Annotated in this window: 63 protein-coding genes and 1 tRNA gene (2 of these 64 only partly in view); 39 read left to right on the top strand and 25 right to left on the bottom strand. The window is 70.1% G+C overall.

Annotated features, from left to right (window positions below):
- The 6 genes from IRY44_RS22025 to IRY44_RS22000 form a co-directional block, all read right to left on the bottom strand.
- Positions 1–336, bottom strand: partial view of a CHAT domain-containing protein gene (locus IRY44_RS22025; protein WP_194802139.1) — the beginning only. It extends 2067 nt beyond the left edge of the window; only the first 336 of its 2403 coding nucleotides appear in the window; it begins with the start codon at positions 334–336; its stop codon lies off the left edge, out of view.
- A 23-nt stretch (positions 337–359) separates the two neighbouring features.
- Positions 360–1391 carry a hypothetical protein gene (locus tag IRY44_RS22020; RefSeq protein WP_194802138.1) on the bottom strand — a complete coding sequence of 344 codons (1032 nt, stop codon included), beginning with the start codon at positions 1389–1391 and terminating at the stop codon, positions 360–362.
- 139 nt (positions 1392–1530) lie between these two features.
- Positions 1531–1758, bottom strand: coding sequence for a hypothetical protein (locus IRY44_RS22015; RefSeq protein ID WP_194802137.1), 228 nt, complete (start codon positions 1756–1758; stop codon positions 1531–1533).
- 36 nt (positions 1759–1794) lie between these two features.
- Positions 1795–4323 carry a caspase family protein gene (locus tag IRY44_RS22010; RefSeq protein ID WP_194802136.1) on the bottom strand — a complete coding sequence of 843 codons (2529 nt, stop codon included), beginning with the start codon at positions 4321–4323 and terminating at the stop codon, positions 1795–1797.
- 31 nt (positions 4324–4354) lie between these two features.
- On the bottom strand, positions 4355–7249 hold the full coding sequence (locus IRY44_RS31340) for an AAA family ATPase (RefSeq protein ID WP_194802135.1): 2895 nt from the start codon (positions 7247–7249) through the stop codon (positions 4355–4357).
- Positions 7250–7270: 21 nt separating this feature from the next.
- Positions 7271–8257 carry a hypothetical protein gene (locus tag IRY44_RS22000; RefSeq protein WP_194802134.1) on the bottom strand — a complete coding sequence of 329 codons (987 nt, stop codon included), beginning with the start codon at positions 8255–8257 and terminating at the stop codon, positions 7271–7273.
- A 293-nt stretch (positions 8258–8550) separates the two neighbouring features.
- Here IRY44_RS22000 and IRY44_RS21995 point away from each other — a divergent pair, with 293 nt between their 5' ends.
- Positions 8551–8742: a hypothetical protein gene (locus IRY44_RS21995; protein ID WP_194802133.1), complete on the top strand. Its 192-nt coding sequence runs from the start codon at positions 8551–8553 to the stop codon at positions 8740–8742.
- A gap of 350 nt (positions 8743–9092) precedes the next feature.
- Here IRY44_RS21995 and IRY44_RS21990 read toward each other — a convergent pair whose 3' ends face one another.
- Complete coding sequence (locus tag IRY44_RS21990) at positions 9093–9479, bottom strand: hypothetical protein (RefSeq protein WP_194802132.1); 387 nt, start codon at positions 9477–9479, stop codon at positions 9093–9095.
- Positions 9480–9617: 138 nt separating this feature from the next.
- Here IRY44_RS21990 and IRY44_RS21985 point away from each other — a divergent pair, with 138 nt between their 5' ends.
- The 7 genes from IRY44_RS21985 (at position 9618) to IRY44_RS21955 (ending at position 17678) form a co-directional block, all read left to right on the top strand.
- Positions 9618–11261 carry a hypothetical protein gene (locus tag IRY44_RS21985; RefSeq protein WP_194802131.1) on the top strand — a complete coding sequence of 548 codons (1644 nt, stop codon included), beginning with the start codon at positions 9618–9620 and terminating at the stop codon, positions 11259–11261.
- A 1558-nt stretch (positions 11262–12819) separates the two neighbouring features.
- Positions 12820–13179: a hypothetical protein gene (locus IRY44_RS21980; protein WP_194802130.1), complete on the top strand. Its 360-nt coding sequence runs from the start codon at positions 12820–12822 to the stop codon at positions 13177–13179.
- A gap of 10 nt (positions 13180–13189) precedes the next feature.
- On the top strand, positions 13190–14284 hold the full coding sequence (locus tag IRY44_RS21975) for a hypothetical protein (protein ID WP_194802129.1): 1095 nt from the start codon (positions 13190–13192) through the stop codon (positions 14282–14284).
- The gene (locus tag IRY44_RS21970) at positions 14281–14550 is read left to right on the top strand and encodes a hypothetical protein (protein ID WP_194802128.1); all 270 of its coding nucleotides are present in this window, start codon (positions 14281–14283) and stop codon (positions 14548–14550) included. The genes IRY44_RS21975 and IRY44_RS21970 overlap by 4 nt, the downstream gene beginning before the upstream one ends.
- 562 nt (positions 14551–15112) lie before the next feature.
- The gene (locus tag IRY44_RS21965; RefSeq protein WP_194802127.1) at positions 15113–15649 is read left to right on the top strand and encodes a hypothetical protein; all 537 of its coding nucleotides are present in this window, start codon (positions 15113–15115) and stop codon (positions 15647–15649) included.
- A gap of 28 nt (positions 15650–15677) precedes the next feature.
- Entirely contained in the window at positions 15678–16586 is a 909-nt protein-coding gene (locus tag IRY44_RS21960; RefSeq protein ID WP_194802126.1) for a hypothetical protein, read from the top strand.
- Between the two features lie 93 nt (positions 16587–16679).
- Positions 16680–17678, top strand: coding sequence for a hypothetical protein (locus IRY44_RS21955; RefSeq protein WP_194802125.1), 999 nt, complete (start codon positions 16680–16682; stop codon positions 17676–17678).
- 171 nt (positions 17679–17849) lie between these two features.
- Here the strand turns inward: IRY44_RS21955 and IRY44_RS21950 are convergent, their stop codons facing one another.
- Both IRY44_RS21950 and IRY44_RS21945 read right to left on the bottom strand, forming a co-directional pair.
- Complete coding sequence (locus tag IRY44_RS21950) at positions 17850–18359, bottom strand: hypothetical protein (RefSeq protein WP_194802124.1); 510 nt, start codon at positions 18357–18359, stop codon at positions 17850–17852.
- A gap of 601 nt (positions 18360–18960) precedes the next feature.
- Positions 18961–19212 (bottom strand): hypothetical protein, encoded by a 252-nt coding sequence (locus IRY44_RS21945; RefSeq protein WP_269695939.1) that lies wholly within the window; start codon positions 19210–19212, stop codon positions 18961–18963.
- Between the two features lie 100 nt (positions 19213–19312).
- Between IRY44_RS21945 and IRY44_RS31335 the strand changes: the two genes are divergently transcribed.
- Entirely contained in the window at positions 19313–19564 is a 252-nt protein-coding gene (locus tag IRY44_RS31335; protein ID WP_194802123.1) for a helix-turn-helix domain-containing protein, read from the top strand.
- Here IRY44_RS31335 and IRY44_RS21935 read toward each other — a convergent pair.
- Positions 19551–20795 (bottom strand): XRE family transcriptional regulator, encoded by a 1245-nt coding sequence (locus IRY44_RS21935; protein WP_228532556.1) that lies wholly within the window; start codon positions 20793–20795, stop codon positions 19551–19553. The two genes, IRY44_RS31335 and IRY44_RS21935, sit on opposite strands and share 14 nt — an antisense overlap.
- 220 nt (positions 20796–21015) lie before the next feature.
- On the opposite strand from IRY44_RS21935, the gene IRY44_RS21930 reads away from it, so the two are divergent.
- From IRY44_RS21930 to IRY44_RS21865, 14 genes are all read left to right on the top strand, one after another.
- On the top strand, positions 21016–21336 hold the full coding sequence (locus IRY44_RS21930) for a hypothetical protein (protein WP_030500671.1): 321 nt from the start codon (positions 21016–21018) through the stop codon (positions 21334–21336).
- A gap of 245 nt (positions 21337–21581) precedes the next feature.
- Complete coding sequence (locus tag IRY44_RS21925) at positions 21582–22010, top strand: DUF3307 domain-containing protein (protein ID WP_194802122.1); 429 nt, start codon at positions 21582–21584, stop codon at positions 22008–22010.
- A gap of 34 nt (positions 22011–22044) precedes the next feature.
- The gene (locus IRY44_RS21920) at positions 22045–22230 is read left to right on the top strand and encodes a hypothetical protein (protein ID WP_194802121.1); all 186 of its coding nucleotides are present in this window, start codon (positions 22045–22047) and stop codon (positions 22228–22230) included.
- A gap of 106 nt (positions 22231–22336) precedes the next feature.
- Positions 22337–23278 (top strand): hypothetical protein, encoded by a 942-nt coding sequence (locus tag IRY44_RS21915; protein WP_370584986.1) that lies wholly within the window; start codon positions 22337–22339, stop codon positions 23276–23278.
- Positions 23279–23364: 86 nt separating this feature from the next.
- The gene (locus tag IRY44_RS21910) at positions 23365–24237 is read left to right on the top strand and encodes an FtsK/SpoIIIE domain-containing protein (protein WP_194802120.1); all 873 of its coding nucleotides are present in this window, start codon (positions 23365–23367) and stop codon (positions 24235–24237) included.
- Positions 24234–24443, top strand: coding sequence for a hypothetical protein (locus tag IRY44_RS21905; RefSeq protein WP_194802119.1), 210 nt, complete (start codon positions 24234–24236; stop codon positions 24441–24443). Before IRY44_RS21910 ends, IRY44_RS21905 begins: the two co-directional genes overlap by 4 nt.
- 87 nt (positions 24444–24530) lie before the next feature.
- Positions 24531–24983 (top strand): hypothetical protein, encoded by a 453-nt coding sequence (locus tag IRY44_RS21900; RefSeq protein WP_194802118.1) that lies wholly within the window; start codon positions 24531–24533, stop codon positions 24981–24983.
- The gene (locus IRY44_RS21895; RefSeq protein ID WP_194802117.1) at positions 24980–25279 is read left to right on the top strand and encodes a hypothetical protein; all 300 of its coding nucleotides are present in this window, start codon (positions 24980–24982) and stop codon (positions 25277–25279) included. The genes IRY44_RS21900 and IRY44_RS21895 overlap by 4 nt, the downstream gene beginning before the upstream one ends.
- On the top strand, positions 25276–25623 hold the full coding sequence (locus IRY44_RS21890; RefSeq protein WP_194802116.1) for an RRQRL motif-containing zinc-binding protein: 348 nt from the start codon (positions 25276–25278) through the stop codon (positions 25621–25623). The genes IRY44_RS21895 and IRY44_RS21890 overlap by 4 nt, the downstream gene beginning before the upstream one ends.
- Positions 25623–26330 (top strand): hypothetical protein, encoded by a 708-nt coding sequence (locus IRY44_RS21885; protein WP_194802115.1) that lies wholly within the window; start codon positions 25623–25625, stop codon positions 26328–26330. The genes IRY44_RS21890 and IRY44_RS21885 overlap by 1 nt, the downstream gene beginning before the upstream one ends.
- On the top strand, positions 26327–26593 hold the full coding sequence (locus tag IRY44_RS21880; RefSeq protein ID WP_194802114.1) for a hypothetical protein: 267 nt from the start codon (positions 26327–26329) through the stop codon (positions 26591–26593). Before IRY44_RS21885 ends, IRY44_RS21880 begins: the two co-directional genes overlap by 4 nt.
- Positions 26593–28374 (top strand): replication initiator, encoded by a 1782-nt coding sequence (locus IRY44_RS21875; RefSeq protein WP_194802113.1) that lies wholly within the window; start codon positions 26593–26595, stop codon positions 28372–28374. Before IRY44_RS21880 ends, IRY44_RS21875 begins: the two co-directional genes overlap by 1 nt.
- 40 nt (positions 28375–28414) lie before the next feature.
- On the top strand, positions 28415–28588 hold the full coding sequence (locus tag IRY44_RS21870; RefSeq protein ID WP_370584985.1) for a helix-turn-helix domain-containing protein: 174 nt from the start codon (positions 28415–28417) through the stop codon (positions 28586–28588).
- A 1-nt stretch (position 28589) separates the two neighbouring features.
- Positions 28590–29831, top strand: coding sequence for a site-specific integrase (locus tag IRY44_RS21865; protein WP_194802111.1), 1242 nt, complete (start codon positions 28590–28592; stop codon positions 29829–29831).
- Between the two features lie 65 nt (positions 29832–29896).
- On the opposite strand, the gene IRY44_RS21860 is transcribed toward IRY44_RS21865, so the two are convergent.
- Positions 29897–29968, bottom strand: a tRNA-Lys gene (locus IRY44_RS21860).
- A 131-nt stretch (positions 29969–30099) separates the two neighbouring features.
- Between IRY44_RS21860 and IRY44_RS21855 the strand changes: the two genes are divergently transcribed.
- Positions 30100–31266, top strand: coding sequence for a sensor histidine kinase (locus tag IRY44_RS21855; RefSeq protein ID WP_194802110.1), 1167 nt, complete (start codon positions 30100–30102; stop codon positions 31264–31266).
- Entirely contained in the window at positions 31263–31925 is a 663-nt protein-coding gene (locus IRY44_RS21850) for a response regulator transcription factor (RefSeq protein WP_194802109.1), read from the top strand. The genes IRY44_RS21855 and IRY44_RS21850 overlap by 4 nt, the downstream gene beginning before the upstream one ends.
- A 31-nt stretch (positions 31926–31956) precedes the next feature.
- On the opposite strand, the gene IRY44_RS21845 is transcribed toward IRY44_RS21850, so the two are convergent.
- Complete coding sequence (locus IRY44_RS21845) at positions 31957–32325, bottom strand: DUF6223 family protein (RefSeq protein ID WP_194802108.1); 369 nt, start codon at positions 32323–32325, stop codon at positions 31957–31959.
- A 183-nt stretch (positions 32326–32508) separates the two neighbouring features.
- Here IRY44_RS21845 and IRY44_RS21840 point away from each other — a divergent pair, with 183 nt between their 5' ends.
- Both IRY44_RS21840 and IRY44_RS21835 read left to right on the top strand, forming a co-directional pair.
- Entirely contained in the window at positions 32509–32661 is a 153-nt protein-coding gene (locus tag IRY44_RS21840; RefSeq protein WP_194802215.1) for a hypothetical protein, read from the top strand.
- A 37-nt stretch (positions 32662–32698) separates the two neighbouring features.
- Positions 32699–33781: an NAD-dependent epimerase/dehydratase family protein gene (locus tag IRY44_RS21835; RefSeq protein ID WP_194802107.1), complete on the top strand. Its 1083-nt coding sequence runs from the start codon at positions 32699–32701 to the stop codon at positions 33779–33781.
- A gap of 446 nt (positions 33782–34227) precedes the next feature.
- Here the strand turns inward: IRY44_RS21835 and IRY44_RS21830 are convergent, their stop codons facing one another.
- The 5 genes from IRY44_RS21830 to IRY44_RS21810 all read right to left on the bottom strand — a co-directional run bounded on the left by IRY44_RS21830 (position 34228) and on the right by IRY44_RS21810 (position 38990).
- Positions 34228–35379, bottom strand: a complete 1152-nt coding sequence (locus IRY44_RS21830; RefSeq protein ID WP_194802207.1) for a hypothetical protein — start codon at positions 35377–35379, stop codon at positions 34228–34230.
- Between the two features lie 193 nt (positions 35380–35572).
- Entirely contained in the window at positions 35573–36322 is a 750-nt protein-coding gene (locus IRY44_RS21825) for a ZIP family metal transporter (RefSeq protein ID WP_194802106.1), read from the bottom strand.
- Between the two features lie 39 nt (positions 36323–36361).
- The gene (gene eis / locus IRY44_RS21820; protein WP_194802105.1) at positions 36362–37561 is read right to left on the bottom strand and encodes an enhanced intracellular survival protein Eis; all 1200 of its coding nucleotides are present in this window, start codon (positions 37559–37561) and stop codon (positions 36362–36364) included.
- A 52-nt stretch (positions 37562–37613) separates the two neighbouring features.
- Entirely contained in the window at positions 37614–38333 is a 720-nt protein-coding gene (locus tag IRY44_RS21815) for a PP2C family serine/threonine-protein phosphatase (protein WP_194802104.1), read from the bottom strand.
- A 93-nt stretch (positions 38334–38426) separates the two neighbouring features.
- Complete coding sequence (locus IRY44_RS21810; protein ID WP_194802103.1) at positions 38427–38990, bottom strand: helix-turn-helix domain-containing protein; 564 nt, start codon at positions 38988–38990, stop codon at positions 38427–38429.
- 58 nt (positions 38991–39048) lie between these two features.
- Here IRY44_RS21810 and IRY44_RS21805 point away from each other — a divergent pair, with 58 nt between their 5' ends.
- Complete coding sequence (locus tag IRY44_RS21805; protein ID WP_194802102.1) at positions 39049–40284, top strand: benzoate/H(+) symporter BenE family transporter; 1236 nt, start codon at positions 39049–39051, stop codon at positions 40282–40284.
- Here the strand turns inward: IRY44_RS21805 and IRY44_RS21800 are convergent.
- From IRY44_RS21800 to IRY44_RS21785, 4 genes are all read right to left on the bottom strand, one after another.
- Positions 40247–40612, bottom strand: a complete 366-nt coding sequence (locus tag IRY44_RS21800; protein ID WP_194802101.1) for a hypothetical protein — start codon at positions 40610–40612, stop codon at positions 40247–40249. The genes IRY44_RS21805 and IRY44_RS21800 overlap by 38 nt on opposite strands.
- A 29-nt stretch (positions 40613–40641) precedes the next feature.
- Positions 40642–40890 (bottom strand): hypothetical protein, encoded by a 249-nt coding sequence (locus tag IRY44_RS21795; RefSeq protein ID WP_026268772.1) that lies wholly within the window; start codon positions 40888–40890, stop codon positions 40642–40644.
- Positions 40891–40967: 77 nt separating this feature from the next.
- Entirely contained in the window at positions 40968–41438 is a 471-nt protein-coding gene (mscL, locus tag IRY44_RS21790) for a large conductance mechanosensitive channel protein MscL (protein ID WP_120572143.1), read from the bottom strand.
- A gap of 40 nt (positions 41439–41478) precedes the next feature.
- The gene (locus IRY44_RS21785; RefSeq protein WP_194802100.1) at positions 41479–42162 is read right to left on the bottom strand and encodes a FadR/GntR family transcriptional regulator; all 684 of its coding nucleotides are present in this window, start codon (positions 42160–42162) and stop codon (positions 41479–41481) included.
- A 49-nt stretch (positions 42163–42211) separates the two neighbouring features.
- On the opposite strand from IRY44_RS21785, the gene IRY44_RS21780 reads away from it, so the two are divergent.
- The gene (locus IRY44_RS21780; protein WP_228532555.1) at positions 42212–43480 is read left to right on the top strand and encodes an MFS transporter; all 1269 of its coding nucleotides are present in this window, start codon (positions 42212–42214) and stop codon (positions 43478–43480) included.
- Positions 43481–43490: 10 nt separating this feature from the next.
- On the opposite strand, the gene IRY44_RS21775 is transcribed toward IRY44_RS21780, so the two are convergent.
- Entirely contained in the window at positions 43491–43847 is a 357-nt protein-coding gene (locus IRY44_RS21775) for an STAS domain-containing protein (RefSeq protein ID WP_194802099.1), read from the bottom strand.
- A gap of 158 nt (positions 43848–44005) precedes the next feature.
- On the opposite strand from IRY44_RS21775, the gene IRY44_RS21770 reads away from it, so the two are divergent.
- From IRY44_RS21770 to IRY44_RS21745, 6 genes are read left to right on the top strand one after another with little or no spacing between them, the layout of a single operon-like run.
- Complete coding sequence (locus IRY44_RS21770) at positions 44006–44866, top strand: STAS domain-containing protein (RefSeq protein ID WP_194802098.1); 861 nt, start codon at positions 44006–44008, stop codon at positions 44864–44866.
- Positions 44866–45276 (top strand): STAS domain-containing protein, encoded by a 411-nt coding sequence (locus IRY44_RS21765; protein ID WP_194802097.1) that lies wholly within the window; start codon positions 44866–44868, stop codon positions 45274–45276. The genes IRY44_RS21770 and IRY44_RS21765 overlap by 1 nt, the downstream gene beginning before the upstream one ends.
- Positions 45273–45692: an ATP-binding protein gene (locus IRY44_RS21760; protein WP_120572138.1), complete on the top strand. Its 420-nt coding sequence runs from the start codon at positions 45273–45275 to the stop codon at positions 45690–45692. The genes IRY44_RS21765 and IRY44_RS21760 overlap by 4 nt, the downstream gene beginning before the upstream one ends.
- Positions 45689–46702, top strand: a complete 1014-nt coding sequence (locus IRY44_RS21755; RefSeq protein ID WP_194802205.1) for a SpoIIE family protein phosphatase — start codon at positions 45689–45691, stop codon at positions 46700–46702. Before IRY44_RS21760 ends, IRY44_RS21755 begins: the two co-directional genes overlap by 4 nt.
- Positions 46699–48045 carry a sensor histidine kinase gene (locus tag IRY44_RS21750; protein WP_194802096.1) on the top strand — a complete coding sequence of 449 codons (1347 nt, stop codon included), beginning with the start codon at positions 46699–46701 and terminating at the stop codon, positions 48043–48045. Before IRY44_RS21755 ends, IRY44_RS21750 begins: the two co-directional genes overlap by 4 nt.
- Before the next feature lie 2 nt (positions 48046–48047).
- On the top strand, positions 48048–49586 hold the full coding sequence (locus tag IRY44_RS21745) for a SpoIIE family protein phosphatase (protein WP_194802095.1): 1539 nt from the start codon (positions 48048–48050) through the stop codon (positions 49584–49586).
- Positions 49587–49612: 26 nt separating this feature from the next.
- Here IRY44_RS21745 and IRY44_RS21740 read toward each other — a convergent pair whose 3' ends face one another.
- A complete protein-coding gene (locus IRY44_RS21740) occupies positions 49613–50401 on the bottom strand; it encodes an AraC family transcriptional regulator (protein ID WP_194802094.1) in 789 nt (262 codons plus the stop codon).
- 31 nt (positions 50402–50432) lie between these two features.
- Here IRY44_RS21740 and IRY44_RS21735 point away from each other — a divergent pair, with 31 nt between their 5' ends.
- The 4 genes from IRY44_RS21735 to IRY44_RS21720 all read left to right on the top strand — a co-directional run bounded on the left by IRY44_RS21735 (position 50433) and on the right by IRY44_RS21720 (position 53813).
- On the top strand, positions 50433–50999 hold the full coding sequence (locus IRY44_RS21735) for a TIGR03086 family metal-binding protein (protein WP_194802093.1): 567 nt from the start codon (positions 50433–50435) through the stop codon (positions 50997–50999).
- Between the two features lie 71 nt (positions 51000–51070).
- Entirely contained in the window at positions 51071–51607 is a 537-nt protein-coding gene (locus tag IRY44_RS21730; RefSeq protein WP_194802092.1) for a PadR family transcriptional regulator, read from the top strand.
- Positions 51604–52305 carry an ABC transporter ATP-binding protein gene (locus IRY44_RS21725; RefSeq protein WP_194802091.1) on the top strand — a complete coding sequence of 234 codons (702 nt, stop codon included), beginning with the start codon at positions 51604–51606 and terminating at the stop codon, positions 52303–52305. The genes IRY44_RS21730 and IRY44_RS21725 overlap by 4 nt, the downstream gene beginning before the upstream one ends.
- Positions 52302–53813: an FtsX-like permease family protein gene (locus IRY44_RS21720; protein WP_194802090.1), complete on the top strand. Its 1512-nt coding sequence runs from the start codon at positions 52302–52304 to the stop codon at positions 53811–53813. The genes IRY44_RS21725 and IRY44_RS21720 overlap by 4 nt, the downstream gene beginning before the upstream one ends.
- Positions 53814–53818: 5 nt before the next feature.
- On the opposite strand, the gene IRY44_RS21715 is transcribed toward IRY44_RS21720, so the two are convergent.
- Together IRY44_RS21715 and IRY44_RS21710 are read right to left on the bottom strand one after the other, a co-directional pair.
- On the bottom strand, positions 53819–53959 hold the full coding sequence (locus IRY44_RS21715) for a hypothetical protein (RefSeq protein ID WP_194802089.1): 141 nt from the start codon (positions 53957–53959) through the stop codon (positions 53819–53821).
- A gap of 15 nt (positions 53960–53974) precedes the next feature.
- Positions 53975–55056, bottom strand: partial view of a S9 family peptidase gene (locus IRY44_RS21710; protein WP_194802088.1) — the 3' portion only. Its footprint extends 1012 nt past the window's final position; only the last 1082 of its 2094 coding nucleotides appear in the window; its start codon lies beyond the right edge, outside the window; its stop codon occupies positions 53975–53977.

Genomic DNA, 55056 nt, shown 5'->3' with positions numbered 1-55056 from the left:
CTGGTAGGCGGCGACGAGGTCCGGCAGGATCGCCCGCATCGCGTCGAGCTCCGGGTTGCCCGCGACCAGCTCGCTGAGGTTCGACAGTGCCGTCTCGATCCTGCCTCCGCCGCCCTGGGGGTAGCCGGCGACCATCTCGAGCGTGGCCCCCGCGAGCTCGGCCAGTCGCCGGACCAGCGGATCGTCGGCGAACTCCGCAGCGAGGCGGTCCATCTCGGCGATCTTCGTGCGAACGTCGACGAGGCTTCCGTCATGGGCCGCGCTGAGCACCTCCTGGATCCGGGCGGCGGTCTGTGCTCGCCTGAGGTGCTCGGGCTCTCCCGCACGGCTGGTCATCGCTGCTCCTTCCGGCCTGCCTTCTAGAGATCTGACGGACGATCCGGGCGGTCGAACAGCTCGAGCAGCGTCTCGATGACGTGATCGAGACGATCCGGATCGCCGATCAGGGCGCCGACCTGCTCCGCACCCATCGGGTCGTCGCCGGGAGCCCGGTCCAGACCGTGGGCCGCCGGCAGCGCGCCGAACACCGTGCCCAGGACCTCCGTGACGAGCACACGCAAGTCCTCGCCGGCGTCCCGCCGGCTCTCCATCAGTGCGATCGCCCGAGCGGCGAGCTCGAGCATCAGGGCGTCGTCCTTCTCGTGCCGCTCGACCAGGGCGAGCGGCTCAGGCTCGGCGTACTCGCCGGACGATTCACGCCGTGGGAGGTGCACCGGCGCCCGCTTGCGGCCGAGCGGCCCATCCACGTTCCGCTCGTACCAGGTCGGGCGCTGCCGCATCGCGGCCAGCACGACCTCGATCTCGTCGGCGACCTGCGACTCTCCGACGCTGTGGTCACCGGTGCGTGCGGCGCGCCGCGCAGTCCAGGCGGAGAGGGGCCACAACGAGGAGCCCGCGGTGGCCTCGGTACCGACCCAGTCGAGGATCGCCACGGCCAGGTCCGACAACCAGGGGTCCCGGTCCACCGCCTCGGCCAGCCACTTCGGCACGCGCGGTCGCTGCGGTGCGCCCCGTTCACCACGTCGACGGCGGTAGCCGTCCACTGTCGCCCTGCGCATCCGCATGGTCAGCCAGCCCTCGAGGTTGTCGATCGGCACGTCGGCATGTGCGAACAGGTCGTCGAGAACCGCCTCGACGTCGTCATGGAAGCGGTCGAGGCAGTCGGGCGAGAGCCGCTGCACACCCATGGCGCAGATGTGGTGCCCACGCCCACGCTCCACCCGCCTGGTCACGCGCAGGAAGATCAGCGGCCAGGCGAGCTCGGCGGCGGCGGCGCGGAGCCGCCGGCGCTCCGCTTCGGCCGATGCCGCGAAATGCCGTGCGAGCGCGCCCTGCCGGGCAAGCTCACGGACGACATCCGTCGTGGCGGGTTGCTTTTCGGGATTGACCACGGCGAACTCCTCCGTACCTCGACGTTTGCATCGATCGTCTTGACGGGGTCGCGGTCGGGCGAGGCGTGGCGGTGGAGATACCGGGAAATGCGTACGTGGCCCGTCGCATACGTACGGGCCACGTACCTTCCCCGATCGATCAGGACATCTCGCTCGGCGGACGCGGAGTCGGGTCGAGGGCGAGCACCACGCTGGCGGCGGTCGCCCCGTTGAGGAAGACGGTGACCGCCCGGCCGGCGCCGTCGTACAGCCCCAACTCGACGGTGGTGCGGTTGGTCATCGCCTCCCGGACCAGCCGGACCACACCGGATGCGTCAGCGTCGGCGATGAACCACTCGGCCGGGCCGATGATGAGCTTCTTGGTCATGCTCGTACTCCTTGTCGTGATGGTGAGTGGGACGGATCAGGCCACCTCGTCCACGCAGAACGTGAACGAGAAGTCTTGTGGGTGCCGCACGTGGCGGCCGATCCCGAACTGCTCCTGTGCCAGCAGGGACGTGCGGTAGAGCCCGACGCTCTGTCCCACCACACCGGTGAGCAGCTCGTAGGCCGTGTTGACCAGGACCGCGCCGGCGCCCATGAGGGCGACCGCGACGGCGGCGTGTGGCGCGGTCATGGCCAGTCCGGCGACCTCGGCGACGGCCCCGTGCACCACCGGGTCGGTGAGCTTCTTCTCGAGTAGCGCGCTGAGCGCCAGGCTGCCTGTGGTGTCCCGGGAGACCCACACCGCGATGTCCAGAAAGTCCTCGGCCGGCCCGTGATAGATGAGCACGTCGTCCAGGGGTAGGCGGTCACCGTCGCGTACGTTGCTGAACCGCATGGTCTCCGCGCGATAGATCGGCTGCCCGCCGGACCCGCCGGTGAGCACCACCGCGTCCACCCGGATGTCCGCGCTGCCCAACGCCCGATTGCGGTGGACCACGAGCTCGGCGATGCGGACGGCGAGCTTTCCCGGCGCCGTGCCGCGTGGCGACAGCAGCCGGATCGGCTGCGCGGGCCGCTCGTCGACCAGGAAAACGGCTCGTTCCGCCGTGGGAGGTGGCGTCGGACTGAGCATGAAATCGATCGGTTGCACGGCGTAGCGGACCTGGCCGGCGGGCTCGGGACCGACTTCACGAGTGGCGCCGGTGGCGATCTGTGCGAGCAGGTGGGTCAGCCCGGATCCAGTCGCCCGTCGGCCGTCTCCCCGTACGCCCGGCCGCTGCAGGCTGGACACGTCGACCGGACCGTCACTGACCAGGACCAGTACGGTCTCGGGCCGAGTCGCCGACATGTCGATACCGTCCGGCCAGCTGACGGCGACGCCGGTCAGCTCGTTACGGTCCTCGTTCCAGCCGTACGTGTAGGAGGCACCGGGCTCGAGTCGGACGCCACTCGGGTCGGAGTGCGTGAGCAGCGCGATCCGGTACGAGACGCCGATGTCGACGAGTGAGACGAACACATCGAGGTCGCCCTCGTTCGTCACCCGGAAGAAGATCCGCTCGTCGGCCTGCGCGAACAGGAGTTCCCCGGAGGGTGCGAGTGGCGTCTCCCGGCCGTCGCGCACGCGGCCCCACTCGGTGCGTACCGACTGCCGTAGTGGTCGGCTCGGATCGCCGCTCAGCCGCCGCAATGCCGTGGCCTGGGCGATCCGTCGGAGGTTGGCGACGACGGCACCGACGCCGGCTGGGCTCGGCCGGTACGGCAGGTGCAGCGGCCCTGCCTCGTCCCGCACCGCGAGGCGGCCCTGCTCGTCGACGGTGACCTCGACGGTGACCTCGCCGCTGGTCTCCACGTCCTGCGCGGCCAGTCGTAGCATCGGGTGCAGGACGATGCTCTCGGCGAGTTCCGCCGTCACCGGATGGTCCGACGGCAGCCGCACCGCCAGCGCGGGCGGCGCAGCGCTGGTGCGGTACGCGCGAGCGTCGGACGGCACGGCCTGCCCCGGTGCCGTGAGTCGCAACCGCGCGGCGGCGGCTGCGGGCAGCAGGTGGGTGACCACCGCCGTGCCCATCGCCGGCCCGTCCTGCGAGCTGGTCGCGTCTCCACGCATGATCGCGAACTCGTCGCCCGTCCGGACACCGAGCAGCGGCGCGCCGAGCAGCCGGATCCGGTCCGGGCCGTCGACCGCGACGGGTAGCGCGTCCAGCGCGTCCGCTTCGGTCGTCTCGAACAGCTGGCGCCCGGACGGGCCCTCGACCTCGGGTCGCTGCGCGGCCACGAACGTCTGCACCTCACGACGGACCGCGTCCACCAACGCGGCCCAGCTGATCCGCAGCCCGTCCGTCTCCCGCAGCGCGCGAGACAGCGCATCGGTGAGCAGGCCCATCTCGACGCCGTCCCGGTTGACGCTCTCCCAGGACGAGCCGGACGGCGAACACGCCACCACTCGCACCGCGTGCGGATTGCCGATCAATGGTCGTCGGTCGATCGGAAGGCCTTCGGCGACCAGCCTCTGTACCTGCCGTTCCACGCTCTCGTACGTCGGTCGCCACCGCGCCCGCGCGTCCCGCAGCAGCGCCTTCACCCGCCGTTCGGGCTGCCGGGACATGTGCGCGGCGTGGCAGCAGTCGAAGATCACGGTGACGTTGTGGGTGCGGTCGGTGAGCCCGGCGAGCAGGACTGAGAGTTCGACGTCGGTGATACCGCGGAAGTCGTCCTCGTCCGAGTCCGCGTAGTCGTCCGGCACGATGAACTGCAGGTCGCGACCGTCGGGTGACCGTAGGCGACCACCGTGGCCGCTGTAGTAGACGACGACTGCGTCGTCCGTGCCGGCGTCGGCGGTCAGCTTCTCGTAGGCGTCGCGAATCCCGGCCCGGGTAGCGTACGGAGTGACCAGCCGCTGGACGTCGAAACCGCGCGGTGTCAACGCCTGCTCCATCGCGTCGACGTCGTTGAGTACGCCGGCCAGGCCGTGGGTCTGCGCACCGATCAACAGAGCTTTTCGCGTCATGCCCGTCACTGACGGACAGGCGGGCGTGTGGTCAGTCGAAGAGCCCTTCGCGACGGGCGAGGGCGATCGCCTCCACGGCGCTGTGCACGCCGAGCTTCGCGTACACCCGTTCGAGCTGCTTGTCCACGGTCCGCTTCGCCACGCCGCGGGCGTTTGCGATACCCACCGGGTCCTTACCCTCGTAGCGAAGACGAAGGGTGTCCAGTTCCGCCGGGGTGAGGTCGAAGGGGCGCCGGGCCGGCGCCGGGCGGTCGGCGAGGTCGAGGCCGATCCTCGCGGCGAGTTGCCGCACCCGGTCGCGCAGGGGCACGGCGCCGAGAGTCTTCGCCACCTGGTAGGCGTTGCGCGCCGGTTCGCGGGCTGCCTTCGGATCGGCGGCCGCGAGCGCCAGGGCCTGCCGCCAGTGGGCATAGGCGGCCGGGTAGGGCCGGTCGAGTCTCGCCCAGCCGTGCGCGACCCGCTTCCAGCCGGTGGCGGTGTCCGCGCCTCGGATACGCAGCCGTTCGGCCTTGCAGAGCAACACGAGTTGGTCGATCTCGTCTTTCGCCGGCTGTCGGCGAGCATCCGACGCGAGAAGGGCGATCCGGTCGCCGTCGGCCGCTGCGCCGTGCGGATCGACCGTCGCACGGTCGGCCGCGCAGCGCATCCCCACCGCGCAGAGGCGCAGCAGCTCGAGCGCGTTCTCACCTCCACGCACCGCCGCCACGCCCCGGAGCACCTCGTCCGCCGCCCGCGCGAGATCGTTCTCGGCGAGTGCCAACTCCGCTCGGACTCCGTGCAACGGGCCCAGGAACCGAGGGTCCTCGCCGTGCTCCACGTTCTCGATCGAGGTGAGCAACTCGCGCGCCTGGTGGAGATCGCCACGCGCCACCTTGATCTCGGCGAGCGTGAGACGCGGATAGAGGCTTTCCGCCGGCAGCCGGTCCAGGGTCACCTCGGTGATGATCTTTTCGGCGTCGTCCCACTCACCCAGCAGCACGAGCGCGGCGCTCGAATTGTTGGCCAGCACCGTCCCCTGCCGCGTACCGGCCAGGTCGAACCGACGGGCCTCGTCCAACGCCGCCATCGTCACCTCGGCGGATTCCCGCAGGCGCCCGGCGTGCTCCAGGACCAGACCCAGGTTTCCGTAGGCCCGGAAGAGATCCTCGATATGGTTGGCCGACCTGGCGATCTCGATGGACCGGCGCAGCCGCACCTCGCCCTCCGGATCGCCGAGCATGCCGAGGGCCAGGCCGGAGATGTTGAGGGCCCGCCCTCGGACGGCCTCATCCTCGACCGTGGTCGCCATGGTCAACGCCTTGTCCGCGGTCCTGCGGCCCTCCTGGTAGTGCCCGGCCTGCAGGTGGGCGAGCGCGATCCCGGCCAGGACCCGAGCCTTCACGGCCGAGGGGCGGCTGTGGGCCAGCAACGTGGCCGCCTCGCGGAACACCTCACCGGACTCGGCCCGCCGGCCGGCTTCCCACAGGTAGGTGGCGCGTCGCTCGTGCATCTCGCCCAGCCGATCGGGGTCGCCGTCGTTGTCGGGTGCGTCGATGGCCTCCTCGACGAGTTCCAGGGCCTGGTCGACCCGTCCGGACCAGCGGGCCGCCTCGGCCGCCTCGGCGAGTAGCTGCGAGCGGGTCACACCGGCTCGGGCCTGCGGATCGGCGACGCGGTGCCACAACCGCAGGGCTCGATCGAACTGCACCTCGGCCGAGGAGAACGCCAACGTCCGGGCTGCTGCCCGGCCGGCCTGCACGGCGTACGTGAGCGCCTGCGGCCAGGCGCCCGCCTGATACCAGTGGCTGGCCTGCTCGGCTACGGCCGAGCCGTCGATCAGTGACAACCGGGGGTCGGCTGCCAACGCCTCGGCCATCGCGGTGTGCAGATCCACCTGAGTGTCCCGGACCGTCTCCTGGTAGACCACCTCGCGCAGCAAGGCGTGCCGGAAGCTGTAGCTGTCCTCCTGGCCGGCAACGAGCATCTGCTGGTCGAAGCACTCCTGCAACGCGTCCCGCAACGTCTCGGCCGGTAAGCCGCTCACCGTCCGCAACAGCCGCCGGCTCATCGCCCGCCCGGCCACAGCCGCGACCCGTAGCACCTTGAGAGCTTCCTCGCTCAGACCACCCAGGCGGGCGAGCATCACCGAGCGGATGTCCGGTGGCAGCTGGACGTCTTCGTCCCGACCGGCGAGGGCGCCGGCGGCCACCAACTGCTCGGCGTAGAACGGGATGCCGTCGGACCAGCGCAGGCAGCGCTCCACGAGTCGTGGATCGACCCGCCCGGAGCTGCCCGCCGCGACGAGACAGCGCATCTCCTCGAGCGTGAAGGCCGGAAGTTCGAAGCGTTCGGTGCGGCGGAGGAACGTCGTGCCGGCCAGCAGTTGCCACAGTGAGTCGCCGCGCCGGGGGTTGGCGCGGTAACTGCACACGAAGAGAAGCCGGCGGCCGTCCGGGGGCGCCTGGGCCAGATGCCGCACCAGGTCGAGCGTCGAAGGGTCGGCCCAGTGCAGATCCTCCATGATCAGCACGACCGGGTTCTCCGCCCCGATGTGGTCGAGCATCCGGCGGACCGCCAGGAAGACCTGCTGGGGCGTGTGCATGGCGTCGCCCTCGAGATCGAAGAAGGCGGTCAACTTCCGGTACGCCGGGCCGCCGAGTTCCGCAGCCTCCTGGTCGCCGTGCTCCCGGCCGAACGTCTCCAACGCTTCGAGCAGCGGGGCGTACGGCATCGGGTCGCCGAAGTGCTCCTCACACGCGCCGGACAACACGTGGGCGCCGGATTCCCGTGCCTCGCGTGCGAACGCGGCCACGAGCCGGCTCTTGCCGACTCCCGGCTCTCCACCGATCAGTACCGTACGGGCCGTGCCCTGCCCCGCCTCGGACAGGCGGCGCCGCAATGTGTTCAGCTCGTGGTCGCGGCCGACGAACACCGGCTCCTCGGGCACGTTCACCGTCCTTCGTCGAAGCTATCGACCGCGCCCGATCTCGATGATATCCAGCACCGTGGCGACGATCCGGTCCAGTTCGCTGCTGTCACGCAGCACCCGCTCCAGGCGGTCGTCGTACGCGCGCCCGAGGTGACCTCCACCCGCGTCCGCGCCGAAGACCGTGTCGAGCACCTCGGCCACCACTGTCGGCGCAGCCTCGCCCCGGGCGAGGCGGACCCGGATGAGTTGGACGGCCCCGTGAGCCAGCGCGGTGAGTAACCGCTCGTTCTCGGCCTCGGCGTCGACCGGGACGTCGCCCCGGTCGTCGAGGAGCGCCGACGAGGCGACCGGAGCCTGCTTGTGGCCGAGCGGCCCTTCGACGTACTGCTCGTACCACTGCGGACGACTGCTCATGGCGTGCAGGACGGTGCGGATGTCGGCCTGCAGGTCCGTCTCGCCGTACGTCGACCAGCCACCGTGCCGCTCGCAGCGTCGTACCACCCAGCTCTCGGTGGGCCACAGCTCGTAGCCGGCGGTGGCCGGCGTACCCGCCCACAGCAGGATCTGGGTAGCCAGATCGAGCAGCCACGGCTCACGGCCCAGTTCGTCGGCCAGCCAGGCCGGCACGCGGGGACGCTGCAACGCCCCGTGCTCACCACGCCGTCGCCGGTGGGCATCGACAGTGGCCGGGATCAGACGGCTGGCGATCCAGCCCTCCAGGTTCTCGATCCGTGCGCTCGCTTTGCGGGCCACGTCGTCGACCACAGCCTCGACGTCGTTCTCGAACCGGTCCAGGCATTCGGCCGCCAGGTGTCGCACCGAGGCGGCGCAGCTGACATGACCCCGGCGCATCTCGATCTTGCGGGTGAGTCGCTGATACACGACCGGCCAGGCGATGGAGTACGTCGCACCGGTGAGCCGCGAACGGCGCGGACCAGAGGCGCCCGCGATCGTGGTAGCCAGCAAACCCTGGCGCGCCAGATCCCGGACCTCGTCGACGCCGTCGGTGTGGGGCGATCCGAGCACCGCACCCTCCTCATAGTGGACCAACGAAGGTGACTCACCTTGGACCAGGGAATTGCGCACGGTGAACGGCGAGATGAATCGTTTCAGTCGACGGTCAGTCGAGGCGATGCGCGGCTCAGAGGTCGGGTTATCCCCGATTGGTCCACAACGGAGGGTCGACAGGACGATAGATCCGGATGAACGTCGTAGTCCGAAAGCATGACCCTGTCTTGATCGGAAACGGCCTGCCGGTGGCCGCTGATTGCGGGCATGCTGGCGGTGGGCTCGACTCTACGGCCGACAGGAGCGCAACCATGGACGAGGATCCGACCTCCGCCGAGCTGCGCGAATATCTCACGTCGGAGCTGCGCGAGGCGGGCGCGGCGGCCGTCCGAGCGGGTGCGGATCCGGACGCGGTGACGGCTGATCTGAAGGAGCGGCTCCGGCGGATCAACGAGATGCTGGCCGCAGCGGAAGAGGCCACCCATCCGGACCCGGCCGACTGACCGACGCACTGAGCGGCGTCGCAGTCGGCAATCGGTCAGTGGCAATCCCCGTCATGCCCTTGACGACATCGTTGATGCTCTTCACCGGTCCTCTCTGGTCCAGCCGAGGAGGCGACGGTGCAGCACGCCGGCCGGTGGCAAGGGCATGCACCCGTCGCTCAAGATGGATGAGCGCCTTGTGCGCGCGAGATCATGTACTGCTCGAAGTGGATCATCCAGGCAACTCTGGTCCGTAATGCTCATGAGCAAGGTGGTAAGAGCGTGTGGTCACGGTCCCCGCACCCGGGAACACCGGAGCGGGGAATCGCGCCATGCGGAACCCTGGCCGCGGCAGTAATTGCGGCCTGGCATCATCCGGCGGTCCACGAACCTGTTGGGAAACCCATGTAGAACGTCTGGCCACTTCGTGTGGGTGTAATCGACGCGCTCGATCCCTGAGGGGTGTTCTTGGCGCACTGGACTCCCATCACGACATCCTGCGCCTGGTTCAGGTTGACCTTGGCGTAGACGATGTCGTCTCCACTGTCTCCGCCGCTGCTGACGTTCGAGACGGCATAGTTCACGCCCGTCACATAGTTGCCGTTGCCGGGACACCACCCCCACCATCTCGGGGTGACGAGATACACGTAGCCAGTAGCGGCCTGCGCAGGCCCGGGTGCGACGATGGCCGCCCCTGCCAGGATGCTTGTGGTTGCGATGGCGCGCGTAACCCACCGTAGGAGCAGAGTGTCTCTCATGGCTGGCCTCCCTGGCTGCTAAGGCGGGCATCAATGGTCGGTTCTCTAGCCCGCCGACGACTAGGTTCAATGATCGGGCAATTCTCTGGGGTCGTTCGGCCGCTTGCACGTCGAGCTGGCTAGTGCAATAAATGGTCAGTGGGTGCTCTGAGTGGCTCGGCCGGTGGTCGCGGCCGTCCGTACCGTTCGCCGCGGCGTACGCCGCAGGGCACGTTTCAGCACCGGGTCGGTTGGTTGCTTCGGGTCAACCGCCTCTACGGCCCAGAAGCGCGCTGGCAGCGAGAGGCGGGATTTGCCGCGGACTTTCAAGGCGGCTGCTGGCGGGAGCACACGAGCGTCTATCGGATCTCCCGCTGGGAGACGGCAAAGGTCCGCGTACCCCACCTGGCGGTCCGGCGGTACGAGGAACTACTGCAGGTGCCGGCACATCAGCTGACTGTGCTGATCGATGCAATCAGCCGTTACTTCGCCGCCTCGCCCGGGGATGCGCCGATGCTGCAGCGGCCGCGCCGGGATGAGTCAGCAGCCGTCGACCGGATAGCCGAACTACTGGAGTCCGTCCAGTCCGACGACGTGGTGACTGGGGCGCAGTGGGACGAGTTGACCGCTCTGCTCGCTGGCACCGGTCCGGTGATGTTGCCGCGATCCAGGTGGGCGCATATCGCGGAGCGACTTTTGGCCGAGATGATCGTGTCTCATGGCGTGGCCTGGGCTCAGCGCTACGAGGCCCTCAATCGCCTGCTCGGCCACCCACTCGGCCAGCAATCGGCGGTCGCTGCGTGCAGCAGCCTCGCGGCTGATCGCACCAACCAGGTGTTCATCGAGACGGTCAGTGTGCTCGATGCCAGTCCGCATCCAGACGCAGCCGCACATGTTCTCAAGCAACTCGCCCAGCCCACTAACGGCCGGGCTCAGTACGGCGCTCTTCTTGCCTGCGTACGCAAGCTGCGGTTTGGGCACTTCAGCGAACCCCAGGTACGGCAGTTGGTGCCAATCGTCAACGACTTTGCCACGAACCCTACCCACTATGAAGACGCACGCCTGCTCGCTGCCGAACTCATCCGGCGGATTCCGGCGGACCTGCCATCCGATCTCCGTCGGCGGCTGCGCGAAGCGGCCTTCCACAACGACGTCGCGGCACGCGGGTCGTTGCCGGAGTCAAGCCCGAAGCGCGTCTTGGCTGAAGGTATCGCCAACTCGACCGTCGCAAGAATGGCGAGTCATGTTCCGCGCTTCCTCGACACGCTGCTGCCCGACCTCATCGAGGAGATGCTGTTCAGCCCTGTCTTCGATGTACGGCTGAACGCGGCGCTCCTGCCCTTCGGAACGCCGTACCGTGCACCGCTGGCCGCCAGCCTGGCCATTGAAGTAGTCAACCAGGTCCGCGGCGGTGAGACAGGGGTCGCTCGAACACTGATCGAAGCACTGCGCATCCTCGGAAGCGACAAGGAGCGCGCCCTCGTTGAGCAGCTCACCTTGGCGCCTGGCCTTCCGCCTCAACTCGTTCTCGCCGCAGCATCAACGCTCGGACACCTCGGCGGCAGTAGTTCAGACCACTACTGGACAACTGCCATCAACCAGCACGCTCGACACTGGCACCGTAGTGGAGGCAGAACAAGCGCATCTGTTTTGGACGCACTGATCTACGGCCTCGGCATCTCACGAAACATGACTATTCTCCGACGTATCCGCGATCGTATCGACGTCCCCCCACCCGCCCGGACCGCTGCTGGGTGGTGGCTCAATCTGCCGATATCGGTGTATGAGAGCGCGAATCGGTAGCCTGACGACAGCCAGCACTGGACGCTTGCCGCATCGTCTGCGCGCACTCGTCAAGCCGCATGCGGCTGCCGGGTTCGGCCAGTTCTGCCCGATTGGCATCTTCCCGCAGCTCAGATGCGCTGTTGAGTGGGCCGCCAGGGACTCGAACCCTGAACCCCTCCGGCGATCCATGGATCATCTCAGATAGGGCGGATCGACCTTCTGACCTGGGCGAGTTCTCTCGTCGTCTTGCGGCAATTGACAACCCTTGTCGGCGTCAGTTGTGCCTGGCTTGTGCCCGGCGATCTTGGAGGTCCATCGCCTGTCGTTCATGCCAACTCCGACCTCGACGACGCTCGGCTAGGTCCTCGATCTCGGGCGACTATGCCTTTGCGGGCTCGCTGGCTCTCCCAATGCAGTACTTGCCAGTGACCTGTGCACCAGGAGCTCAGGTGTGGACAGTGCCCTGCTCTGCGGTAACAGAGCAGGGCACTGATTCCTCTCCTAGCCCTACTGAACGAGCTTGTGTAGCCGATTGGCGACCACTAGGCCGGTGACAACCAGGGTAACGACCCCACACGCAATGCCCACCGCAACGCTGGGGCCGAACCCGAGGCTCGGGCTGGCCTGGATTGCGGTGGTCAAGCCGCTGACGACAGCAGCGAGGAGTCCGACAATCAGCGTGATCATGAGGATGAGCAGATCTCGCTGTGTGAGCAGATAGCGTTCGTCGTTGACGGGCTCCTCATCGACAGGCTCCGCCTGCCGTGGGACTCGTCCCGCGTTGCTACGGCTGGGCGTCGGAGTAGGACGCGTACCGCCGCCTCGACGACGGGTGTTCTTGGACATGATTCTCCAACATGACCTTGTTCGTAGTGTTCCTCGGACGTGAGACGACCGCCTGGGAGGGCACTTGCCGGTTACCGCCGAACAGGTGCGACGGGCGTCTCACCCCGCTAACGACGCGCTGCCTTCGAAGTCACGGCTCCTGCGAGACCACTCATCACACACGGTGCGCGTATTCGTTGAACGTTTAGCGCGAATCGGGACGGTAGTCCAAGGATGGTGACTCTGCGTGATGGTGGATCTTCTACGCGCCGGGACTTGCCCAGACTACGAACTTCGATCCATTTCGGCGACTTTGCAGCGACGGATTGCAGCGTGGGACCAGCGCCGAGCTGGACACACGCTCTCGTGCTCATTCATGCACGCTGATGAAAAGCTGGCTAGCTGCATGCGGCTACTCGCGCTCCGGAGGGATGCACTTCGCCCTTGAGGGCGTACCCAAGTCGAAGACTCATCGTTAAGGGTCACGAGATGTGAGCCAATGCCTTTCGTAGGCGCACACCTCGGACAGAACGGCCCTCTGTTACCGCAGGGGGTCGTTCGCGTGACAGGTGAAGCTTGCTCATGCTGCTGATGCAGAGACGGGTCTGCTGCACCGACTGGCAGGGATGCCGACACCGACCAACCGAGCTCGCGCATCGGCGACTTGTTGTTCCTGACGGTTCGCTTCGCAACGCTAGCCAGCATTACTGAGGGCAGCGGTGGCGTGACGGTCGTTGGTATCTTCTGCGGCATGAGCGGGGGTCGGGGTTCTGGTAGCCGTAGTAAGCGGCGGCAGGTCAGTGCGGAGGATCGCGCTGCTGCAGTGGAGGACTACCGGGAGTCGGTCGGCAGGTTGCAGCACACCGCCTACCGGAACCTGCGGCAGACGGTCGCCTACGCCACCATCTTCGTGGCGGTCATCGCCGTCTGGATGCTGTTCATCGGGCAGGCCACTCCGGCGACGTTCCCGTGGTACGCCGTGTCGATCGTCGGCGGGGCATTCGGTCTGGCCACGTATTTCGTGCGGGAGCCGCGGTCGAGGTTGTACGTGCTCGCGGTCGCCGTGGTCCTGGTCGTGGTGGGCGTGACCGGCATGTTCCTCACGAGCTAGGTCGGCGGCCGTGACGCTGTCCGTCGAGCCGGACGCGCTTGTCGGGTTCGCCCGTCAGGTCGACCGCGCCGCCTCCGACGTGTGGGAGATCCGCGCCTACCTCAACCGTCACGCCGACGTGGCGACTGGCGGCGAGCAGATTCAGATCGCCAAAGCCGGCCACGAACACGCCGTGAACGTCATCAGCGGCACCCTCAACCGGCTCGCGTGCCTGCTGGAGAACTCCGCCCCTGAACTGCGGGCTGCCGCCGGCTACTACCGCACCGTCGACCTCGCCAACGCCGAGCGTCTCGACCGAACCCTCCCGCCGGCGGTCGACCGGTGTATCACCGCCCTGGAGCTGGAGCTGGCGAACAACCCTTGCGCCCCGGCGAACTTCGTCGACGTCCGCGACGTGCGCGGCAACCTTGACACCCCGGGCGACCCGGACAAGCCTGCAAACCCGCTGGGCTGGATGGACTACCTCAGCCCCGCGAACTGGCTCAACGAGGTCTTCAACCGCGTCTTCGGCTTCGACCCCATAGGCCGGATCCAAGCCCAGGTCTCCGGCGACTGGGAAGCCCTCGCCACCATGGCGCCCGTCGTCGACAACATCGGCGGCGCCCTGCACGATCTGGCCTACAACGTCCAGTCCGGCGCCATCACCCTGCGCCCTCTCTGGCACGGAGTCGCGGGTGACGGAGCTTTCCGCTACTTCACCACCACCGCCAACGCCACCGCCGACCTCCACGCCCCACTAACCGCGATCAGCAAGGCATACCGCGACATGGCAGACGCCGTCTGGTCCGCCGGCGAATCCCTCGGCGGCGTCATCAAAAGCCTCATCGACGCCGCCATCATCACCGGGATCGCCGCCGCAGCCGGCACCGTCACCGCCGAAACCGGCGTCGGCGCACTCGTCGGCTACGGCGTCGCCGCCGCCGAGATCGCCAACATGTTCCGCCTCTGGGGTGAGGCAACCAAACTCTGCCAGCAGATCGCCGCCGCCGTCCTCATCTTCCGCGCCGCACTCACCCGCGAACTCAGCGACCTCGACACCGTCACCCTACCCGCACTGCCCGACGGCGGCCGATACGACCATCCCCTCGCCGGAGCACCAGCATGAACGAACCGAACGACCTCGACTACATCACCGGTCATGACCCGAAACGCAGCGAAACACTTCGCCAACTCCTGGACCAGCTCGCCCGCAGCAAGAACCCGCTGCTACGCGAGATGGCCACCGCCGTCCGAGACGGGGAACTCACACTCCGCCAGGCCGCTACCAGCGACACGTACGGCGCCGAACTCGCAGCGCCCTTCCAGACCTTCTGGAACGCATACGAGAAGATGACCCCCGAAGAACGCCACGCCCTCACCGCCAGTTCCTGACTGCTCGCTCGACATCTCCCTTACAAGCTCTGCGCGTCGCGTCCGCACACGTCCGACAACGGCTGCACGCTCGGAGCCTCGTCCATGCCAGCGCGCGTCAAGTGTGCCGCCGTCCGGCGGCGTTGCTGTCAGCGTTGCTGGCGGCAGTCGTTTCGTCGACGACTCAGCCTGACCCCGCCGGGGGATGCGGTCTCAATCTGACGGCTGGCTGTCGGGCGGTGGCGGCCAACGTCGATGAGCAGGTGTCGGGCATCGCCGATTCACGTTCAGGGTCAACCCGTTTCGACGCTCGTGCTGCCTACTTGCTGCCTCGCTGCCTGACGCCTCGTTACAAGCCCTGTGCACTTGCATCCGCGCATGTCGGCAATCGGCTGCACTCAGGGCCTTGTCCGTGTCAGGGCGATCAGGCAAGCCCAGCAAGATTCCCGCCAACAGTCTTTACAGATCGTTGCGGGAAGGATACGTTCCGGCTCCGGTCGTAGGCGAAGGAGTAACCCGAGATATGCCGGTCCCCCCGCTCGGCCCCGATGGGCACCTGCCGCTTGGGCGTCATTCGGCTTCGATGGGCGAGGTCCAAGCGGCGTTCGTCGACGCGCCTGCCTTCAAGAACTCGGCTACCAGGAGTGCCTGTTGGGAAGGCTTGCAGACCTACCTGGAGCTTTGGGGCCGTCTTGAGACGAAGATCGAGGCGTCTCTGAACGGACAGAGGCTAATCAAGTGCCTCTGGCTGGCGGGAAGCTTCATCAGCGGCAAGCCTGATCCCAACAACGTAGATCTCACATTATTCGTTGAAGCAGAGGTACTGGACAGAGCTGCACAGATGAGACTGGGAGTGAGCAAACCTCTCGCCCACCTCGCCGCGAGTCGCCAGCGGATCCTGGATCTCTTCCGGGTATCGCCAATCATCATCAAGTATCGATACTTCAGGAGTCCCTTCCCCGGAGGCTTCGAGCCGGAGCACAGCGAGTACCAGCAGGCACGTGGCGGGTTTGACGACTGGTGGTGCCGGCTACGACAGCCGGGGGAGGACAAGCAGGCCCCAACCGTGGAGACTGGTGGGTGGCGGCGAGGGTACGTGGAGGTGATGCACGGTGAGTAGTCCCGGTCCCTCCTCCTTCGATCGTCAGGTGCAGGTCGATCAGGACCGTGTTGATCAGTTCTGGGCAGAGTTTGACGACGGCCCAGAGGTCGCCGAGACACCGGCCGAGATCCTAGATCGACACTTCTACAGCACCCTTGCGGCTCACGATCCCGCTCTGCGGCTCGCGCGCAGATTAAACCTCCGCGTCCTCGGTGACACGGTCCACACCGGGCGTCTCGATATCGGCATCGCTTACGAGCTGTTCCACGCTTTCTCTCAAGAAGTGGCGGGTGCGGCCGAGGCGAATTCCGTTCGAAGCGAGGTATCTTTCGAATTAGCCGGGGTCTCTCGCGGCAGCGCGGTAATGCATTTAGTTCCATCCGTTGACGAGGACCATGGCGACGAGGGGCAAATACCCCTGACCACTGATCCCCTCGACGTGGTTCTCTCAACCATTACCGACCTTCATTCGACGGCCGAAAACGAGGGCGACCTCCGGCGCTTCGCTCGATATGAATCACTGGTTCGCGGCCTTCGGTCACTAGCAACAACACTCGATAATCATAACCTTGAGCTGGAGGTTGGCTGGCGGTCAGCAACCGGTCGCCACAGAAACTCCCATCTGTCGGAGCGGGCAAGGCGCCATATCCGGCAACTATGGGAGGTCGACACGGTCAGCCGGGAGTTTTCCGTATTCGGACGTGTCGTAAAGCTAGACCTTTCTGGCAGATTCGATATCAAGTTGTCCCCGTCTCGAACCTCAAAGCGGTACGAAATTCAGGTTGACGGTGAGGAAAGGTTGGTTCAGCTCGGGCTCCAACTCGGAGAATCGGTTGGCGTGGTCATTCGGGAAGAAAAGCGGATCAACCATCTAGGCATCGAGCAGTCTCCTACCTATCACTTCGTTTCGAAGCAAAGCGACCAAGCAGCCATCGAGGAAAGCGGAAACCGGTAACGCAATCCAAAGGCGTGGGACCTAGACGAGTCTCACGCAAGGTCAACTTGCGCCGTCGCGGTCATTCGTAGCTGACGAGCTGGAGAGATCGATATGGAGTTCAAGAAGCGGACTCTCAAGCAGATCGGGGACCTGATTTGCGGCAACTTCCCGGTGGATGAGACCTACTTCCCTTATCGGAGTAGCAGCTATCTAACCGAATTCTTTGAGGACATTGAGACCGACTTTGCACATGACGGATCAACGCGGGTTTATTGGGTCGCAGATACTCTCGCTGCTATCTTGGCTGAGCCGCAACCAAACCCCAACACGCCACCCGACACCTTCGCCCGCGTCATTCGCAGGCTCATGGACCAGGGCGAGGCGACAAACGAAGGGCCACAACGAGAGAAGGCGCTAGCACTCCTGAACGCCGCACTCAGCCGAGAAGGATTTGAGGCATTCTACGCGGAGGACAGGCAATGCTACCTTCGCCACCTGCCGACCAATACGATTGCGGCACCTGTACCTAACCCCCATCGCCCCTTCTCGCCCGCAGAGGCGCGACGGCGAGAACAGTTAGTCGCCTACCTCGACAGGGCATCTGAGGACGAGTTGATCGAAGACATCCTGCTTCCCTTGTTCCGTCAGATCGGCTTCCATCGCGTAACCGCCGCCGGACATAGGGATAAGGCTCTGGAATACGGCAAGGATGTATGGATGAAATACACACTCCCGACCACCCATGTGCTATATTTCGGCATTCAGGCCAAGAAGGGTAAGCTGGATGCCTCGGGAGTCACTAAGGGTGGAAACCTGAACGTGGCCGAGATTCACAATCAAGCACTGATGATGCTGGGGCACGAGATCTTCGACCCGGAGACCAGCAAGCGAGTCTTAGTCGACCATGCATTCATCGTTGCTGGCGGCGAGATTACGAAACAGGCGCGGAATTGGATCGGCAACAAGCTGGATGCGTCAAAACGGAGCCAGATAATGTTCATGGATCGGGAAGATATCCTGAACCTGTTTGTGGTCACCAACCTCCCACTTCCGGCTGGCGCATTACCATCAGATGCTTGGCAGACATCGACTGAGGAGCCCCCTTTCTAAGCCTAGGCACCGCGCCCGCAATCGCCGGGAGAGACCGCGAAGTTGCTGAGGGCCTCGTGCGTGCGCGGTGTTGATCGCCGTATCGCCGTATTGCCGTATCGGCGGACAGCGGACACGGCAGCCAGCCTTCTCACCATGGCGCCACCTACGGATTGTCGACCAGCTGATACCTCAACTGCTCGCTGCCGCCTCCGCCTTGCCAGACTGACGCGCAGCGACTTCAGCGGACGAGCGGAGAGCCTGGCGCCTCTCAGCGCGAATATTCCGCACAACGCTTACCGTCTTCATCGCCTCACGAGCAATATTGAGAACTGCGATAGTGGCTACAAGATTTACGAGCTGACTGATGCCGAAGAGTACATCCCAGAGGTAAAACCAGGCTCCCAGATTTCGATTGGGGACGGAATACGCAGCGAGCGCAAACGGCGACGATACTACTCCTCCAATTGCATAGATAAGGGTCGTGCGAAGGATTGCCAGCATCAAATATGACTCGTACGAGCTAGGATCGTCGACATACTCTTCCGCACGCTGACGTTGCCGCTGGGTACGTTCATCGAGCCGCCTCCGCAGCCTAGAGTTGTAGCGGGCACCCACCTTCGCGATTTGCGGTGTGAGCAGGTTTGTCGCAATGCCAATTGGAACTGCCAACAGCAATGCGAGCCACCATGCACTGTCCACGGACCCCTCCATAGGTTATGGGCGGAACATACTGGACGTTGTTCCCAGCCGAAAGCCCTAGTGCCATCCCGTCTGCCGTCGACCCGCCCTCCTGGGGAGCGGGCTGCCGCCCGGCCCGCCACGTCAAGCGGACCTTGACGCAGGTTCGGATGCTGGCGGGTCGGGCGGTGGTCTGCTCGGCTTGCCCGGGTCGAGGGCAGGCGGGATGGCCTGACCGCAACCACCCACGAACCGTGACCCGCCGACACAGCCCCGGCCATCCTGGAGCCGGAGCGCCCCCGCCGGAGGCGCAGTAACCGCAACCGTGCGACCTCGCCAGCTCGCCGTCGCGGCCGGCGTGCGCTCCCTTACGCCGCGCGGGCTCGTGGCCGCGCGGCCCGGCCGGCTGCCGGCCCACCACCCGGTCAACCGCCCTGTCGTTCTGCGGCGGCCCCTTGGGCTTTCCGCTTCCGCGCTAGCCGCCGGGCGTGTTGCGTGGCCGGAGTCGGAGCGCCAGCGCAGCGACGGACGCGCGCCCAGGCGGCGGCGCGTGCGGCCCGTTCAGGGCCGCCTTGAAGACGTACAGAAACTTTGAACCACATCGCCGGCAGCCCGGCCGGCCCTACCTCGGCGGCTGCGTGGCTGCGTCGCCGGACTGCTCCCGCCACTGGCCGCCATCGGCCTGAACGAGCCGCCGCACCATCTGTCGAGCCTCGCCCTCGGTGTCGAACTCCCACCGCAGCACCCTGCCCGTCTCGGAATCACCGGCCCTGGCAACGACCTGCCACCGAACCTCTCGGGCAAGCCACACGTCACGGCGGGTCAGCCGTCCCCAAGTGCCGTTCCACCAGCGTGCGACCAGCTCCTTCGCCACACTCGCGATCGTACAGGTGTACGACTCTCGGCTTTCAAGGTCTAACTCTCACGCTCGTGCGCCTCGACTTGCCTAGTGCGCCTAATGCGAGAATGGCCGGGTGGAAGCTGGCCCCGACCTAACCGCGGAGTGGTGGACGACCTCCGACGTTGCTGCGTACCTCGGCGTCAAGGTGGCGACCGTCAGCAACTACCGGAAGCGGGGCCAGATGCCGGAGCCCGATACGACGGTCGGGCGCACTCACATGTGGCGCCCGAGGCGGGTCATCGAGTGGCACCAGAGCCGGCCTCGTCCTGGTGTTGGCGGTCGGCCTATCCAGGACGGCAACCCGGACGGAGTCAGCTCGCGCTGAGGGTCCGAACCTCGTCAAGGTAGGAGACGGCCTCAGGCTCCTTCGGGTAGCGATCCCGCAGAAGGGTCGCCAGCTCCTTGGAGCACATCAGCAGCGATGGCAGCGATTTGCGGTCGCCACTCAACGCCCTGCGGCCGTACGACACCGCCTGGTCGAGATCCCCGCTGCGCGCTGCCACGACCCCGAGTGTGATCCGGGCTTCCGCGTTGCGCATGGGCTTGCGTTCGGTCCCGTCCGGGTCCGTGGACGAACGGATGACCTCACGGGCGTACATCTCCGCGAGACGGTCCTCACCGGCGATCCGGTAGCAGTCCATCGCGTAGAAGTCGAACTTCGCTGGGTCCACCACGAAGTGATGGTCGGTGTCCTCCGGGTACGGCAACGATTCCAGCAGGGTTCGGCCCCTGTCTAGCGCTGTTTCCACCTGCCGCCTGTCGCCGAGCCGAGCCCATGCCTTAGCGCGCTGCGCCGTCAACTGGACCGCCGCGCCGTCGCGAGCTGCTATTGCCTCGCCGGCTTCGGCGGCTGCGATGACGCCTCGGTAGTCGCCTTGGGTGAGCGCATACCAGGCACGCATCTCGTAGGCCCACCCAGAGATGGCAGCATTTCCCGCTTCGTTGCCCAGCGTCAAGGCGGCCTTGCGGGTGCCCTCGGCAATGCGGCGTAGCCCCATGTCGTACTCCACACAGCCAACCAGCAGCGCCACCCATCCTGCGAGACTTAGCACCTCCTGGTGCTGGGCAAGAGTCAGCCGACGATCCATCAAAGCAGTGATCCGGCGAAGCCAAGCCCGGCCCTCCACCCGAAGCTGTTCCGATTCCATGTAGGGGTATTCGCAGCAGAGCCGATCGGCAGTGATTCGGAGTGCTTCCAACGTGGCTGTCGATACATCAGAGCTGCGTAGGCGTGCCAGAATCTCGACAGTCTCCATGCCGGTGCCAGCAATCAGCGCCGCGTCAGCCTCATGAGGTGTCGCGGGCGGGAAGAATGCGGCAGTCACGGTGCCGAACGTTTTCGCAATCAGCGCCTTGTAGAAGCCGTCAGGCTCGGAGCTTCCCGCCTCCCACCGCTTCCAGTTCCGTAGCAGCGTGCTATCGGTCGGAAGCTGCTCGGCGGCGTGCACTCGCATCGCCCGGACGGCCTCTCCCTGTGACCACCCCCGGGCAGTGCGCTCAGCCCTGAGCCTGGTCGCCCAGACGGGTCGGTCGAGGTCCGCAGCCACGTCAGCCATACCGCCAGTATCGCCCCGATCGCGGGGACATGGCGAGGGGACTTGGACCTGTCACCGCAGTGACACCTGTCGTTCTACCGCAGCGAAAGAGATCGTTGTATGTGCCAGCGAAACGCCGAACCGATTCCATCAAGGGTCTGGCGTAGTACCAACTCAGTTGGTACTTTGATGGCAAGGCAGTCATCCAACAAGGGATGCGCCTAGACACAGGAGGTTTGTTGTGAAGCTGTACGTGGACACCGCGAGCAAGCAGGTCCAGGTGACGAAGGACCCGGAGCCGAAGAACGACCAGAACGGTAACCAGCGGTCGGAGAAGAACACTGGCCGGCTCATGTGGTCGACCCAGGTCTTCGTTCTCGACGAGACCGGCGGCGAGATCATCACCATCACCACGGCGGGTGAGAAGCCGAGCGTGACGGTGGGGCAGCTCGTCGCTGTCGAGCAGTTGGAGGCCATTCCGTGGGCGACCAACGGGCGCAACGGCGTCGCGTTCCGTGCCGTGTCGCTGAAGCCGAAGGCTGGCACCTCGGCGGCGAAGTAGTCCCTCGATCCACCTGCAACTGTGTGAGCTTCTGGTGTCTGACGCGCATCGCGCGTGAAGCGGCCTGAGTCCGCTGTATCTGTTCCGATCTGGTCCGGGAGCGTTTCTGGCTCCTACTCTCCCGGCCCTGGCAACCCGTGGTTGCCGTTCTCGAAAGTGTGGCGCGGGGTCGGTACTGGCTCCTACACCTGCCGGCCCCGTCTGCCCTTCCAACCTGTCTGCCCTCAACGTAGGGAGTGGTTGTCATGCCCGTTTCCGCCATCGTGTTCGCCGTCGTCGCGGCGACCCTCTACGCCGGTCACCAGGTGGCCGATCACGTGTTCGGCCAGTCCGACAAGCAGGCCGCTCACAAGGCCGCGCCCGGCTGGCACGGCTGGAAGCACCTGCTCGGCCACGTCGTGGCCTACCACCTCGTGGTGATCGTCATGCTGGCGGTCACCATCGCCGCGCTTGATCTGCCCGTCACCGCCGGCGGCCTTGCTGCCGGGTTGGGCTTCTCCGCGATCAGTCACGCGTTCCTCGACCGGCGCTGGCCGGTGCGCTGGCTGCTCACCCACACCGCAAGCGCCGACTTCGCCGACCGGCAGGCCCCGATCTGCGGCATGTACCTGGCCGATCAGTCCCTGCACGCGGCGTGCCTGTGGGTGTCCGCGCTGCTCCTCGCCTGCCTGTAGAAACCCCATCCCTGAACACCGGAAGGAGCCCGTCATGGGCCGCACGTACCTGTTCAGCGAGGACGCCAACGGCCGCGTCCGTGAGGTCAAGGTCGACCCGAAGCACCTCGACAAGCAGCTCCGGGAGGAACGCGCCGCCGGGCGCACCCCCACCGTCCTCGACGAGGACGAGCGCATCCGCTTCGGCCAGCTCACCAACGACCTGAACAACCGCCGCTGACCTGATCGGCGGAAAGGAAAACGAGCGCGGGGCCGGTACTGGCTCCTACACCTGCCGACCCCGCTCTCTCCAACCCATCCAGCCCAATCACTTGGGAGGACGTGTCGTGTCCAAGTCTAGCCCTCGCCGCTCCTTCGGACGGAAGGCCAACGGCACCATCACCGTCATCGAGGCCAAGGTCCATTGGTCCTCGGCCCGCAACGCCCGGTTGGCGTTCATCCTCACGGCGGTCATCGTCGGCCTGTTGTCGGCCGTGGTGGCCGCTTCCTCCATCCACCCCATCCTCGCCGTCTTCGTCGGCACCCTGATCGGGGTCCCGCTCGGCGGCCTGGCCTGGCTGCTCGTGCGGATCTGGCCGGTCCTGCGGCTGCTGTGGTGGTGGACCCCCGAAATCGGGATCACCACGCTTCTCGGCATCTGCTGGGTGCAGCTGGTCAACCACACCTCAACCCCGATCACCCTGCTGGTGGTCGCCCTGGTCGTCGGCGTCCCCGCCGGCCTGCCGGTGTCCCGCCGGTTCCTGGTCGCCTGGACCTGGTGCCTCGTGGTGCGGCACCGGCTGCGTGTGTGTTTCGCGCAGTTCATCATCGCCAACCAGTCCGGCAGCCTGCCGCTCATCCTCTGGGCCAAGCCCACCCCTGTTGGTGAGCGGGTCTGGGTGTACCTGCGCCCCGGCCTGTCCCTGGCTGACCTGGAAGGACGGCTCGACCGCATCGCGGTCGCCTGCCACGCCTCGACCGCTCTGATCGAGCGGGCCTCGGACCGTAACGCCGCCTACCTGCGGTTCGACATCAAGCGCCGTGAGGTGCTGACCGCTCAGGTCGGTTCCCCGCTCGTCGACGTCATCGACCCCGACACCCCCGCAACCGAGCGGATCCCGGCCACCGTGCCCACCGCCCTGGACCTGCCCGACATCGACGCCCCGACCGTCACCCTGCCCACCCAGCAGGGCAGACCGGCCGTCAAGAAGCCGGCCACCACCGCCAACGGCAGCAAGCCCGCGGCTGCGTCCTCAGCTGTCGAGGACGACGTCTCCGACTGGATCTGACCTTCACCCAACCGGTCGCGGAGAGCCCTGCGGGGTTCGTTCGTGTGGCTCTCCGCGCCCACACCTCGCCCAAGGAGGGCACACCTATGACCACCACACCCGCCCCGACGTCGGGGGTTCCGGTGGGGCCTGGCCTGTCGATGTTCGACCCCATCTTCGTCGGCATCGACGAGTTCGGTCACCCCGTCTACATCACCCTCGCCTACCGCAACCTGCTCGCCGGAGGCGAACCCGGCGGAGGCAAGTCCGGCCTCCTCAACACCATCGCCGCCCACGCCGCCCTGTCCGTCGACAGCCGCCTGGTGCTGCTGGACGGCAAGCTCGTCGAACTCGGCCAGTGGGAGGACTGCGCCGACGCGTTCATCGGCCCCGACATCACCGCCGCCCTCGACATCCTCCGCCGTCTCCAGCTGGTGATGAACAACCGCTACGCCTGGCTGCGCGCCCACGGCCGCCGCAAGGTCACCGCCGCCGACGGCCTGTCGGTCATCACCGTCCTGGTCGACGAGATCGCCTACTACTCCGCGACGGTCGGTTCGAAGCAGGAACAGGAAGAGTTCGTGGCTCTCCTGCGTGACCTGGTCGCCCGTGGCCGGGCTGCCGGTATCCCGGTGGTTGCCGCGACTCAGCGGCCGTCGTTCGACATCATCCCCACCTCGCTGCGGGACCTGTTCGGCTACCGGGCCGCGTTCCGGTGCACCACGCCGAACACCTCCAACATCGTGCTCGGGCACGGCTGGGCCGAGCAGGGCTACACGGCCACCGACATCGCCCCCACCAACCAGGGCGCCGCCTACCTCATCGCCGAAGGCGGCACCCCGAAGCGCATCAAAGTCGCCTACCTGACCGACGCCCAGATCGCGGGCATCGCCGACTACGCCGCCTGGATTCGTCGGCCACGCCGGTTACCGGCCCTGATCCCGGACCTGACCCGGGTGGATTTCGAGGTGGCGGCATGACCACCCGCCAGCACACCTACGCCAAGGCCAACCAGCAGCGTGCCGCCCGGTACGTCGAGATCTGGATCGTCGCCCAACCAGCGGAGATCGCCTCGATGGTCCAGGTCGCCTCGGCCAGCGGCCGACTCGTCTACCTCGGCCCACCCCACCCGGTGGGCGGCGACGACACCCGCCAACGCCGCTACCTGCGGCTACGCACCCGATAAATCGGCCGACAGGACCAGGACTTCGCCTGGCAGCAGAGCTGGTCCTGCCGACCTCCCACCAAGCCCTTCTGAAAGGACGTGGCTGCCATGAAGGCTACCCACAACCCACCCACCGCAGATCTGGTCACACCCGCTGACCTGCTGCGGATGGCTGCCCTCTACCTCCGCCGGCACGGCTGGCACCAGGGCACCTACTACCCCCACACCACCGACAACCCCACCCCGACCCCGACCCCGCCGGCCTGCGCCGTCGGAGCCATCGGCATGGCCTGCACCGGACACCCGGTGCACCACTGGTACGACCTCGACACCGACGAGCGGATCACCTACCTCGCCGCCATCGCCGCGTTCGTCGACTACCTCGACGACTTCGCACCGGTCTTCCACATCGACGAAGACGGCTACCTGCTCGACGAGCACATCTCCCCCTACTCCTGGAACGACGACCCCACCCGCACCGCCGAGCAGGTCATCACCGCCCTTGAGAACGCCGCTGAGGAGTGGGACCGCCTCCACACCGACGGAGGCGCGACGCGATGAACACCGTCAAGAAGCCCTTGACGCCGCGCATCCCGGTACAGCGTCGCCGGGACGTCGTCGAGAACGACGCCTTCGCCGCCTTCACCCGGCGCATCATCCGCGCCCACGGCCGCCGCGTCGCTGACGGCGACGTCGAAGCCCTCCGCGACCTCGTCGCCCTCTCCGCCGACCTCGATGACGCCATCGGTGAGGCCGTCATCGGCCTACGCCAGTTCGGCTACTCCTGGGCCGAAATCGGCCAACGGCTCGGCATCTCCCGCCAAGCCGCCCAGCAGCGCTGGGGAGACCGGCCATGACCACCTACACCTACGACCCGGCCAACCCCGCCGAGGAATTCCCCACCTACCCGTTCCGGCTCGCCCCCGACGGCCTGGCCACCCGCCGACAGTTGCGCGCCGCCGGGCTCCGGCCCGGAGGGCATCACGCGGTCGCGCAGATCCTGTGGCGTCGCGGTAAGCGCGTCGCCTACCTCTACCGCCTCGACCTCGCCGCACCCAAACGGACCGCCACCCCGGCGCAGCGGCGGGCGATTGCCAAGGCCCTGCTCGCTCGGCGGACCTGCCGTGACTGCGGCCAGGTCAAGCCCTACTACATCCCCCGCCGCTACGGCTGCTGCCTCGACTGCCACGGAGGCCACTGATGACCACCACCACTAACCAGGGTGGCCGTATCGAGGGCTTGGTCCTGGTGCTCATCCTCATCGCGGTCGCCGGGTTCGCCGGTGCCGCTTCCTTCACGCACGTCAAGGACTGGACCCTCGCCAACTCCCCGGCGGGGACGGGTGCGTGGTTCGGCTGGGCGAATGCCGTCATTTCTGAGCTGGTCCCTATCGCCTGTCTGCTGACCATCCGCCGACGCCGCCGCAGCGGCGCACCCATCGGCTACCCGCTGTTCCTGCTCATCGCCGCCGCCAGCCTGTCCCTCGCCGCGCAACTCGCGGTCGCCAAACCCGGCATCTCCGGCTGGCTGCTGTCCGCCGTCCCGGCCCTGGCGTTCATGGCCCTGGTGAAACTCGTCCTCGCCCCCGCTCCGACGGGGCAGAGCAGCACTGCGCCGGCTGCGCCGGCCGAACCCATCCGCGTCCAGGTGGCCGAGCAGGTCACCACCGAGCCGGTACCACCGGCCGCCATCACCCCGGCCGCCGAGCCGGAGCCCGTCTCCGCACCGGCCGAGCCGGTCGACGTCCCTGTCCCTTCTCATCTGCTGCCGATGGCGCGTTTCGCGGCCGTGCAGCACGAACAGGCCACCGGCCAGCCGATCACTCCGGCCGAGTTGGCCGACCGCCTCGACGTCACCCCACCCGTAGCCGGACGACTCCTGACCACCATCAGTGGTGGTGCCCGATGAGCATCCACACTGTCGACGTCGTGCAGCTCCTGCACACCTGCCCGGCCGAGCCGGAGCCCCACCCCTACGACATCCGCCGCACCGTCGTCGACGTCATCGACGGCGGCCCCTGCCGCAACCCGGTCACCATCCGCTGCGGCACCACCGTCACCCAGATCCCCTGTGGGCGGCACGAGCCGGTCAAGCGCCAGTGCGGTGCCTGCCGGGTCATCGTCATCGAACGCACCATCACCAACCTGCACCCCGTTGGGGTGGCCGGTTGATGGCCTCGACGCTGGACCTCACCCCCCGCGCCTCCGTGGCCCGGGGGGTGGGCTCGAACGCCGATGTCCCACCTGTCTACGGCTGGACTGCTGCCGGGGCCGCGTTCGAACGCGCCACCCGGCCCGACTACTTCGGCTGGCTGGAACACGTCCGCGCCGCTGCTGGCTGCACGCGTCCCATCCGCCTGTCCGGGCAGATCCTGACCGTCGAGCAGGCCACCGGCCGTGTCCTGGATGCCCGGCACACCGATGCGATGCCCGACGCCGCGATCTACACCGCCTGCGGCAACCGCCGCGCCACGGTCTGCCCCGCCTGCGCGCAGACCTACCAGCGGGATGCCTTCCAGCTCCTGCGCGCGGGCTTGGTCGGCGGCAAAGGCGTACCGGAGTCGGTGGCATCACATCCGGCGGTGTTCGCCACTTTCACCGCGCCGTCGTTCGGCACCGTCCACGCCCGGAAGGTGAAGCGGCACACCTGCCGCAACCGACGCCGCTGCGACTGCCGCGCCGAACCCTGCCACGCCCGCCGCGACACCGGCCTGTGCCCCCACGGCCGAGCCGCCGTCTGCTGGGCCCGCCACGAAACCGGCGACACCGTGCTAGGGCATCCGCTGTGTCTGGACTGCTACGACCACGACCACCAGGTCGTCTGGAACATCTTTTCCGGCGAACTGTGGCATCGCACGAAGCAAGCCGCGGAACGCTGGCTGGCGAAGCTCGCCCAACGCCGTGGCGTCCCTCGGGTCGAGGTGGTCACCGCCTCCGGCAAGACGCGCAAGGTCTCCCCGGTGCGGCTGTCGCCCGGGAAGGTCGCCGAGCTGCAAGCCCGGGGTGCGGTGCACTTCCACGCCATCGCCCGCCTCGACGGCGTCGACCCCACCGACCCCGACAACGTCGTACCCCCACCGCCTGGGTTCACCGTCGACGACCTCGTCGACGCGCTCCGTCACGCCGCCCGGCAGATCGCCTTCCACACCCCACCGCACCCCGACCGGCCCGAGGGATGGCCGATCGCCTGGGGCGAGCAGCTCGACGTGGAACCGATCGCCACTGACGGCTCGGGGGAGGTCACCGATGGGATGGTCGCGGGCTACCTTGCCAAGTACGCCACCAAGAGCACCGAGGCCACCGGGCACACCTCCACCCGCCTGACCGCCGATTCGATCGGGGACTACGCCGACCCCGACGGCGACCACACCGCCCGCCTCATCGACGCCTGCTGGCGCATCGGCCGACCCGTCCACACCCCGGCCCCACTCTCAGAGCGGCCCCGGGAACCCCGGCCACGGCCCGGCTTCGTCGACCGCTGGGAGTGCCCCGACTGCGGCACCCCCACCCGCTATGCCGCCTGTCCCGTCTGCGTCGCCCACCGTCAAGCCGCCCTTGACAGCGAACCGGCGAGAACAGCAACGGCCAACCCGTACGCCCGGCTGCGCCGGTGGGCGCACATGCTCGGCTACGGCGGCCACTTCCTCACCAAAGCCCGCCGCTACTCCGTGACCTTCCAACTCCTGCGCGACACCCGCGTCCAGTTCCGGCGCCACGAGCACCAGGACCACGACCACCCGGCCGCCAGCGGCCCACCCGCAGACCAAGTCGACGAGGACACCACGCTCATCGTCGGCACCCTCACCTTCGCCGGAGTCGGCTGGCACACCACCGGAGACGCGCTGCTCGCCAACACCGCCGCCGCCCTCGCCCGCGAACGACGAACCACCGGCCGCGAAGAACTCGCCCACGAACTCGGAACAACCCTCGACGGCCCGCGCCTGGCCGCATAGCCCACAACAGAAGGAGAAGACATTGGTGAACCGACAAGCAGTGTCCGAAGAACTGTGGTCAATCGATGAGGTCTCGGCGTTCCTCCGGGTGCCAGTCGGGACGCTGTATCAGTGGAGGCACCGCCGCATCGGTCCCCGCGCTGCCAAGGTCGGCCGGCATCTGCGCTACAACCCCGCTGATGTTCGGGCCTGGCTGGAAGAGCAGGCGGCCTGACATGCCCATCGATGACCTGTGGTACCTCAAGAAGCGCGATCCCGACACGAAGAAGCCGCTCCCGTCCAAGCGGCACGGCCGGGGTAAGCGCTGGCGAGTCCGCTACGCCGATGCCGATAACAACGACCGGGAACGGCTGTTCGATCTCAAGCGCGACGCGGAAACCTTCGATCTGGCGTGCCGATCCGGTGTAGCGCCAGAGGTGCTGGTCAAGCGGGCGGAAGCCGAACTGACCTTCGGTGAGTACGCGCAGCGGTGGCGAGAAGCCCGCGAATCCGGGTGGTCGACGGAGACCCGGCGGCGGATACCGCAGAACCTGCGAAAGCACCTCCTGCCCGCGTTCGGCGAGAAGGCAATTCGGTCGATCACCCTGACGGACGTTCTGTCGTGGCTCGGCCGGCTGCTCGACAAGCAGACGCCGAAGTCCTCGGTGAGCCTGTACTTCGGGCTGTTCAAGACCATCATGAACGCGGCCGTCGTTGACAAGGCGATCCCGGACAACCCTTGCAACGGCGTGAAGCTCGCCCAGATCCTGCGCGGTCTGTCGCGGGCACCGAAATGGGTTCCCACCGGGGACCAGGTGCTCAAGCTTGTTGAGGTGGTACCCCGGCGATTCCGGGCGGCTATCTGGCTGGGAGCAGGGGAGGGGCTCCGCCTCGGCGAGGTCCTGGGAATGGAAGCCGGTTCACGCTGTGCTGACTACGAGCATGGCGAGCTGCATGTGGTGCAGCAACTACGGCACTCGCCCGAGCACTTCGGCGGCTTCTACCTCTCCCCACCCAAGAGCGGTTCCACCGGGACCGTCGACCTGGACGCGGTGGTCGCCGAGGAACTGACCGCCCATCTCAACGAGGTCGGTCCTGTCGAGTTCGAGCTGCCCGACATCACCACCGGAGAGCGCCTGATCCGACCGGTGGCGGTCCTCTTCACCTCGGCACGCGGAAGGCTGCTGACGGACACCTACTGGTCGGAGCTGTGGGCCGACTGGCGTCAGGCCGCCGGGTGGCCGAAGGAAGGCACCTTCCACTCCCTTCGCCACTTCTTCGCCACCACGCTCATGAGCAACGGTGTCGAGCCCCAGGAGGTGCAGAAGGCGCTGAGGCACGCCAACCTGCGGATCACGTTGGAGACCTACGTGCACTGGCTGCCGAAGAAGGACCGCCCGCGCGGCCTGGTCGGCAGCCTCCTGCGGCAGGCAGACGGCAAGTCATCCACACCCCGCGCCAGCCAAGATCATGCCTGAGTTGTGCCCTGGTTGTGCCCGATGATCTTCGGCCGATGTTCTCGCAGCTCAGACGCGCTGTTGAGTGGGCCGCCAGGGACTCGAACCCTGAACCTATGGATTAAAAGTCCACAGCTCTGCCATTGAGCTAGCGGCCCGCACGGCACAGGTTACCCGAACCCGATCAGCCCGGCGTGCGTCGCGCACCGACCCTCCCGACCGCACTCCGGCACCACACGACGCCGCTTCGGGGCCCTCCGCTGCGTCCCCGGACCGCTACGCTTCGGCAATGTCGAGCTGGCACCGGCACGGCCTCAAGACAAAAGCCGCACTGGTGCCTGCCGTCGCCCTGGTAGCCCTGCTCGGCCTGGTGGTGCAGTCGGAGGGCATCGACACCACCGCCGAGTTCGTGGCGCTGCTCGTCGTCCTGGCCTCCTCCGGCGCGCTCTACCTGCGCCGGCGACACCCCGTGGCGGTGGGTGTGGCAGCGCTGGCCGCTGTCGCCGCGTACGGCGCCCTGCTTCACCGCCCTGGGCCGATCATGCTGGTGTTCGTCGTGGCGCTGTACACGGTCGTCGACGAGGGGCACCTCGCGGTCGCGGTGGGGCTCGGCCTGGCCTCTGTCGTCTCCTTCGCCGTGGCCGACAGCTACACCCGGACCGGTGTCAGTGGGAACGGCGCGACGCTGCTGCACGCCGGCTGGCTGGTCGCGGTCATCGTCGGCGTGACCCGCAACCGGCGGGCCTATCTCGCCGAGGTGCAGGCCCGGGTGCTCGCCGCCGAGCAGCGTAAGGAGGAGGAGGCCCGCCACCGGGCCACCGAGGAGCGGCTACGGATCGCCCGCGAGCTGCACGACCTGCTCGGCCACCACTTGTCGCTGATCAGCGTGCAGGCGAGCGCCGCGTTGCACCGGCCCGATCCGGAGCGGTCGGCGGAGGCACTCACGGTGATCAAGCAGACGAGCCGGGAGACGTTGCGCGAGCTGCGGGCGGCGCTCGGCGTGCTCCGGCAGGAGGGTACGACGCCGAGCCACCCCGTCCCCGGTCTCGACCGCCTCGACGAGCTGGTCACGACGGCCGGGCGGCGCGGGTTGACGGTGCGTACCGAGGTGACGGAGACCGGGCCGCTGCCGCCGGAGGTGGATCTGTCCGCGTACCGGATCGTCCAGGAGGCGCTCACCAACGTGAGCCGTCACGCGGGCGCGAGCACGGCGGTGGTCCGGGTCGTGCCGGACGGCGACGAGGTGCTGGTGGAGGTGGCGGACGACGGCGCCGGTCCCGCCGGCCCGCCCGGGAACGGGATCCTCGGCATGGGCGAGCGGGCCCGGGCGCTGGGCGGCTCGCTCACCACCGGGCCGGGTCCGGACGGCGGGTTCCTGGTGCGGGCCCGCCTTCCGCTGCGGCCCGCCCTGCTGCCGATCCCGGCGCCACGCGCGGCACAGGGGGAGACGACATGATCCGGTTGCTGCTCGCCGACGACCAGACTCTGGTACGCGCCGGCTTCCGCTCCATCCTCGACGGCGAGGACGGCATCGAGGTGATCGGCGAGGCCGCCGACGGCGCCACGGCGGTACGGCTGGTGCGGGAACTGCGTCCGGACGTCGTCCTCATGGACATCCGGATGCCGCTGCTGGACGGGCTCGCCGCCACCCGGGAGATCGTCGCCGGCACCGCCGCCCGGGTGATCATCCTGACCACGTTCGACCTGGACGACTACGTCTACGGCGCGTTGCGGGCCGGCGCGAGCGGCTTCCTGGTCAAGGACACCGAGCCGGCGGAGCTGATCCACGGCGTGCGGGTGGTGGCGCGGGGCGACGCGTTGATCGCCCCGGCCGTCACCCGCCGGCTGATCGCCGAGTTCGCCGCCCGGACCCGACATCCGGACCCGGGCCCCCGGCTGAACGCGCTCACCGAGCGGGAGCGGGAGGTGCTCGCCCTGGTCGCCGCCGGCCTGTCGAACGACGAGATCGCGGCCCGGCTGGTGCTGAGCCCGGCCACCGCGAAGACGCACGTCAGCCGGATCATGACCAAGACGCGGGTACGGGACCGGGCTCAGCTGGTGGTGCTCGCGTACGAGTCGGGGCTCACCGTCCCCGGCTGGCTCACCGCCTCCTGACCGAGCCGCCGGGCCGACGCCAGCGACCGGTTCAGGCGGTGCGCCGGGAACGGGCCAGCGCCACCCCGCCCAGCACCGCACCGATCAGCCCCAGCGCCACCCCGGCGACCGCGCCGGCCCGGCCCTGGCCGCTGCCGAGGCCCTCGGTGGTCAGCGCCAGGTGCCACGCGCTCAGGACCAGGCCGACCACTCCCGCCGCGGCAGCCACCAGGGCCTGGACGCGCCCCTCGCCCGCCCCGCGGCGGGAGCGGCTCAGTGCCAGTCCGCCGACGGCCACGCTGGCCAGGGCCACCACGGCGAAGACAGTGGCGCCGACCCGCCCGGAGCCGCCGATGCCCCCGGCGGCGAGCGAAGTGTGCGCGGCCGGGGCGACTGCGCCGGCGAGCAGGTGCATGGACATTCTGGGACTCCCTCGGGTCGCGGCAAGTGGTGACGGCGGCAGCGTATGGACGGGCATCGCCACCGGTCGTCGCCCCGGAGTCGTCGATCGGGCTACCACCACGGGAGTACGCGCTGCGCCCGCGTACCCCAGGGGTTGTCGTTGCCGGGCGTGAACGGCGGCGGCCGGGGAACCTGGGCGACCATGCGAGTCACGAGCACCGCCGCTGTGGCGGCGTCCCGCGAGGTGCCGGGCGACGACGGCGTACGCCGGCCCGGCGGTGAGGTGCACGCCTGGCTGCCGGGCCGGAACCAGACGCTGTGCGGGCTGCCGCTGAACACGAACCCCCGTCCGTGAGCGGTTGCTGCCCGGTTCAGCGGGTACCGCACCCCTCATGCGCATCGTGATCGTGGGGGCGACCGGCAACGTGGGGACGGCGGTGCTGCGCCGGCTGCGGCGGGAGGCGGGCACCGAGCTGGTCGGCGTGGCCCGCCGGCTGCCCGGGCCGGACGCCGGTGAGCCGTACGACGACGTGGAGTGGCACTCCTGCGACATCGGTGCACCCGGTGCCGCCGACCAGCTCGTGCGGATCTTCGCCGGGGCGCGGGCGGTAGTGCACCTGGCCTGGCAGATCCAGCCCAGCCACGACCGGCGCACGCTCCACCGGACAAACGTCGGCGGCAGCCGCGCGGTGATCGAGGCCGCCGTCCGGGTCGCCGTTCCGGCCCTGGTGTACGCCTCGTCTGTCGGCACCTACGCGCCCGGCCCGAAGAACCACCCGGTCAGCGAGAACTGGCCGGCGACCGGGGTGGAGACGTCGTCGTACAGCCGGGACAAGGCGGAGGTCGAGGCACTGCTCGACGGCGTGCAGCGGGAGCACCCGAAGCTGCGCGTGGTACGGCTGCGGCCCGGGCTGATCTTCCAGCGGGAGGCCGGTACGGAGATCAGCCGCTACTTCCTCGGCCCGCTGGTGCCGGTGCGCCTGCTGCGGTACGGCCGGATTCCGCTGGTGCCCTCGAACCGGCGGCTCCGGATGCAGGCGGTGCACGCCGACGACGTGGCGGACGCGTACGCCCGGGCGGTCGTGGGGGAGGCGAGCGGCGCCTTCAACGTGGCGGCCGACCCGGTGCTGACGCCGGAGCTGGTGGCCCGGCACTTCCACGGCTGGACGCTGCCGGTGGCGGTGCCGGTGCTGCGGGCCGCGGCGGCGCTGACCTGGCGGGCGCGGCTGCAACCCGTCGACACCGGGTGGGTCGACCTGGCGCTGAACGTGCCGCTGATGTCCAGCCACCGCGCCGAGACCGAACTCGGGTGGAGCCCGAGCATCGACACGGTGACCGCCCTGAAGGAGTTGTTCGCCGGCATGGCCGCTCGGGCCGGCACCGACTCCCCGCCGCTGTCCCCCGACCCGACGCTCCCCGGCCGGCCCGCCGCCCTGACCAGAGGCCACCTCCCCGGCCACCCCAACCCCTACTGACCCCACCCTTCGCCTGCCCGCCACCTGTCCGATCCGGCTCCAGCCTCGGGCCACCCCGCCCTCGCCCTATCTCGCCGCCACCCCGCCTCGCCCTACCCCGCCCTCGCCCTGTTGATCAAGGAGTTTGTGTCGCGCGCAGAGATCAACCAGGACACAAACCCCTTGATCACCGAGCCAAGGGGGGTAGGCGCGAGGGCGGAGCGGCCACTCTCCAGGCGGGGATTGCTCGGTGATCATGAAGTTGGCGGGGCGACACGCCGATGACGGAGCCGTCAACCTCATGATCGACAGGGTGGGGTGGGAGCGGCGTGCGCAGGCCGGGTGCTCAGGCGGCAATCATGAGGTTGACGGCACGACACGCCGACGGGGAGGCCGCCAACTTCATGATCGACGAGGCGAGCCGAGCCGCGCGAGGCAGCGCAGGGCGAGGCGCGGGTGTGGGCGGGTCAGGAGATCTGGGCGCCCAGGAAGAAGATTCCGGGGTGGCCTCTTGTCTCGAAGCCTCGGCTGGGGTTGCGCCGCAGGGTGCTGCTGTCGATCTTCAGGGTGCCGGTGCGGTTGTTGCTGACGAAGAAGATCGCACCACCGCCCTCGTTCGCGCTGTTGTCCTCGATCACCGTGCCGGCGATCCGCACCGCGAATTCATTGCCGTCGCAGTAGATCGCGCCACCGCTGCCGCCACCCGGTGTGCCGCCCCGGGCCGGGTTCGCCCCTGTGCCGACCGCGCGGTTGTCGCGGAAGACGCTGTTCAGCACCGTCCAGGAGACACCGATGCTGCTCAGCGCCCCGCCGTTGGCGCACACCCCGCCGGTGAAGGTGCTGCTCACCACGTACACCGGTTTGTTCTCGAACTGGCTCAGTACGCGCAGCGCGGCGCCCCCGAGGTCCGGGCCGGTGCGGTCGCAGCGGTTGCCGACGAACCGTGAGTTGATCACGGCGAACCGCCCACCGCGTACGAAGATCGCGCCGCCCCCGCCGCCCTCGCTCCGCTCGCCCGTGGCGTCCCCGTCGGCGAACGTCAGGTTCTGCACGGTGAGCCGCGGGTGGTCCTGGTTCTGGCAGTGCGAGGTGGTCCAGCCCTGCGCCTCGTCGCACGTGTTCATGTAGAGGATCCGGCGCTTGCCGCCGCCGCTGAGCGTGACAGTGCCACCGCCGTCCAGCACGACGCGCGGGCCGTGCGAGTTCACCACCTTCGCGGTGGCCTTCATGGCGATGGTGACCGGCGCGGGCCCGCAGTCGAAGGTGATCAGGCCACCGGCCGCGACGGCCTTCACCACCGCCTCCGAGGTGCAGCTCGCCGGGGTGCCGCTGCCGACGGTACGGGTCGGGCGTGAGGTGTCCACCGGTCGCGCCTCTGCCGGTACGGCGGCCCGGCCGGCCGGGTTGCCGGCGCGGAACGCCACGGTGGCGGGGGTGGGGCTCGGCCGGGCGCTACCCAGTCCCGAACGCTCGTCCGGGGTGGGCGACGGGGCGGCTGCCGGACTGGCCGACGAACCGGCGGCGCCGGCGGCGGGCGCGACGGCCTGATCCTCGCCGCCGCAGGCGGGCAGCGTCGCCGTCGCCAGGGCGAGGACGAGCAGAGTGACAGCCGACTTCACGCGCACCGCCCGATGCTAGGAGGACCGGCCGCCCCGGCACGACTCCACAGCCGATCCTTAACCCGCCGCTAAGCCGGCGCCGCAGCCGCAGCCGACACCGGCGCCGCAGCCACAGCCGGCACCGGAGCCGCAGCCCGAGCCCGAGTCGGAACCGCGCGGCGGCACGCAGCGCCAACGGCACCGCGTGCGACGGTCAGGCGTGCGAGAGCGCGAACGCGACAAGGAAACCGAGCACGGTGATCAGCCCGACCAGCAGGTGCGCGTCGGCGAACGCCTCCGGGACCATGGTGTCGGTGATCATCGCGAGGATCGCGCCCGCCGCGAGTGCGGTGATCGTCGCCAGCACCTCGGGCGGCGCGCCGCCCAGCAGTGTGTACCCGGCAAGCGCCGCCGCGCCGGAGATCAACGCGATGGCCGTCCACAGCCCGAACACGTAGCGCCGGGTACGCCCGGCCTGCCGCATGCCGGCCGCGCTGGACAGCCCCTCCGGCACGTTGCTGAGGAACACCGCGATGACGGTGACCAGGCTGACCGGGCCGCCGGCGAGCAGGCTCGCGCCGATCACCACCGATTCGGGTACGCCGTCGAGCAGCGCGCCGACAGCGATGGCCGTACCCGAGCCGGGCTGCTCCTGCTCGGAGGGCTGCTCGTCGCCGGAACGCTTGCGGTGCCGCGCGCCGTGCCGGGCCAGCAGCACGTTCGCCCCGGTGTACGCGAGCGCGCCGATCGCCGCGCCGATCACCACCGGCCGCAGGCCGCCCTGCTCGTGCGCCTCGTCGATCAGCTCGAACGAGACGGCGGAGAGCAGCACGCCCGCCCCGAACGCCATCACCGAGGCGGTCATCCGGCGCGGTACGCGCGCGAAGAACCCGACGGCCGCCCCGATCAGCAGGGCCGACCCGGCGAGCAGGCCCCAGAATCCCGCTTCCAGCCACTCCGGCACGCGCTGGACCCTACCCCCGGGCGCGCGCCGTCAACCGGGTCAGAAGTCGGCGAACAGGTGGGGCAGTTCGCGGGGGAAGAGACGGCGCAGCTCACCGGCCGCGTCCACGGGCACCTCACCCAGTCCGCGTACGACCACCTCGGCCGGGTCGAGCACCCCGTACGCCAGGGCGGACAGGCCGGCGGCGGTGAGCCGCGCGGTCGGCACGCTGCTCTCGGCGGCGGTCTGCGCCGGCAGCACCGCGAGCTTGCCCGTGGTGCCGTCGAGCAGGTGGCGACCGGCGAGCCAGCGGTCGCCCACCACCTCGAGCAGTACCCGGCCGACCCCGACCGGCTGCTCGGCGAGCGCGTCCAGGCTGAGCAGCCGGGCCATCGGCGCGGTCGGGTCGGGCCGGGCCACCCGCGCCTCCACCTGCACGTCGAGGTCGGTGAGCCACAGCTCGGGCAGTTCGTCGGGGGTCACCTGGACGCTGATCCGGGCCACCTGGTCGACGTGCCGGGCGAAGAACTGGAGCACCGACGCGCGGGCGTAAGCGTCGTCGACCAGCAGGTCGTCGGCGAACAGCGTGCCGGCGTGGTCGTCGATGCGGTAGGTCACCGCGCCGACCGTCTCGCCGCCGCGCACCACGCTGACCAGCCAGCGGTCGTCCCGGTCGCGCAGGCCGACTGCCCGGAAGTCCGGGAAGACCGCGAAGCCGTGGCGTTCGCGCAGGCACCGCTCGGTGTACGCGCGCCACCGCGGATAGCCCGCGCCGATCCGCTCCCAGAGCAGCTCGTCGGGCAGCTCGGCGCGCAGCAGCGGCGCCAGGTCCGCCGGGTTGAAGATCGCGGTACGCCGCCGGGGCAGCCCGATGTAGCCGAAGCGCTCGTAGAACGAGGCGCGGAACGGGTGCAGCGCGGTGAGCTGGTGGCCCTCGTCGCGCACGCCGTCGAGGAGCTGCTGCATGAGCGTGCGGACGTGGCCGCGCCGGCGGGCCAGCGGATGAGTGGCCACGCCGGCGACACCGGCCATCGGCAGCACCGCGCCGCGCAGGTTCTGCCGCATCGGTATCGCCGACACGGCCGCCGCGGTGACCCCGTCCTCCTCGGCCACCAGCGTCGTGTTCCCGGCGTTGTACGGCAGGTACGCGCGGAACTGGTCGGTGCGGGTGGCGCCCATCGGCGAGGCCTCGAACGCGTACGCCTGGAGCGGGAAGCTGGTGGTCAGTCGTTCATCGGCGGCCAGCCGGCGGATGCGCATCCGTTCATCCCAACCGCACCGGGCGCGGTCCGCAACCGGAAAGGGCGCCCGCTCACGCCCCGGTGACGTCCGAGATGACCACAGTCACGTTGTCCGGCGCGCCGGCCTGGTGGGCCAGTTTCACCAGCTGCTCGCCGCACTGCTGGCGGTCCCCGTAGGTGGCGAGCGCCGCCGCGATGGCGGCGTCCTCCACGTAGTCGGAGAGGCCGTCGCTGCACAGCAGCAGCCGGTCGCCGGGGAAGACGGTGAGCGCGCCGACGGCGGGCGGCGCGTCGGAGCCCTGCACCGCGCGGGTGACGAGCGAGCGCTGCGGGTGGTGCCGGGCCTGGTCGCGGGAGAGCGCGCCCTGGTCGACGAGCGCCTGCACGAACGTGTCGTCGCGGGTGAGCTGGGTCAGCTCGTGGTCGCGCAGCAGGTAGCAGCGGGAATCGCCGACCTGGGCCAGGACCAGGGTGTCGCCGGCGAGCAGGGCGGCGGTGAGCGTCGTACCCATGCCGTCGCGGGCCGGGTCCACCGTGATGGCCGCGCGGATGCGCTGGTTCGCGGTGCTGACGACGGCGCGCAGCGCGTCGGCCGCCTCGTCGGCGCCGGTGGGCGGCGTCAGCTCGTCCAGGATCCGGATGACGATCTCGCTGGCCACCTCGCCGGCGGGGAGCCCGCCCATGCCGTCGGCCACCGCCACGAGGCGGTCACCGGCGAGGGCGGAGTCCTCGTTGTTGGTCCGGACGAGGCCGACGTCGTTGAGGATGGCCGAGCGGAGGATGAGCGTCATGAGGACAAGCTTGCCAAGAAGAACGGGTCCGCGTCTGCACGCGCTGGCGGGTCTGCTGAAAGAAATGTCATCAGCTTGCATCCTGGGTATACGTCAACTGTCCGGTGTGGACGGACGAGGATAGCGCAGCAGGAGGCTCGCGTGGACCTCCTCCTCGCCCACCGCCGCGTAGGTGTGCGGCACGTCGGAGGTCCACCGCAGGTAGCCCCCGGGACCGGCGGTCAGCGGGGCGTCGGCCGGGCCGGCGCGGAGCACGCCGGAGAAGACCGTCACGTGTTCGGTCACGCCGTCGGAGTGGGCGGGGGAGAGCTGCGCCGGCCCCGGCGCGACCCGCATCCGGTACAGCTCGTAGGTCGCCTCCCGGTCGTCGAACACCTCCAGCAGCGTGGCGCCGACCGCGGCCCCGCGTACGGTCGGCGCGTGGTCGGGCGTGGCGAGCACGGCGGTCAGCGGTACGCCGAGCTGCGCGGTGATCGCGTACAGGGTCTCCAGCCGGGGGTTGCGCACGCCGTTCTCCAGGCCGGAGAGCGTGGCCTTGCCGACGCCCGCGAGGCGGGCCAGCTCGGACAGGGAGATGCCCCGCTCGCTGCGGAGCGAGCGGATGCGCCGGCCCACCTCCAGGGCGCCCCGGTCGTCGGCTGGTGCGGCGGCTGTCATGGGGGCTATCGTGCTACACCGTGTCGTTCCGTAAACGGAACGGCCGGAGGAGGAGAGCATGGGGGGCCGGCTCCAACCCGTCCTGGCCGGCGTGGTGACCGCCCTGGTCGGATTCGCCAGCTCGTTCACAGTCGTCCTGGCCGGGCTGCGCGCGGTCGGCGCCGAACCGGACCAGGCCGCCTCCGGCCTGCTCGCGCTCTGCGTCGCCAGCGGCGCCTGCGCGGTCTGGCTCGGCCTGCGGCACCGGCTGCCGCTCGCCATCGCCTGGTCCACGCCGGGCGCGGCGCTGCTCGTGGCCACCGGGCCGGTCCCCGGCGGCTGGCCCGCAGCGGTCGGCGCCTTCCTGCTCGCCGGCCTGCTGATCGTCGCGGCCGGGCTGATCCCCGCGCTCGGCCGCGCGGTCGCCGCGATCCCGGCCCCGATCGCCTCCGCCATGCTCGCCGGGGTGCTGCTGCCGCTGTGTACGGCACCGGTACGCGCCCTGGTCGAGGTGCCCCGGCTGGCCGGGCCGGTGGTGCTGGTCTGGCTGCTGCTGCACCGGTTCGCCCGCCGCTGGGCGGTACCGGGCGCGCTCGCCGTGGCAGTGGTCGCGATCGCGCTCACCACCACCGGCCCGGCCCGGCTGGACGCCGCACCCGTCGTCGCGTTCACCGCGCCGGCCTGGACGCTGCCCGCCGTCGTCGGGCTCGCGTTGCCGCTGTTCCTGGTCACCATGGCCGCCCAGAACGTGCCCGGCACCGCAGTGCTCGCCGGGTACGGCTACCGGGCCCCGCTGGGCTCCGCGCTGCGGGTGACCGGGCTCGCCACCGTGCTCGGCGCCCCGGCAGGCGGCCACGCGGTCAACCTGGCCGCGATCACCGCCGCGCTGGCCGCAGGCCCGGACGCCCACCCCGACCCGGAGCGGCGCTGGATCGCCTCGGTCACCGCCGGGATCGGCCTGGCCCTGCTCGGCCTGGGCGCCGGCGTGGCGACCGCCCTGGTGCTGCTCTCCCCGCCGGTGCTGGTCGAGGCCGTCGCCGGGCTCGCCCTGCTCGGCGCGCTGGCCGGAGCGGTCACGGCGGCGGTCGCCCAGCCGGACGCGCGGGAGGCGGCGGTGGTGACGTTCGTGGTCACCGCCTCCGGGGTGAGCCTGCTCGGGGTGGGCGGCGCGTTCTGGGGACTGGTCGCGGGCTGGCTGATGCTGCTGCTGTTCCGCCGCCGCGCGGCCCCGTCCGTGCCGGGTCAGGCCACACCGGTCGAGGCGGAGGAGGTCGGCGTCACTCCTCGGCGGGCAGCTCCGTGGCCGGGACGGTGAGGCGTACCGCGCCGTCGTTCACCGCGCCGATCCGGTCGGCGGGCACGTAGACCGCGCCGGTGCGGACCAGTTCGGTGGAGACCTTGAGGTAGCCGTCGCGCAGCAGCCGGGCGGCCAGGTCGGCCGGTACGTCGGGCTCCTCGGCCGCCGCCGACTCGATCAGCTCGTCCAGGCTGCTGCCCGGGTCGACCGGGGCGGGCGCCTGCACTGTCACCGCGGCCGGGTCGCCGCGCTGCACGAGATCGACTGTGCCCACCTCGACGCCTGCGGAGTCGACCACCCGCATGCCGGTGGTGACCCGGGAGACGGTGTCCTGCTGCTGGCTCATGCAGAAGCGGTTCCCGGGGCGCGCGGGCGCTAAACGGACGGGGCCCAGCCGCCCGGCGGGCGGGGGGACAGCTCGCGCCAGGTGTCGGTGCCGTCCAGCAGCGCGCGGACCGTCTCCTCGGCCTCCTCGACGCTGGCGTGCTCGTAGAACCGGGAGACCCCCTCGGCGCCGCCGGCCCGCTGCTCCACGTGCCAGCGGTCGCCGTCCACCCGGAGGAAGACGTCACGCCGGGCGAGGCGTCCCCATTTCCCGTTCCACCAGTGCCTACGCTGCTCCATGCCCGGACTCTATCGAACATGTGTTCGATACACGTCGGCCCCCGCGGGATTCCCGCGAGGGCCGATCGGCTATGGCGTCAGCGCGGCGCGGGCGGCTCCTGCCGGCGGCCGAGCACGTCGTCCAGTGCGCTGCGCTGGCCGGGGGTGCCGTGGTTGCCGGCGAGCAGCGCGTCGCGGATCTCGGTGAGCAGCTTGACCTCCTCGCTCGGGGCCGACGGCGGCGGCTCCTCGCCGCGCTTGCGCCGCTCGGCGAGCTTGTTCATCGGGTAGACGACGAGGAAGTACAGCGCCGCCGCGGTGAGCAGGAACGTGATCGCCGCGTTGACGAAGGCCACCCAGTCGAACGGGATCTCACGGAACGTCGGCGTCGAGCCGGTGAGCCCGTTCTTGCTGCCGGTGATCAGCGCGATGAACACCCGCACCAGCGGTTCCAGGAACGACTTGGTGAGCTGGGTAACCACGCCGGTGAACGCGGCGCCGATGACGACACCGACCGCCAGGTCGACGACGTTGCCGCGCATGATGAAGTCTTTGAAGCCCTTGAGCATCCGTACTCCCGTGCCCTGATGAGTCTGCGTCGGGGACAACCTATTCCCCGGCGGGCCCTTCGAGAAAAGCACCGGCCTCGATCGCCGCCCGCTGCGGGTCGCGGGCCCGGATCGCCTCGACCAGCCGCCCGTGGTCCACGTACCGCTCCGGGGTCAGCGCCTCGCCCATCGCCTGGGCCACGGTGCTGCGCAGCGCGGCTCCGACCGAGGCGTACAGCTCGGCGAGCATGGCGTTGTGCGCGGCCGCCACCACGACCGTGTGCAGCGCGGCGTCCGCCTCGACGAAATCGTCCACCCGGCCGCCGCGCCACGCGGCCTCCCGGGTCGCGAGCGCGCCGTCGAGCGCCACCAGGTCCTCGGGGGTACGCCTCAGCGCGGCGAGCCGGGCGGCCTCCACCTCGAACGCGCGCCGGACCTCGATCACCTCGGTCATCCGGTCGTCGGTGAGCCGGCGGGCCACCACCGGTGCCAGTTCGTCCGTCGACACCACGTAGGTGCCGGAGCCCTGCCGGCACTCCAGCACCCCGGCGTGCACGAGCGCCCGGACCGCCTCGCGAACGGTGTTCCGCCCGACGCCGAGCGCGGCGACCAGTTGCGGCTCGGTGGGGATGCGCCCACCGACCGGCCACTCGCCGCCGAGGATCCGTTCCCGGAGCTGCTCGATCGTCTGGCGGACCCGGTGGCCGCGCGGAGGAGCGGCGACGGAATCCCGGGCGGGTGTCACCGGTTACACCTCATGCCGAAATTCATCCCATGATTGTAGGTTCGAGGTCATGACTCCGCCACCTGCGCCCGCCGCGACAGTGCCCGCACCGGGCGTCACCCCCGCGGCGGGCCCCGCCCCTGCGGCCGGCCCGCTCCGGGGCGGTCTGCTGGTGCTCGCCGGGATGCTGCTCGTCGCGCTGAACCTGCGGGCCGCGGTGACCAGCCTCGGCGCCCTGCTCGACGAGATCCGGGTCGGGCTGGGGCTGTCCGGCGCGATGGCCGGCCTGGTCACCACGCTGCCCACCATCGCGTTCGCCGGGCTGGGCGCGCTCACCCCGTGGCTGGTCCGCCGCTGGGCCGCGCCCCGGGTGCTGGTGCTGGCCATGCTGGCGCTCACCGCCGGGCAGGTGCTGCGCGCGGTCACCGGCTCGGCGGCCGTCTTCGTGCTCACCAGCGCGCTCGCGCTGGCCGGCATCGCGGTGGCGAACATCCTGCTGCCGATGCTCGTCAAGCAGCACTTCCCGCACCGTACGGGACTGGTCACCGGGGCGTACACGATGGCCCTGACGGTGGGCACGACAGTGGCCGCGGCCGCAGCCGTGCCGATCGCCCACGCGTTCGGCTCCTGGCGGGCCGGACTCGGCATCTGGGCCGGGCTGGCCGCGCTGGCCGTACTCCCGTGGGTGCCGCTGGCGCTGCGGGCCCGCGCCGCACGACGGAACGCGCCCCCGGCGGTGGTCGTCGCCGCCCCGGCCCGGGTGCAGCCCGCCCGGACCCGGCTCGGCTGGGCCATGGCGGTGTACTTCGGGGCGCAGTCGCTCAGCGGGTACGCGATCATGGGCTGGCTGGCCCAGCTCTTCCGGGACGCCGGCTACCGGCCGGAGGCAGCCGGGCTGTTGCTGGCCGGGGTGACCGCGCTGGGCGTGCCGGTGGCGTTGATGATGCCGACGCTCGCCGGCCGGCTGGCCACGCTGCGCCCGCTGGTGCTGTCGCTGACCGTGTTCTCCGCCGCCGCGTACACCGGTCTGGCGCTGGCCCCGCGCGGCCTGGCGCCGCTGTGGGTGCTGTTGCTCGCGCTCGGCCAGGGCGCGTTCCCGCTCATCCTGACCACGATCGGGCTGCGCGCCCGGACCGCCGAGGGCACCGTGGCGCTGTCCGCGTTCGCGCAGAGCGCCGGGTATGTGATCGCGGCGCTCGGACCGCTGCTGGTGGGCATCCTCTACGAGGCGACCGGCGGCTGGACCGCCCCGATCGGTTTCCTGCTGGTGGCGCTGGCCGTGCAGACGGCGGCGGGCATGGTGATCGCCCGTCCCCGCTACATCGAGGACGAGCGCTGAGCGGGATCGGTCAGGAGGAGGCCGGGGTGGGATCGCCCGCGACGGCCTGCTCGACCGTCGGGTACGTGTGCAGCACCTCGACCAGGCCGCTGACCTCGAGGATGCGCAGCACGCCGCGCTGCGGGGCGGCCAGCCGGACCACGCCGCCGACCTCGTCACAGTTGTTCTTCGCCCGGACGAACACCGACAGGCCGGTGGAGTCGCAGAACGAGACATCGGCCAGGTCGAAGACGAGGCGGCTGCGCCCCTTGTCCAGCAGATCCGTGATCTGGTCCTGGAGCTGCGGTGCCGTGGCCATGTCCAGCTCGCCCGCGACCGACACGACGACCACGTCGCCGCGCTGTTCCGTGTGCACCGTCAAGGACATTCGTCGACCTCCTGTGTTCGGGGAAACGGTATCCCACGTTGGGCGCGCCGCGCAGAACGGGAGCGGTCACAGGTGCGGTCGATCATTCTTTGCTCCGCGACAAGTACCGCGTCAGCCTCCGGTGATAGAGTCCGCCCGTCCAAATCAGGGAGGTCAGCATGGCGTTGAGCGCCGAACAGGGTGGTCGGCTCGCCCACCTGCTCAGTCAGCACGCGGACCGGTTGACCAACCGCTGGACCGAGATCGTCGCGAGTTCGCTGCGCGGCCGCCTGAGCCGGGCCGAGCTGGCGCGGCAGGTCCAGGAACTGCACCGCGCGCTTGTCGACGCCGCCAGTCAGGGCGTCTCCGACCTGGCCGACGAGCACGGCGGTGAGCTGCGGGCGGTGCTGTCCGAGCTGTCCACCAACCGGGCCCGCCAGGGATTCTCCGCCACCGAGACCGCGATCAGCGTGTTCGCGTGCAAGGACGCCCTCCTGGAGCTGATGGAGAAGGAGAAGGGCGACGAGACCCTGCGCGACTTCGTCGCCTTCTCCGCGCTCGTCGACCAGATGGGCCTGTTCACGTTCGAGACGTTCGTCCGGGCCCGGGAGAGCCTGATCGCCGACCAGGCGGAGCAGCTGCTGGAGCTGTCCACCCCGGTGGTGAAGCTCTGGGAGGGCGTGGTCGCCGTCCCGCTGGTCGGGACGCTGGACTCGGCCCGCGCCCAGGTGGTGATGGAGCGGCTGCTGCAGACGCTCGTCGACACCGGCTCGCCGTACGCGATCATCGACATCACCGGCGTACCGGCGGTGGACACGCAGGTCGCGCAGCACATCCTCAAGACCGTGGTGGCCGCCCGGCTGATGGGCGCCGACTGCATCATCTCCGGCATCCGCCCGCAGATCGCCCAGACGATCGTCGCCCTCGGCATCGAGTTCGGCGACATCGCCACCAAGGCGAGCCTCGCCGACGCGCTGCGCCATGTGCTGCGCCTGACCGGGGTCGAGACCACCGCTCGCCGCCCGCGGCGGGAGTCCTGATGGAACGCGTGCCGATCCTCAAGATCGGCGACATCCTGCTGGTCTCCATCCAGGTCGACATGTCCGACCAGACGGCGATCCAGTTGCAGGAGGACCTGGCCGAGCGGATCGTCGCCACCGGCTGCCACGGCGTGATCATCGACATCACGGCGCTGGACATCGTCGACTCCTTCGTCGGCCGGATGCTGTCCACCATCGCGTCCATCTCGAAGGTGCTGGACGCCGAGACGGTGGTGGTCGGCATGCGCCCGGCCGTCGCCATCACCCTGGTCGAGCTGGGGCTGTCGCTCAACGGCATCCGTACCGCGCTGAACGTCGAACGCGGCATGGAGCTGATCGCGGCCAGCCGCGCCGACGACTGGGACGAGGCGGCCGACGACGAGGACACCGAGACGACGGCGACGGCATGACCACGGGCGTCGACCTGGGTGTGCCGGCGACCCAGGCGATCCGCAGCGACGAGGACGTGGTGCGGGTCCGGCAGTTGGTGCGTACCACAGCCGTCGCGGCCCGGCTCTCCCTCGTCGACCAGACGAAGCTCGTCACCGCCGCCAGCGAGCTGGCCCGCAACACGCTGATCTACGGCGGCGGGGGCAGCGCCGAGGTGAGCACCGTGGAAGACGGCCGCCGGCGCGGCGTGCGGATCGTCTTCGCCGACGAGGGACCGGGCATCCCCGACCTCGACCTGGCGCTCACCGACGGCTACACCACCGGCGGCGGGCTGGGCCTGGGACTGAGCGGCGCACGCCGGCTCGTCGACGACTTCGACATCCGGACGGCTGTCGGCGAGGGGACGCGGATCACCGTCACCAAGTGGTCACGATGACCGCCGACGTGGTGCCCGACCACGGCATCTGGTTCCGGGTCGACACCGGCGCGACCGCCGGCAGCGTACGCCGGGCGGCCGAACGTCTCGGCCGGCAGCTCGAACTGAGCGCGGCGCGCGTCGCGGATCTGGCCATCGTCACCGCCGAGCTCACCAGCAACCTGGTCAAGCACGCCCGCGAGGGCACGCTGCTGATGCGTCCGGCGCGCCGGGGCGAGTACGCCGGGGTGGAGCTGGTGGCCATCGACTCCGGCCCCGGCATGGCCGACCTCACGCTCTCCTCCGTCGACGGCCACTCCACCGCCGGCACGCTCGGCATCGGGCTCGGCGCGATCACCCGGCAGTCGAGCCGGTTCGACGGCTACTCGGCGCCGGGCCGGGGCACGGTCCTCGTCGTCCAGGTCTGGGACACCGCACCGCCGGAGCCGGAATGGGCGGCCGGGCTGGCCCGGCCGATCACCGGCGAGCAGAGCAGCGGCGACGGGTACGCGGTCCGCCAGGTCGACGGCCGGCGGCAGGTGCTGGTCTCCGACGGGCTGGGCCACGGACCGCTCGCCGCCGCCGCCACAGGTGCCGCCGTGTCCGCGTTCCGCTCCGCGCCGGACGGGCCGCCGGACGTGGTGGTACGGCACCTGCACGCCGCCATGTCGCACACCCGGGGCGCCGCGCTCGCGGTGGCCGAACCGGATCCGGCCGCCGGAGTGCTCCGCTACGCCGGGCTCGGCAACATCGCCGCGATGATCGTGGCGCCGGGCGAGCGGCGGCGCGGGCTGGTCTCGCTGCCGGGCATCGCCGGGCACCAGCGTCCGGCGATCCGCGGGTACGACTACCCCTTCTCGCGCGACGCCACCCTGGTCATGCACAGTGACGGGGTGGTGGATCGCTGGGACCTGGACGACTATCCCGGGCTCGCCGGGCGCAACCCGCTGCTGGCCGCCGCGACGCTGCTGCGTGACGCCGGCGTCCGCCGCGACGACGCCTGCGTCCTGGTGGCCCGGGGGGCGGCATGACCGGACCCCTCCTGCACCTCGCGCTCCGGGTGGAGCAGGACATCTTCCTGGTCCGGCAGCGGGGCCGGGAGGTGGCCGCGGCGGTCGGGCTGGAGCACCAGGACCAGGTACGGATCGCCACCGCGCTGAGCGAGGTGGCACGGGAACTGCTGCACGGGGCAGACGGCGCGGACGTCACGTTCGCGCTCGACCGCGACGCGGTGGGCCGCCTGGTCCTCCAGGTGGACCTGTCGCCGCTGCGTCCGCTCCCCGGCGGACGGTACGAGCCGCAGTCCGGCGCCGTCGCGCGTCTGGTGGACACGTTGCGGGTGGTGGCCGTCGATGGCGATACGGTCGTGAGGATGTCCCGACGAGTGCCCGACCACGCCGAGGAGCTGACGGCTGATCGCGCCGCCGAGCTTCGCGCCGAGCTGGCCGAGCGCGCGCCGGGTTCCGCGCTGGACGAGTTGGCCGCCCAGAACGCGCAGCTCATCGCCGCCCTCGACGAGGTACGCAGCCAGCGCGACGAGCTGGCGGTGCTCAACTCCGAACTCCAGGAGACCAACCGGGGCGTGATGGCGCTCTACAACCAGCTCACCGAGGAGCTGGAGGAGACCAACCGCGGTGTGGTGGCGCTCTACGCCGAGCTGGACGAGAAGTCCGCCCAGTTGCGGGCCGCCAGCGAGTCGAAGAGCCGGTTCCTGGCGAACGTCAGCCACGAGCTGCGCGCCCCGGTCACCGCGATCATCGGCCTGGCCCGGCTGCTCGCCGACTCCGCCTCCGACCCCCTCACCGGCGAACAGGCCCGCCAGGTGGGGCTGATCCGCTCCTCGGCAGGCGACCTGCTGGGGCTGGTCAACGAGCTGCTCGACCTGGCCAAGGCCGAGTCGGGCCGGATCGAGCCGAACTGGTCCGACGTCGACCTGCGCGCGGTGTTCGGGCAGTTGCGCGGCACGCTGCGGGCGCTCGCCACCCGCCCCGAGGTGGAACTGGTGGTCGAGGAACCGCCGACGCCAGCCACCGTGCGCTCGGACGAGGTGCTGCTCGCCCAGGTGCTGCGCAACCTGCTGCACAACGGGCTGAAGTTCACCGAGCGCGGCGAGGTACGCCTGCGCGCCGAGCGCCGCGGCGACCAGTGGACGCTGTCGGTCACCGACACCGGCGTGGGCATTCCGCCGGAGCTGCACGAACGGGTCTTCGAGGAGTTCTACCAGGTGCCCGGCACGACCCGGGTCGGCGGCACCGGGCTCGGTCTGCCGTACGCGCGACGGCTGGTCATGCTGCTCGGCGGGACGCTGGTGCTGACCAGCGAAGCCGGCCGGGGCAGCACGTTCACAGTGGCCCTCCCCGTGGGCGGAGCGTGACGGTGGACGGCGGGCCGGTGACCGTGCTTGTGGTCGACGACAGCGGCCCCAAGCGATATCTGCTGGTCAACTGGCTGACCCGGGCCGGCTTCGTCACCGTCGAGGCGGAGAACGGCGCGGCGGCGCTGGACCTGGTGGCCCGGGAACACATCGATCTCGTGGTGCTCGACGTCCGGCTGCCCGACATGAGCGGTTTCGAGGTGTGCGAGCGGATCAAGGCGGAGAACCAGTCGATCCCGGTCATCCACGTCTCCGCGCACGCCGTCGACGTGGTGGACCGGGCGCAGGGCCTCACCCGGGGCGCGGACGCCTACCTGGCCGAGCCGATCGAGCCGGAGGAACTGGTCGCCACCGCCCACGCGGTGCTGCGCTACTACCAGGCCCGGCGGCGGGCCGAGCAGCTCGCCGAACGGCTCGCCGCGCTGGCCGACGCCACAGTGGAGATGCACGCGACACCGAACTTCGTCCGGCTGCTGGAGGCCGCCGCGAGCGGCGCGGCACGGATCTTCAAGGCCCCGGCGGCGGTGGTCGCGGAGACGTTCGACGGGGACTGCCTGGCCGGAGTGGCGTCCGACCCGCACACGCCGGCCACCATCGTGCCGTGGGTGGTGGACGACACCGGAGTGCCGATCGGCACCCGGGTACGCGTCGACGAACCGGCCAACTGGGCGCTGGCCGGCTGGCCGGACGGCGACACCGTGACGGTTGCCGCGTCCCGGCTGCGCGAGGACCGGGCCCCGCTGTACGTGGTGGTGCCGACCGCCACCCAGACCGTTCGTACTCCGGTGCTGGTGCAACTCGCCCAGGCGGTCGCCTCGGCGGTGGAGGCGCAGCGGTCCTTCGACGAGGAGCACCGGATCGCTGTGACGTTGCAGCGCAGCCTGCTACCGCAGCGGCTGCCCGACGTGAACGGCCTGGACCTGGCCGTCCGGTACGAGCCGGCGAGCGCGCAGACCGAGGTGGGCGGCGACTTCTACGAGCTGGTGATGCTCGACGGGCACCTGCTGGTGGCGATCGGTGACGTGGCCGGGCACTCGCTGCACGCCGCCACCGTGATGGCCGAGCTGCGGCACGCGGTGCGGGCGTACGCGGTCGAGGGGCACCAGCCGGGCGTGATCCTGGACCGGGTCAACGAGCTGATGCGCAACCTGCTGCCGGCCGAGCTGGCCACCATCTGCGTCCTGCTGCTCCACCCGCCGACCGGGCTGGTCCGGCTGGCCAGCGCCGGGCACCTGCCGGCACTGCTGAGCCGGGACGGGCGGGTCGAGTTCGTGACGCAGTCCGCGCCGCTGCTCGGCGTACGCGCGCCGCGCCCGCCCGACCTGGAGTTCGTGCTGCCCGCCGGGGCCACGCTCGTGCTCTACACCGACGGGCTGATCGAGCGGCGCGACGCCACGATCGACGACGGCATGGCGGCGCTCGGCGTGGCCGCCACCCGGGTGGACGACGACCTGGACGACTTCTGCCGGCGGCTGCTCGTCGAGCTGGCCCCGCCGGAGATCCACGACGACGTGGCGGTGGTGGCGGTCCGCCGCCGCTGACCCGCATCGGCGCGGCCCGTGCCGCGTCACTGTCGCAGGGCGGCCAGCGAGCGGGCGTACGCCGCGGGTGAGACCCCGGCGACGGCGGTGAACTCGCGGACCAGGTGGGCCTGGTCGGCGTACCCCAGATCGGCGGCGACCCGCGACCAGTCGAGCGGCCCGGCGGCGGCCTGTTCGATCGCCTCCTGGAGCCGGTAGCGGCGGATCACCCACTTCGGACCGACGCCGACGTGGTCCAGGAAGAGGCGCTGGAGCCGGCGGACGGAGACGGCCCGCCGCCGGGCGAAGTCGGTCACCCGCAGCACGGTCCGGTCGGCGCGGATCTCCTCGACCAGGGCGGTGGCCTCCGCGTTGAGCGGATCAGCGACCGGCGACCACGAGGTCAGCAGGGCGTCCAGGCTCGCGCAGCGCTCGTCGTCGGTGCCCGGGCAGACCGGCCCGTCGGGAATCGGCACGCGCCGGCCGGTCAGCTCGGCGACCGGGCGCCGCCAGAACGGCCGGAAACCGCCCGGGCGGAACTGGACGCCGGAGACCCGGCCGGCTCCGTGCAGCGTGACGGCGAACAGGCCGGTGTCGACGCCGGCGATCTCGCCCTGTTCGGGCGCGCCCTCCTGCGCCTGGAACACCACGTTCACGGCGGGGTGCGGCACCACCCGTTGCTCGAACGGCTCGTCCAGGTCCCAGTCGATCAGCCAGTAGTGCTCCACCCACTGGCGCAACGCCGGCGCGGCCACCCGGCGCCGGAACCGGACCTGCTGCCGCAGCCGGACGGGATCGAGGATGCCCCGGTTGTCACGTCGCGGTTCGTGTCGCATTTCTTCAAGACCGCCCTCATACGCTGCCCCTATGAGCACGAAGACTAGTGAGCTGCTCGCCGTCGCGGCGCCGCGTACGGCGGCGGTGGTGCGGGGCATTTCGGACGACCAGCTCGCCCTGCCCACGCCCTGCCCCGACTACACAGTGCGCGACCTGCTCAATCACCTGTTCGACGTGGTGGTCAACTTCCAGGCGCTGGCGCGTCGGGAGGAGGTCGACTGGTCCGGCAAGACCGATCATCTGACCGACGGCTGGCGGGACCGGTTCGCGACCGAGACGATCCGGCTCACCGAGGCGTGGTCCGACCCGGCCACGCAGGAGGGCGTGTCGCACGGCATGGGACTGCCACAGGAGACGGTCGGCTCGATGGCGCTGATCGACCTCACCGTCCACGGATGGGATCTGGCGCGGGCCACCGGTCAGGGGCTGAGCGTGGACCCGGCCGTGGTGGCGGCGGGGCACGAGTTCATGGACCGGATGGGCGACACGGGTCAGAAGATGGGCGCGTTCGGCCCGCCGGTGCCCACCGACGCGGCACCGGACGGCATGGACGCGCTGCTCGGCCGGGCCGGACGCGATCCGGCCTGGACCCGCTGATCCGAACGGCCCGCGTTGTCCCGCGCGGGCCGTTCTTGACAGCACTATTCATTCAGCGAATAGTAAGGGAGGTGTCCACTCAGCACGTCCTGCTCGGGCTGCTCGCCGCCGGGCCACGCCACGGCTACGAGCTGAAGCGCGCGCACGACGAGCGACTGCCCCGGGCCCGGCCGCTCGCCTTCGGTCAGGTCTACGCGACGCTGGCCCGCCTGCACCGGGACGGCCTGGTCGTGCCGGCCGGTCAGGAACGCGACGGCGGCCCGGACCGGACCGCCTACGCGCTCACCGACGACGGGCGGGCGGCGCTCGACCACTGGCTGGGCACCGTCGAACCACCGATGCCGTACGTGGCGAGCACGCTGTTCGCCAAGGTGGTCGTCGCGCTGCTGGTAGCAGACGCCGCACAGGCCCGCGGCTACCTGATCGCCCAGCGCCGGGCGCACACGCAGCGGCTGCGTGAGCTGACAGCGCTCAAGGCCGCCCCCGGTGCCCGCCTCGACGAGGTGGTCGCAGCCGATTTCGCCATCGCCCACCTCGACGCCGACCTCCGGTGGCTGCACACCACCCTGGACCGGGTCGCCGACTGGCACCGGGAGGTGCACTCGTGACGTTCCTGCAAGCGCGCGGCGTGGTCCGCGCGTACGGCCACACGCCCGCGCTGCGTGGCGTGACGCTCGACGTGGCCGAAGGCGAGATCCTCGCGGTCACCGGGCCGAGCGGATGCGGCAAGTCCACCTTGCTGCACTGCCTGGCGGGCATCCTGCGTCCCGACGCCGGTCAGGTCACCTGGCGCGGTGAACGGATCGACACGTGGCCGGAGGCGGCCCGCTCCCGGCTGCGCCGTACCGAATTCGGGGTGTTGTTCCAGTTCGGCCAGCTCGTCGCCGAGCTGACCGCGGCGGAGAACGTCGCCCTTCCGTTGTTGCTCGCCGGCACGGGGCGGCGAGCGGCACGGACGGCGGCGCTCTCCTGGCTGGACCGGCTCGGTGTGGCCGACGTCGCCGACGTCCGGCCCGGCGAGATGTCCGGCGGGCAGCAGCAACGGTGCGCGCTGTCCCGCGCCCTGGTCACCGAACCCCGGGTGATCTTCGCCGACGAGCCGACCGGCGCGCTCGACACGCTGGCCGGCGAGCAGGTGCTCACCCAGCTCGTCCGGCTGGCCCGCGAGCAGCGCTCCACAGTCGTGCTGGTGACCCACGAGCCGCGCATCGCCGCGTACGCGGACCGGGAGGTGAGCCTGCGCGACGGCATGGTCGACCACACCGGCCTCGGGCTCGACCCGGCGCTGCCGGGCGGATCACGGTGAGGCCGGGCACGCTGCTGCGGCTCGCGCTTGCAGGCACCCGCACCGACATCGCCCGGGTGGTGCTCACCGCGGTGAGCGCCGCGCTGGCGACGCTGGCCGGGCTGGCCGCGCTGACAGTGCTGGCGGTGGTGAAGCCGCCCGGCGATGCCTGGACGCAGTCCGACCAGTACACGAACGCCCTGCTGCGGGAACCCGGCCTACGTCCCGGCGTCGCGTTCGCGGTGCTGCTGCTCTGCGTACCGGTGCTGGGACTGGCCGGGCAGTGCGCCCGCCTCGGTGCGCCCGGCCGGGACCGGCGGCTGGCCGCGTTCCGGCTGGCCGGTGCCACCCCCGGGCAGGTCACCCGGGTCGCGGTCGCCGAGACGGGCGTGGCGAGCCTGCTCGGCACCCTCGTCGGCCTGGCCGTCTTCCTGGCCGGGCGCCGGCTGCTGCACCGGCCCGACGCCGACGGGCGGCTGCCGCTGCCCACCGACGTGCGTCCGGCGCCGGTCGCCGTGGCCGCCGTGGTGCTCGGCCTGCCGCTGGTGGCCGCGCTGGTCAGCGCGCTGCTGCTGCGGCGGGTCACCACCACCCCGTTCGGCGTCGTACGCCGGGTCCGCACCCGGGCGCCCTGGCCGTGGCCGGGCGTGCTCATCCTCGCCGCGCTGGCGATGTTCGCCGCGATCCGCCCGCTCCTGCTCTGGTACGAGCGGCGTGGCGCGGTGGCCCCCGACTGGCCGGTGCCGACGTTGCTCGTCGTCGGCGGGCTGACCGCGATGATCGGCGTGGTGTCGGGCACCGGCTGGATCTCGTACCAGACCGGCCGGCTGCTGCACCGGCACGGACGCGGCCCGGCCGCCCTGCTCGCCGCCCGCCGGCTGGCCGCCGACCCGTGGGCGGGCAGCCGCACCTTCGCCGCGCTGCTGGCCGCGCTGATCTTCGGCGCCGGTGCCGCGGGACTGCGTGCCGACTTCCAGGCCGAGGCCGAGGTGACCCGCCGCACCGGCTCCGGACTGGCCGACCCGGGCTTCTACCTCGGCGCGATGGACCTGGTCGACCTCGCGGTAGTGGTCGCGATGGCGATCGCCGGCGGTGGGCTGCTCGTAGCGGTGGTCGAGGGGATCACCAGCCGGCGACGGGCGTACGCGGCGCAGGTGGCGACCGGCGTGCCACGGGCCACCATCGGCCGGTCGCTGCTCTGGGCCGCGCTCGCCCCCGCCGTACCGGCGATCGGGCTCGCGCTGACGGTCGGTTACCTGCTGGTCCGGGGCGTCATGCCGGCACCGAGCAACGGCGGCTTCACGCGGACGATCTGCGACGCCGGCACGGAACTGTGCGGCGACCCGGCCACCGCGGCGCGGTACACCCGTACCGAATGGGTGCCGAAGACGACCGTTCCGCCGGACGTACCGTGGGATCAGCTGGCCTGGCTCGCGGCGGGCGGGCTGGCGGCGGTGCTGGGCACGGTCGTGGCCGGCCTGCTGTTCCTGCGCGCCGCGACCTCGGTGGAGGAACTGCGCGCGGGCTGAAGCGGTCAGCGGCCGAGCAGTCCGGCGGAGCCGGCGACGGTCAGGCCGATCACCGTCGAACAGCAGCAGACCACGAGCGCGGCGGCGACCACCACGAGGATCAGCCAGGCCGGCGCCCGCCGGCCTGGCTGATCCTCGTCGCTCATCCGGTCCGGAACGGGTCAGGCCCGGCCGACGCGGTCGAGGATCCAGGCGTTGACGAACGCCTCCTCGCGCCACGAGTCGTAGCGGCCGCTCGGGCCACCGTGGCCCGCGCCCATCTCGGTCTTGAGCAGGTAGTCGCCGGCCGGTGCGAGCGCGCGCAGCCGGGCGATCCACTTGGCCGGCTCGTGGTAGAGCACGCGGGTGTCGTTTAGGCTGGTCACCGCCAGGATGGCCGGGTATTCGACGGTGGTCACGTTCTCGTACGGCGTGTACGACCTCATGTACGCGTAGACCTCGGGGTCGTCGAGCGGGTTGCCCCACTCCTCCCACTCGGTCACGGTCAGCGGCAGCGACGGGTCGAGGATCGAGGTGAGCGCGTCCACGAACGGCACCTGCGCGACGATGCCGGTGAACGCGTCCGGGGCGAGGTTCGCCACCGCGCCCATCAGCAGGCCGCCGGCCGAGGCGCCCCGGGCGACCAGCCTGTCGCTCGCCGTCCAGCCCGCCTTGACCAGGTGCCGGGCGCAGGCCACGAAGTCGGTGAACGTGTTCTTCTTGGCCAGCAGCTTGCCCTCGTCGTACCAGCGCCGGCCCAGTTCACCTCCGCCCCGGATGTGCGCCACCGCGAAGATCACGCCGCGGTCGAGCAGGCTCAGCCGGGCGATCCTGAACCACGGGTCCATGCTCGCCTCGTACGAGCCGTAGCCGTAGATGACGGCGGGCGCCGAGCCGTCGCGCGGCGTGTCGCGGCGGCAGACGAGCGAGATCGGTACGCGGGTGCCGTCGTCGGCGAGCGCCCAGTCCCGGTGCTGCTCGTAGTCGGCCGGGTCGTACGCCCGCCCGTCCGGCCCGGTTAGCACCGGCTTCTGCCGGCGCAGCGTCAGCTCGCGGGTCACCAGGTCGTAGTCGTAGACCGAGTCCGGGGTGACGAACGAGGTGTAGCGCAGCCGCACCTCGTTCGTGCGGTACTCCGGGTTCGCGTCCAGCGCGACGCTGTAGATCGGTTCGGGGAAGTCGATGTCCCAGCTGTCGTCGCTGCCCACCGGCAGCACCCGCAGGCCGGTCAGCCCGTTGGCGCGCAGCGACACCACGAGGTGGT

The sequence above is a fragment of the Micromonospora sp. ANENR4 genome (genome assembly GCF_015354395.1).
Classification (GTDB): domain Bacteria; phylum Actinomycetota; class Actinomycetes; order Mycobacteriales; family Micromonosporaceae; genus Micromonospora; species Micromonospora aurantiaca.
The sequence above is the reverse complement of the archived record's forward strand: the minus strand, read 5'-3'. Positions and strand labels throughout refer to the sequence as shown.

Bases quoted from the DNA above. Each gene is read 5' to 3' on its own strand.
- IRY44_RS22015 (WP_194802137.1), bottom strand. From the start codon at position 1,758: ATGACCAAGAAGCTCATCATCGGCCCGGCCGAGTGGTTCATCGCCGAC.
- IRY44_RS22010 (WP_194802136.1), bottom strand. From the start codon at position 4,323: ATGACGCGAAAAGCTCTGTTGATCGGTGCGCAGACCCACGGCCTGGCC.
- IRY44_RS21995 (WP_194802133.1), top strand. From the start codon at position 8,551: ATGGACGAGGATCCGACCTCCGCCGAGCTGCGCGAATATCTCACGTCG.
- IRY44_RS21990 (WP_194802132.1), bottom strand. From the start codon at position 9,479: ATGAGAGACACTCTGCTCCTACGGTGGGTTACGCGCGCCATCGCAACC.
- IRY44_RS21980 (WP_194802130.1), top strand. From the start codon at position 12,820: ATGAGCGGGGGTCGGGGTTCTGGTAGCCGTAGTAAGCGGCGGCAGGTC.
- IRY44_RS21970 (WP_194802128.1), top strand. From the start codon at position 14,281: ATGAACGAACCGAACGACCTCGACTACATCACCGGTCATGACCCGAAA.
- IRY44_RS21965 (WP_194802127.1), top strand. From the start codon at position 15,113: ATGGGCGAGGTCCAAGCGGCGTTCGTCGACGCGCCTGCCTTCAAGAAC.
- IRY44_RS21955 (WP_194802125.1), top strand. From the start codon at position 16,680: ATGGAGTTCAAGAAGCGGACTCTCAAGCAGATCGGGGACCTGATTTGC.
- IRY44_RS21935 (WP_228532556.1), bottom strand. From the start codon at position 20,795: ATGGCTGACGTGGCTGCGGACCTCGACCGACCCGTCTGGGCGACCAGG.
- IRY44_RS21925 (WP_194802122.1), top strand. From the start codon at position 21,582: ATGCCCGTTTCCGCCATCGTGTTCGCCGTCGTCGCGGCGACCCTCTAC.
- IRY44_RS21920 (WP_194802121.1), top strand. From the start codon at position 22,045: ATGGGCCGCACGTACCTGTTCAGCGAGGACGCCAACGGCCGCGTCCGT.
- IRY44_RS21910 (WP_194802120.1), top strand. From the start codon at position 23,365: ATGACCACCACACCCGCCCCGACGTCGGGGGTTCCGGTGGGGCCTGGC.
- IRY44_RS21905 (WP_194802119.1), top strand. From the start codon at position 24,234: ATGACCACCCGCCAGCACACCTACGCCAAGGCCAACCAGCAGCGTGCC.
- IRY44_RS21900 (WP_194802118.1), top strand. From the start codon at position 24,531: ATGAAGGCTACCCACAACCCACCCACCGCAGATCTGGTCACACCCGCT.
- IRY44_RS21895 (WP_194802117.1), top strand. From the start codon at position 24,980: ATGAACACCGTCAAGAAGCCCTTGACGCCGCGCATCCCGGTACAGCGT.
- IRY44_RS21890 (WP_194802116.1), top strand. From the start codon at position 25,276: ATGACCACCTACACCTACGACCCGGCCAACCCCGCCGAGGAATTCCCC.
- IRY44_RS21885 (WP_194802115.1), top strand. From the start codon at position 25,623: ATGACCACCACCACTAACCAGGGTGGCCGTATCGAGGGCTTGGTCCTG.
- IRY44_RS21880 (WP_194802114.1), top strand. From the start codon at position 26,327: ATGAGCATCCACACTGTCGACGTCGTGCAGCTCCTGCACACCTGCCCG.
- IRY44_RS21875 (WP_194802113.1), top strand. From the start codon at position 26,593: ATGGCCTCGACGCTGGACCTCACCCCCCGCGCCTCCGTGGCCCGGGGG.
- IRY44_RS21865 (WP_194802111.1), top strand. From the start codon at position 28,590: ATGCCCATCGATGACCTGTGGTACCTCAAGAAGCGCGATCCCGACACG.
- IRY44_RS21855 (WP_194802110.1), top strand. From the start codon at position 30,100: ATGTCGAGCTGGCACCGGCACGGCCTCAAGACAAAAGCCGCACTGGTG.
- IRY44_RS21850 (WP_194802109.1), top strand. From the start codon at position 31,263: ATGATCCGGTTGCTGCTCGCCGACGACCAGACTCTGGTACGCGCCGGC.
- IRY44_RS21845 (WP_194802108.1), bottom strand. From the start codon at position 32,325: ATGTCCATGCACCTGCTCGCCGGCGCAGTCGCCCCGGCCGCGCACACT.
- IRY44_RS21840 (WP_194802215.1), top strand. From the start codon at position 32,509: ATGCGAGTCACGAGCACCGCCGCTGTGGCGGCGTCCCGCGAGGTGCCG.
- IRY44_RS21835 (WP_194802107.1), top strand. From the start codon at position 32,699: ATGCGCATCGTGATCGTGGGGGCGACCGGCAACGTGGGGACGGCGGTG.
- eis (WP_194802105.1), bottom strand. From the start codon at position 37,561: ATGCGCATCCGCCGGCTGGCCGCCGATGAACGACTGACCACCAGCTTC.
- IRY44_RS21815 (WP_194802104.1), bottom strand. From the start codon at position 38,333: ATGACGCTCATCCTCCGCTCGGCCATCCTCAACGACGTCGGCCTCGTC.
- IRY44_RS21810 (WP_194802103.1), bottom strand. From the start codon at position 38,990: ATGACAGCCGCCGCACCAGCCGACGACCGGGGCGCCCTGGAGGTGGGC.
- IRY44_RS21805 (WP_194802102.1), top strand. From the start codon at position 39,049: ATGGGGGGCCGGCTCCAACCCGTCCTGGCCGGCGTGGTGACCGCCCTG.
- IRY44_RS21800 (WP_194802101.1), bottom strand. From the start codon at position 40,612: ATGAGCCAGCAGCAGGACACCGTCTCCCGGGTCACCACCGGCATGCGG.
- IRY44_RS21795 (WP_026268772.1), bottom strand. From the start codon at position 40,890: ATGGAGCAGCGTAGGCACTGGTGGAACGGGAAATGGGGACGCCTCGCC.
- mscL (WP_120572143.1), bottom strand. From the start codon at position 41,438: ATGCTCAAGGGCTTCAAAGACTTCATCATGCGCGGCAACGTCGTCGAC.
- IRY44_RS21780 (WP_228532555.1), top strand. From the start codon at position 42,212: ATGACTCCGCCACCTGCGCCCGCCGCGACAGTGCCCGCACCGGGCGTC.
- IRY44_RS21775 (WP_194802099.1), bottom strand. From the start codon at position 43,847: ATGTCCTTGACGGTGCACACGGAACAGCGCGGCGACGTGGTCGTCGTG.
- IRY44_RS21770 (WP_194802098.1), top strand. From the start codon at position 44,006: ATGGCGTTGAGCGCCGAACAGGGTGGTCGGCTCGCCCACCTGCTCAGT.
- IRY44_RS21765 (WP_194802097.1), top strand. From the start codon at position 44,866: ATGGAACGCGTGCCGATCCTCAAGATCGGCGACATCCTGCTGGTCTCC.
- IRY44_RS21760 (WP_120572138.1), top strand. From the start codon at position 45,273: ATGACCACGGGCGTCGACCTGGGTGTGCCGGCGACCCAGGCGATCCGC.
- IRY44_RS21755 (WP_194802205.1), top strand. From the start codon at position 45,689: ATGACCGCCGACGTGGTGCCCGACCACGGCATCTGGTTCCGGGTCGAC.
- IRY44_RS21750 (WP_194802096.1), top strand. From the start codon at position 46,699: ATGACCGGACCCCTCCTGCACCTCGCGCTCCGGGTGGAGCAGGACATC.
- IRY44_RS21740 (WP_194802094.1), bottom strand. From the start codon at position 50,401: ATGCGACACGAACCGCGACGTGACAACCGGGGCATCCTCGATCCCGTC.
- IRY44_RS21735 (WP_194802093.1), top strand. From the start codon at position 50,433: ATGAGCACGAAGACTAGTGAGCTGCTCGCCGTCGCGGCGCCGCGTACG.
- IRY44_RS21715 (WP_194802089.1), bottom strand. From the start codon at position 53,959: ATGAGCGACGAGGATCAGCCAGGCCGGCGGGCGCCGGCCTGGCTGATC.